This is a genomic window from Variovorax palleresanus (assembly GCF_051144945.1).
In the GTDB taxonomy this organism is placed as follows: Bacteria; Pseudomonadota; Gammaproteobacteria; order Burkholderiales; family Burkholderiaceae_C; genus Variovorax; species Variovorax paradoxus_S.
In genome coordinates this window covers 726,339-779,809 of record NZ_JBJNVP010000002.1, presented here as the reverse complement: position 1 = coordinate 779,809, position 53,471 = coordinate 726,339, and the positions used below count along the sequence as shown (strand labels likewise).

Annotated in this window: 57 protein-coding genes (2 of these 57 cut by a window edge); 22 read left to right on the top strand and 35 right to left on the bottom strand. The window is 67.1% G+C overall.

Annotated features, from left to right (window positions below):
• On the top strand, window positions 1-626 hold the final stretch of the coding sequence (locus ACJ7Z0_RS07405; protein ID WP_434789312.1) for a DHA2 family efflux MFS transporter permease subunit. 937 nt of this gene lie to the left of the window's left edge; the window shows 626 of its 1,563 coding nt (coding positions 938-1,563); its start codon lies beyond the left edge, outside the window; its stop codon occupies window positions 624-626.
• Between the two features lie 38 nt (window positions 627-664).
• Here ACJ7Z0_RS07405 and ACJ7Z0_RS07400 read toward each other — a convergent pair whose 3' ends face one another.
• The gene (locus tag ACJ7Z0_RS07400) at window positions 665-1,864 is read right to left on the bottom strand and encodes an AGE family epimerase/isomerase (protein ID WP_434789311.1); all 1,200 of its coding nucleotides are present in this window, start codon (window positions 1,862-1,864) and stop codon (window positions 665-667) included.
• Between the two features lie 217 nt (window positions 1,865-2,081).
• On the opposite strand from ACJ7Z0_RS07400, the gene ACJ7Z0_RS07395 reads away from it, so the two are divergent.
• The 5 genes from ACJ7Z0_RS07395 (at window position 2,082) to ACJ7Z0_RS07375 (ending at window position 6,848) form a co-directional block, all read left to right on the top strand.
• Complete coding sequence (locus tag ACJ7Z0_RS07395; protein WP_431129906.1) at window positions 2,082-2,852, top strand: ABC transporter ATP-binding protein; 771 nt, start codon at window positions 2,082-2,084, stop codon at window positions 2,850-2,852.
• A gap of 87 nt (window positions 2,853-2,939) precedes the next feature.
• Entirely contained in the window at window positions 2,940-3,647 is a 708-nt protein-coding gene (locus ACJ7Z0_RS07390) for an ABC transporter ATP-binding protein (RefSeq protein WP_434789310.1), read from the top strand.
• A gap of 58 nt (window positions 3,648-3,705) precedes the next feature.
• A complete protein-coding gene (locus tag ACJ7Z0_RS07385) occupies window positions 3,706-4,902 on the top strand; it encodes an ABC transporter substrate-binding protein (RefSeq protein WP_434789309.1) in 1,197 nt (398 codons plus the stop codon).
• Between the two features lie 82 nt (window positions 4,903-4,984).
• Window positions 4,985-5,860: a branched-chain amino acid ABC transporter permease gene (locus tag ACJ7Z0_RS07380; protein WP_093017473.1), complete on the top strand. Its 876-nt coding sequence runs from the start codon at window positions 4,985-4,987 to the stop codon at window positions 5,858-5,860.
• Between the two features lie 4 nt (window positions 5,861-5,864).
• Window positions 5,865-6,848, top strand: coding sequence for a branched-chain amino acid ABC transporter permease (locus tag ACJ7Z0_RS07375; RefSeq protein ID WP_431129916.1), 984 nt, complete (start codon window positions 5,865-5,867; stop codon window positions 6,846-6,848).
• A 56-nt stretch (window positions 6,849-6,904) separates the two neighbouring features.
• Here the strand turns inward: ACJ7Z0_RS07375 and ACJ7Z0_RS07370 are convergent, their stop codons facing one another.
• The 10 genes from ACJ7Z0_RS07370 to ACJ7Z0_RS07325 all read right to left on the bottom strand — a co-directional run bounded on the left by ACJ7Z0_RS07370 (window position 6,905) and on the right by ACJ7Z0_RS07325 (window position 18,930).
• Window positions 6,905-8,740, bottom strand: coding sequence for a bifunctional metallophosphatase/5'-nucleotidase (locus ACJ7Z0_RS07370; protein WP_434789308.1), 1,836 nt, complete (start codon window positions 8,738-8,740; stop codon window positions 6,905-6,907).
• 86 nt (window positions 8,741-8,826) lie between these two features.
• Entirely contained in the window at window positions 8,827-9,288 is a 462-nt protein-coding gene (locus ACJ7Z0_RS07365; protein WP_434789307.1) for a hypothetical protein, read from the bottom strand.
• Window positions 9,289-9,382: 94 nt separating this feature from the next.
• Window positions 9,383-10,462, bottom strand: a complete 1,080-nt coding sequence (locus ACJ7Z0_RS07360) for a lipocalin-like domain-containing protein (RefSeq protein ID WP_434789306.1) — start codon at window positions 10,460-10,462, stop codon at window positions 9,383-9,385.
• On the bottom strand, window positions 10,462-11,523 hold the full coding sequence (locus ACJ7Z0_RS07355; protein WP_434789305.1) for a PLP-dependent cysteine synthase family protein: 1,062 nt from the start codon (window positions 11,521-11,523) through the stop codon (window positions 10,462-10,464). Before ACJ7Z0_RS07355 ends, ACJ7Z0_RS07360 begins: the two co-directional genes overlap by 1 nt.
• Window positions 11,524-11,597: 74 nt before the next feature.
• The gene (locus ACJ7Z0_RS07350) at window positions 11,598-14,213 is read right to left on the bottom strand and encodes an FtsX-like permease family protein (RefSeq protein ID WP_434789304.1); all 2,616 of its coding nucleotides are present in this window, start codon (window positions 14,211-14,213) and stop codon (window positions 11,598-11,600) included.
• 39 nt (window positions 14,214-14,252) lie between these two features.
• Complete coding sequence (locus tag ACJ7Z0_RS07345; RefSeq protein ID WP_434789303.1) at window positions 14,253-15,485, bottom strand: RNA polymerase sigma factor; 1,233 nt, start codon at window positions 15,483-15,485, stop codon at window positions 14,253-14,255.
• Window positions 15,482-15,847 (bottom strand): YciI family protein, encoded by a 366-nt coding sequence (locus ACJ7Z0_RS07340; RefSeq protein WP_434789302.1) that lies wholly within the window; start codon window positions 15,845-15,847, stop codon window positions 15,482-15,484. Before ACJ7Z0_RS07340 ends, ACJ7Z0_RS07345 begins: the two co-directional genes overlap by 4 nt.
• Window positions 15,848-15,996: 149 nt before the next feature.
• Window positions 15,997-17,358, bottom strand: a complete 1,362-nt coding sequence (locus ACJ7Z0_RS07335) for an NAD(P)H-dependent oxidoreductase (protein WP_434789301.1) — start codon at window positions 17,356-17,358, stop codon at window positions 15,997-15,999.
• A gap of 4 nt (window positions 17,359-17,362) precedes the next feature.
• The gene (locus ACJ7Z0_RS07330; protein WP_434789300.1) at window positions 17,363-18,238 is read right to left on the bottom strand and encodes a phytanoyl-CoA dioxygenase family protein; all 876 of its coding nucleotides are present in this window, start codon (window positions 18,236-18,238) and stop codon (window positions 17,363-17,365) included.
• Window positions 18,235-18,930 carry a GntR family transcriptional regulator gene (locus ACJ7Z0_RS07325; RefSeq protein WP_434789299.1) on the bottom strand — a complete coding sequence of 232 codons (696 nt, stop codon included), beginning with the start codon at window positions 18,928-18,930 and terminating at the stop codon, window positions 18,235-18,237. Before ACJ7Z0_RS07325 ends, ACJ7Z0_RS07330 begins: the two co-directional genes overlap by 4 nt.
• Before the next feature lie 115 nt (window positions 18,931-19,045).
• On the opposite strand from ACJ7Z0_RS07325, the gene ACJ7Z0_RS07320 reads away from it, so the two are divergent.
• The gene (locus ACJ7Z0_RS07320; RefSeq protein ID WP_434789298.1) at window positions 19,046-20,002 is read left to right on the top strand and encodes a threo-3-hydroxy-L-aspartate ammonia-lyase; all 957 of its coding nucleotides are present in this window, start codon (window positions 19,046-19,048) and stop codon (window positions 20,000-20,002) included.
• Window positions 20,003-20,004: 2 nt separating this feature from the next.
• Here ACJ7Z0_RS07320 and ACJ7Z0_RS07315 read toward each other — a convergent pair whose 3' ends face one another.
• From ACJ7Z0_RS07315 to mutL, 4 genes are all read right to left on the bottom strand, one after another.
• Entirely contained in the window at window positions 20,005-20,655 is a 651-nt protein-coding gene (locus tag ACJ7Z0_RS07315; RefSeq protein WP_431129954.1) for an ABC transporter ATP-binding protein, read from the bottom strand.
• Window positions 20,652-21,635 carry a tRNA (adenosine(37)-N6)-dimethylallyltransferase MiaA gene (gene miaA, locus ACJ7Z0_RS07310; protein ID WP_434789297.1) on the bottom strand — a complete coding sequence of 328 codons (984 nt, stop codon included), beginning with the start codon at window positions 21,633-21,635 and terminating at the stop codon, window positions 20,652-20,654. The genes ACJ7Z0_RS07315 and miaA overlap by 4 nt, the downstream gene beginning before the upstream one ends.
• Window positions 21,636-21,677: 42 nt before the next feature.
• Entirely contained in the window at window positions 21,678-22,682 is a 1,005-nt protein-coding gene (locus ACJ7Z0_RS07305) for an alpha/beta hydrolase (protein WP_434789296.1), read from the bottom strand.
• A gap of 186 nt (window positions 22,683-22,868) precedes the next feature.
• On the bottom strand, window positions 22,869-24,758 hold the full coding sequence (gene mutL / locus ACJ7Z0_RS07300) for a DNA mismatch repair endonuclease MutL (protein WP_434789295.1): 1,890 nt from the start codon (window positions 24,756-24,758) through the stop codon (window positions 22,869-22,871).
• Window positions 24,759-24,863: 105 nt separating this feature from the next.
• On the opposite strand from mutL, the gene ACJ7Z0_RS07295 reads away from it, so the two are divergent.
• Complete coding sequence (locus ACJ7Z0_RS07295) at window positions 24,864-25,532, top strand: DedA family protein (RefSeq protein WP_434789294.1); 669 nt, start codon at window positions 24,864-24,866, stop codon at window positions 25,530-25,532.
• 61 nt (window positions 25,533-25,593) lie between these two features.
• On the opposite strand, the gene ACJ7Z0_RS07290 is transcribed toward ACJ7Z0_RS07295, so the two are convergent.
• The 3 genes from ACJ7Z0_RS07290 to tsaE all read right to left on the bottom strand — a co-directional run bounded on the left by ACJ7Z0_RS07290 (window position 25,594) and on the right by tsaE (window position 28,076).
• The gene (locus ACJ7Z0_RS07290; RefSeq protein ID WP_434789293.1) at window positions 25,594-25,881 is read right to left on the bottom strand and encodes a YMGG-like glycine zipper-containing protein; all 288 of its coding nucleotides are present in this window, start codon (window positions 25,879-25,881) and stop codon (window positions 25,594-25,596) included.
• Between the two features lie 135 nt (window positions 25,882-26,016).
• Window positions 26,017-27,570 (bottom strand): N-acetylmuramoyl-L-alanine amidase, encoded by a 1,554-nt coding sequence (locus ACJ7Z0_RS07285; RefSeq protein WP_434789292.1) that lies wholly within the window; start codon window positions 27,568-27,570, stop codon window positions 26,017-26,019.
• The gene (gene tsaE, locus ACJ7Z0_RS07280; RefSeq protein ID WP_434789291.1) at window positions 27,567-28,076 is read right to left on the bottom strand and encodes a tRNA (adenosine(37)-N6)-threonylcarbamoyltransferase complex ATPase subunit type 1 TsaE; all 510 of its coding nucleotides are present in this window, start codon (window positions 28,074-28,076) and stop codon (window positions 27,567-27,569) included. The genes ACJ7Z0_RS07285 and tsaE overlap by 4 nt, the downstream gene beginning before the upstream one ends.
• Here tsaE and queG point away from each other — a divergent pair.
• Window positions 28,062-29,189 (top strand): tRNA epoxyqueuosine(34) reductase QueG, encoded by a 1,128-nt coding sequence (gene queG, locus ACJ7Z0_RS07275; protein ID WP_434789290.1) that lies wholly within the window; start codon window positions 28,062-28,064, stop codon window positions 29,187-29,189. The two genes, tsaE and queG, sit on opposite strands and share 15 nt — an antisense overlap.
• On the opposite strand, the gene ACJ7Z0_RS07270 is transcribed toward queG, so the two are convergent.
• Entirely contained in the window at window positions 29,137-30,054 is a 918-nt protein-coding gene (locus ACJ7Z0_RS07270) for an AEC family transporter (protein ID WP_431129980.1), read from the bottom strand. The two genes, queG and ACJ7Z0_RS07270, sit on opposite strands and share 53 nt — an antisense overlap.
• Before the next feature lie 101 nt (window positions 30,055-30,155).
• Here ACJ7Z0_RS07270 and ACJ7Z0_RS07265 point away from each other — a divergent pair, with 101 nt between their 5' ends.
• The 4 genes from ACJ7Z0_RS07265 to ACJ7Z0_RS07250 all read left to right on the top strand — a co-directional run bounded on the left by ACJ7Z0_RS07265 (window position 30,156) and on the right by ACJ7Z0_RS07250 (window position 33,675).
• Window positions 30,156-31,130: a tripartite tricarboxylate transporter substrate binding protein BugE gene (locus ACJ7Z0_RS07265; protein WP_431129983.1), complete on the top strand. Its 975-nt coding sequence runs from the start codon at window positions 30,156-30,158 to the stop codon at window positions 31,128-31,130.
• Window positions 31,131-31,209: 79 nt separating this feature from the next.
• The gene (xerD, locus tag ACJ7Z0_RS07260; RefSeq protein ID WP_434789289.1) at window positions 31,210-32,121 is read left to right on the top strand and encodes a site-specific tyrosine recombinase XerD; all 912 of its coding nucleotides are present in this window, start codon (window positions 31,210-31,212) and stop codon (window positions 32,119-32,121) included.
• Between the two features lie 37 nt (window positions 32,122-32,158).
• Window positions 32,159-33,139 (top strand): Bug family tripartite tricarboxylate transporter substrate binding protein, encoded by a 981-nt coding sequence (locus ACJ7Z0_RS07255; protein WP_434789288.1) that lies wholly within the window; start codon window positions 32,159-32,161, stop codon window positions 33,137-33,139.
• Window positions 33,140-33,198: 59 nt separating this feature from the next.
• Window positions 33,199-33,675: a MaoC family dehydratase gene (locus ACJ7Z0_RS07250; protein ID WP_434789287.1), complete on the top strand. Its 477-nt coding sequence runs from the start codon at window positions 33,199-33,201 to the stop codon at window positions 33,673-33,675.
• A 9-nt stretch (window positions 33,676-33,684) separates the two neighbouring features.
• On the opposite strand, the gene ACJ7Z0_RS07245 is transcribed toward ACJ7Z0_RS07250, so the two are convergent.
• Window positions 33,685-34,497 carry a ferritin-like domain-containing protein gene (locus ACJ7Z0_RS07245; protein ID WP_434789286.1) on the bottom strand — a complete coding sequence of 271 codons (813 nt, stop codon included), beginning with the start codon at window positions 34,495-34,497 and terminating at the stop codon, window positions 33,685-33,687.
• Window positions 34,498-34,535: 38 nt separating this feature from the next.
• Between ACJ7Z0_RS07245 and ACJ7Z0_RS07240 the strand changes: the two genes are divergently transcribed.
• Together ACJ7Z0_RS07240 and hslO are read left to right on the top strand one after the other, a co-directional pair.
• Window positions 34,536-35,060, top strand: a complete 525-nt coding sequence (locus ACJ7Z0_RS07240) for a gamma carbonic anhydrase family protein (protein WP_431129998.1) — start codon at window positions 34,536-34,538, stop codon at window positions 35,058-35,060.
• A 34-nt stretch (window positions 35,061-35,094) separates the two neighbouring features.
• On the top strand, window positions 35,095-36,102 hold the full coding sequence (gene hslO, locus ACJ7Z0_RS07235; RefSeq protein ID WP_431130001.1) for an Hsp33 family molecular chaperone HslO: 1,008 nt from the start codon (window positions 35,095-35,097) through the stop codon (window positions 36,100-36,102).
• A gap of 33 nt (window positions 36,103-36,135) precedes the next feature.
• Here the strand turns inward: hslO and ACJ7Z0_RS07230 are convergent, their stop codons facing one another.
• From ACJ7Z0_RS07230 to pyrG, 8 genes are read right to left on the bottom strand one after another with little or no spacing between them, the layout of a single operon-like run.
• Entirely contained in the window at window positions 36,136-37,116 is a 981-nt protein-coding gene (locus tag ACJ7Z0_RS07230; RefSeq protein ID WP_434789285.1) for a hypothetical protein, read from the bottom strand.
• Window positions 37,116-37,814, bottom strand: coding sequence for an AAA family ATPase (locus ACJ7Z0_RS07225; RefSeq protein ID WP_434789284.1), 699 nt, complete (start codon window positions 37,812-37,814; stop codon window positions 37,116-37,118). Before ACJ7Z0_RS07225 ends, ACJ7Z0_RS07230 begins: the two co-directional genes overlap by 1 nt.
• Entirely contained in the window at window positions 37,811-38,431 is a 621-nt protein-coding gene (gene pnuC, locus ACJ7Z0_RS07220) for a nicotinamide riboside transporter PnuC (protein WP_434789283.1), read from the bottom strand. The genes ACJ7Z0_RS07225 and pnuC overlap by 4 nt, the downstream gene beginning before the upstream one ends.
• A gap of 27 nt (window positions 38,432-38,458) precedes the next feature.
• Entirely contained in the window at window positions 38,459-38,737 is a 279-nt protein-coding gene (gene ftsB / locus ACJ7Z0_RS07215) for a cell division protein FtsB (protein WP_431130013.1), read from the bottom strand.
• Window positions 38,738-38,755: 18 nt separating this feature from the next.
• On the bottom strand, window positions 38,756-40,039 hold the full coding sequence (gene eno / locus ACJ7Z0_RS07210; RefSeq protein ID WP_055805298.1) for a phosphopyruvate hydratase: 1,284 nt from the start codon (window positions 40,037-40,039) through the stop codon (window positions 38,756-38,758).
• 38 nt (window positions 40,040-40,077) lie between these two features.
• The gene (locus tag ACJ7Z0_RS07205) at window positions 40,078-40,368 is read right to left on the bottom strand and encodes a DUF1330 domain-containing protein (RefSeq protein ID WP_434789282.1); all 291 of its coding nucleotides are present in this window, start codon (window positions 40,366-40,368) and stop codon (window positions 40,078-40,080) included.
• On the bottom strand, window positions 40,365-41,222 hold the full coding sequence (gene kdsA, locus ACJ7Z0_RS07200; RefSeq protein ID WP_055805303.1) for a 3-deoxy-8-phosphooctulonate synthase: 858 nt from the start codon (window positions 41,220-41,222) through the stop codon (window positions 40,365-40,367). Before kdsA ends, ACJ7Z0_RS07205 begins: the two co-directional genes overlap by 4 nt.
• 55 nt (window positions 41,223-41,277) lie before the next feature.
• On the bottom strand, window positions 41,278-42,957 hold the full coding sequence (gene pyrG, locus ACJ7Z0_RS07195; protein WP_431130023.1) for a CTP synthase: 1,680 nt from the start codon (window positions 42,955-42,957) through the stop codon (window positions 41,278-41,280).
• 151 nt (window positions 42,958-43,108) lie between these two features.
• Between pyrG and coaBC the strand changes: the two genes are divergently transcribed.
• The 4 genes from coaBC (at window position 43,109) to ACJ7Z0_RS07175 (ending at window position 45,899) form a co-directional block, all read left to right on the top strand.
• Window positions 43,109-44,332 carry a bifunctional phosphopantothenoylcysteine decarboxylase/phosphopantothenate--cysteine ligase CoaBC gene (gene coaBC / locus ACJ7Z0_RS07190; protein ID WP_434789281.1) on the top strand — a complete coding sequence of 408 codons (1,224 nt, stop codon included), beginning with the start codon at window positions 43,109-43,111 and terminating at the stop codon, window positions 44,330-44,332.
• Entirely contained in the window at window positions 44,332-44,790 is a 459-nt protein-coding gene (locus ACJ7Z0_RS07185) for a hypothetical protein (RefSeq protein ID WP_431130029.1), read from the top strand. The genes coaBC and ACJ7Z0_RS07185 overlap by 1 nt, the downstream gene beginning before the upstream one ends.
• 2 nt (window positions 44,791-44,792) lie before the next feature.
• Window positions 44,793-45,239 (top strand): dUTP diphosphatase, encoded by a 447-nt coding sequence (dut, locus tag ACJ7Z0_RS07180; protein ID WP_431130032.1) that lies wholly within the window; start codon window positions 44,793-44,795, stop codon window positions 45,237-45,239.
• Between the two features lie 159 nt (window positions 45,240-45,398).
• Window positions 45,399-45,899, top strand: coding sequence for a glycine zipper 2TM domain-containing protein (locus ACJ7Z0_RS07175; RefSeq protein ID WP_434789280.1), 501 nt, complete (start codon window positions 45,399-45,401; stop codon window positions 45,897-45,899).
• A gap of 89 nt (window positions 45,900-45,988) precedes the next feature.
• Here ACJ7Z0_RS07175 and ACJ7Z0_RS07170 read toward each other — a convergent pair whose 3' ends face one another.
• Window positions 45,989-46,513: an FKBP-type peptidyl-prolyl cis-trans isomerase gene (locus ACJ7Z0_RS07170; protein ID WP_093017545.1), complete on the bottom strand. Its 525-nt coding sequence runs from the start codon at window positions 46,511-46,513 to the stop codon at window positions 45,989-45,991.
• A gap of 14 nt (window positions 46,514-46,527) precedes the next feature.
• Here ACJ7Z0_RS07170 and ACJ7Z0_RS07165 point away from each other — a divergent pair, with 14 nt between their 5' ends.
• The 3 genes from ACJ7Z0_RS07165 (at window position 46,528) to ACJ7Z0_RS07155 (ending at window position 48,538) form a co-directional block, all read left to right on the top strand.
• Complete coding sequence (locus ACJ7Z0_RS07165) at window positions 46,528-47,670, top strand: JmjC domain-containing protein (RefSeq protein ID WP_434789279.1); 1,143 nt, start codon at window positions 46,528-46,530, stop codon at window positions 47,668-47,670.
• A complete protein-coding gene (locus tag ACJ7Z0_RS07160; protein ID WP_434789278.1) occupies window positions 47,660-48,175 on the top strand; it encodes a hypothetical protein in 516 nt (171 codons plus the stop codon). Before ACJ7Z0_RS07165 ends, ACJ7Z0_RS07160 begins: the two co-directional genes overlap by 11 nt.
• Before the next feature lie 93 nt (window positions 48,176-48,268).
• Entirely contained in the window at window positions 48,269-48,538 is a 270-nt protein-coding gene (locus ACJ7Z0_RS07155) for a hypothetical protein (RefSeq protein WP_431130043.1), read from the top strand.
• A 96-nt stretch (window positions 48,539-48,634) separates the two neighbouring features.
• Here the strand turns inward: ACJ7Z0_RS07155 and ACJ7Z0_RS07150 are convergent, their stop codons facing one another.
• The 6 genes from ACJ7Z0_RS07150 to ACJ7Z0_RS07125 form a co-directional block, all read right to left on the bottom strand.
• The gene (locus ACJ7Z0_RS07150) at window positions 48,635-49,411 is read right to left on the bottom strand and encodes an MBL fold metallo-hydrolase (RefSeq protein WP_434789277.1); all 777 of its coding nucleotides are present in this window, start codon (window positions 49,409-49,411) and stop codon (window positions 48,635-48,637) included.
• A 5-nt stretch (window positions 49,412-49,416) separates the two neighbouring features.
• On the bottom strand, window positions 49,417-50,505 hold the full coding sequence (gene bamC, locus ACJ7Z0_RS07145) for an NlpB/DapX family lipoprotein (RefSeq protein ID WP_434789276.1): 1,089 nt from the start codon (window positions 50,503-50,505) through the stop codon (window positions 49,417-49,419).
• A 147-nt stretch (window positions 50,506-50,652) separates the two neighbouring features.
• A complete protein-coding gene (gene dapA / locus ACJ7Z0_RS07140) occupies window positions 50,653-51,579 on the bottom strand; it encodes a 4-hydroxy-tetrahydrodipicolinate synthase (RefSeq protein WP_434792626.1) in 927 nt (308 codons plus the stop codon).
• Window positions 51,580-51,622: 43 nt separating this feature from the next.
• Window positions 51,623-52,192: a class I SAM-dependent methyltransferase gene (locus ACJ7Z0_RS07135; RefSeq protein WP_434789275.1), complete on the bottom strand. Its 570-nt coding sequence runs from the start codon at window positions 52,190-52,192 to the stop codon at window positions 51,623-51,625.
• 5 nt (window positions 52,193-52,197) lie between these two features.
• Window positions 52,198-52,338, bottom strand: a complete 141-nt coding sequence (locus tag ACJ7Z0_RS07130; RefSeq protein ID WP_175543267.1) for a hypothetical protein — start codon at window positions 52,336-52,338, stop codon at window positions 52,198-52,200.
• Between the two features lie 21 nt (window positions 52,339-52,359).
• Window positions 52,360-53,471, bottom strand: partial view of an MFS transporter gene (locus ACJ7Z0_RS07125; protein WP_434789274.1) — the 3' portion only. Its footprint extends 112 nt past the window's final position; 1,112 of the gene's 1,224 nt are visible here — the last part of the coding sequence; the start codon falls outside the window, past its right edge; its stop codon occupies window positions 52,360-52,362.

Sequence of the window (53,471 nt, the reverse complement as noted above, 5' to 3'; positions counted from 1 at the left end):
CCGGCATGATCATGGCGCCGGTCGGGCTGCTCGCCATCCTCTTCTCGCCGGTGGTCGGGCTCACGGTCGCCAAGATCGATCCGCGCCGCTACGCCACCTTCTCGTTCCTGGTGTTTGCGCTGGTGCTGTGGATGCGGTCGAACTTCAACACGCAGGCCGACTTCGTGACGATCATCATCCCGACGATCATCCAGGGCATTGCGATGGCGTTCTTCTTCATCCCGCTGGTGACCATCACGCTGTCGGGCCTCACGCCCGACCGCATTCCGGCCGCGTCGGGCTTGTCGAACTTCCTGCGGATCACCGCGGGCGCCATGGGTACGTCGATCACCACCACGCTGTGGGAGAACCGGGCGGCGCTGCATCATTCGCAGCTGGCGGAGTCGGTGAACCTGGGCAACAACGCAGCGGCCAGCGCCATGTCCGGCCTGACGAGCAGCGGCCTCAGCACGGAGCAGGTGCTGGGGCAGGTCAACCGCGTGGTCGACCAGCAGTCGTTCATGCTGGCCACCAACGACATCTTCTATGCATCGGCAATCCTGTTCCTGCTGCTGATTCCGCTGGTGTGGCTGGCAAGGCCGCAGCGCGGCGGTGCGGGCGGCGACGCCGCGGCCGGGGCGCACTAGGCTCGCACCAAGCTCGCGGAGAAGAAAGGCGCGCTTCTTCAGGCGCCGAGTGCGCGCAGCACGTCATAGCACGCACCCATGGTGTGATAGTCGGTCTTGCCGGCCGGGCTCTTCTCGTCGCTCAGCTTGCGGTTGTCGGGCGTGAGGATGCGATACCACGCGCCATGCCGGTGGTCGACGAAGTGCGCCCAGCTGTAGGTCCAGATGCGGTCGTACCAGGCCCAGTAGCCGGCGTCGCCGGTGCGCATGGCCAGGAGGGCGGCGGCGGCAAAGCTCTCGGCCTGCACCCAGAAGTACTTGTCGCCGTCGCACACCGCGCCATCGGGGCCGAATCCGTAGACCAGCCCGCCGTTGCCGGCGTCCCAGCCGCGCAGCATGGCGATGTCGAAGAAGTGCCGTGCGCGCGGCACGATCCACTTTGCCTCGCGGCCTGCGGCAACCAGCGCGCGCTCGAGCTGCAGCAGCAGCTTGGTCCACTCGGTGAGGTGGCCGGTCTGGAACCCCCAGGGCCGGAAGATGTTGCTCTTGTCGCCGCGGTTGTAGTCCCAGTCGATCGACCAGTCTTCGCGGTAATGCTCCCAGACCAGCCCGTCGGCCAGCGCGGCCTGCCGGCCCGTGACCGATTCCGCAAGCGTGAGCGCACGATCGAGATAGCGCGCCTCTTGCGTGGCCTCGAACGCGGCGAGCATCGCCTCGCAGGCGTGCATGTTGGCGTTCTGGCCCCGGTAGGGTTTGACATGCCAATCGGCGCTGGCCTCGTCCGCATAGAGCGCATGTTGCGGCTCCCAGAAACGCTGTTCCATTAACTCCCAGGTCTGCCCCAGCCCCGCGCGCGCTTCGCCGATGCCGGCCATCAGCGCGTGCGCATGCGCGAGCAGCACGAAGGCAAGGCCGTAGCAATGGTTGGTGTCGTCCTGCACCGTGGCGCGTGCGTCGTGCCAGTCGATCTGCCACGCGTAGCCGCCGCCCGGCCGCGCGTGCGCATGCTGCACGAAAGCCAGGCCGTGGCGCGCGGCTGCAAGGTCTTCCGGCCTGCCGAAGCGCCGGTAGGCCATGGCATGGTTGAAGACGAAGCGCGTGCTGCTCACAAGGTGCCGCGTGCGCCGGTCGTACACCGTGCCGTCGTCCTTGAAGAAGTGGAAGAAGCCGCCTGACGAGTCGCGGCTGACCGGCGCGTAGAAAGCCAGCGTGTGCAGGATGTGGTCCGTCAGGAAATCGGGCGAGCGGAAGTTCGGCATGGGCGTAGAGGTCAGATCCGGCGAGTCATTGTCATTGTGACGACAGTTGCCCGATGCCAGGGACCGCGGGTGCGCACAGGTTGCACTGCAGCATAGGCATTTGCCCCAGTATGCAAGCGGGAGGCACCCACGAACAATCAGGCCGCGCTCGGTAGTGGCGCATCGAGATGGACCGCATGACCGACATATCTTTCCTGAACCCGGGCGACTTCGCGAGATGAGCGACGTCATCCTCGAAACACGCCAGCTCACCAAGGAATTCAAGGGCTTCACGGCGGTCAGCAAAGTGAACCTGTCGGTCGTGCGCGGATCGATCCACGCGCTCATCGGGCCCAACGGCGCCGGCAAGACCACCTGCTTCAACCTGCTCACCAAGTTTCTCGAGCCGACCGCCGGCACCATTCTTTTCAACGGGCACGACATCACCGGCGAGCGGCCGGCGCAGATCGCGCGGCGCGGCATCATCCGCTCGTTCCAGATCTCGGCGGTGTTCCCGCATCTCACGCTGCTCGAGAACGTGCGCCTCGGACTGCAGCGCGCGCTCGGCACCTCGTACCACTTCTGGAAGAGCGAGAAGACGCTCAAGCCGCTCGATGCGCGCGCCCGTGAACTGCTTGCCGAAGTCGGCTTGGCCGACCAGGCCGACGAACTCACCGTGAACCTGCCCTACGGCCACAAGCGTGCGCTCGAGATCGCCACCACGCTGGCCATGGACCCCGAGCTGATGCTGCTCGACGAGCCCACGCAGGGCATGGGCCACGAGGACGTGCACCGCGTGGCGGAACTCATCAAGCGCGTGTCTGCGGGCCGCACCATCCTGATGGTCGAGCACAACATGAGCGTGGTGTCGACCATTGCCGACACCATCACCGTGCTGCAGCGCGGCGCCGTGCTGGCCGAAGGCCCCTACGCCGAGGTTTCGAACAACCCCCAGGTCATGGAAGCCTACATGGGCACCACCGACGGCCAGCTGCAGGGGGCTCACTGACATGAACCCCCACGCTCCTCACTTCGTGTATGCGCTGCCCCCCGAGGGGGCGCGAGCCTCCTTTGGGGCGGCCCGGCAGGAGGCTCCATGACCGCCGCACTCCAGATCAAGGGGCTGCAAGCCTGGTACGGCGAATCGCACGTGCTGCATGGCGTGGACATGGTCGTTCAGCCCGGCGAGGTCGTCACGCTGCTCGGCCGCAATGGTGCCGGGCGCACCAGCACGCTGCGCGCCATCATGGGCCTGACCGGCACGCGCAAGGGCAGCATCGAGGTCAATGGCAAAGAGACCATTGGCATGCCCACGCACCGCATCGCGCACCTGGGCATCGGCTATTGCCCCGAAGAGCGCGGCATCTTCGCCAGTCTCTCGGCGGAGGAAAACCTGATGCTGCCCCCGGCGCTCAAGGGTGCGGGGCAGGGCATGTCGGTGGCCGAGATCTACGAGATGTTTCCCAACCTGGCCGAACGCCGCAACAGCCCGGGCACACGGCTTTCGGGCGGGGAGCAGCAGATGCTCGCGGTGGCGCGCATCCTGCGCACCGGCGCCAAGCTGCTGCTGCTCGACGAGATTTCCGAAGGCCTGGCGCCGGTGATCGTGCAGGCGCTGGCCCGGATGATCCACACCCTGCGCGCCAAGGGCTACACCATCGTGATGGTGGAGCAGAACTTCCGCTTCGCCGCACCGCTGGCCGACCGCTTCTACGTGATGGAGCACGGTCGCATGGTCGAGGCCTTCGGCGCCAAGGAGCTCGACGCCAAGATGCCCGTGCTCAGCGAGCTGCTGGGCGTGTAGCCGCGGCCATGCCATCGCTTTTTTTCCGTTGACTCTCTCAACCATCCCAGGAGACACCATGCAAAACAAGCTCAAAATCATTGCACTCATGCTCGGAGCCGCGGGTCTCGCCAGCCATGCCGTGCAGGCGCAGGAGAAGGTCGTCATCGGCTACATCAGCGACCTGTCGGGCCTGTACGCCGACCTGGAAGGCAAGGGCGGCGCAGCGGCGATCCAGATGGCCATCGACGACATGGGCGGCAAGGTGCTCGGCCAGCCCGTGGAAGTGCTGAGCGTCGACCACCAGAACAAGCCCGACATCGCGGCCTCGAAGGCGCGCGAATGGATCGACACCGCCGGTGCCACGATGATCTTCGCGGGCACCAATTCGGGCGTCGCGCTGGCCACATCCAAGGTGGCTCAGGAGAAGAAGCGCGTGTTCTTCACCAATGGCGCGGCCACCTCGGCGCTGACCAACGCGCAGTGCAGCCCCTACACCGTGCACTACGCCTACGACACCGTCGCGCTGGCCAAGAGCACCGGCGGCGCGGTGGTCGACACCGGCGGCAAGAGCTGGTTCTTCCTGACGGCCGACTATGCCTTCGGCCATGCGCTCGAGGGCGACACCGCCAAGGTCGTCAAGGCCAAGGGCGGCACGGTGGTGGGCACGGTGCGGGCACCGCTCAATGCTTCGGACTTCTCGTCCTTCCTGCTGCAGGCGCAGAACTCCAAGGCGCAGGTGCTGGGCCTGGCCAACGCCGGCGGCGACTTCATCAACTCGATGAAGGCGTCGAAGGAATTCGGCATCGACAAGTCGATGAAGGTCGCGGGCCTGCTGGTGTTCCTGACCGACGTGAAGAGCCTGGGCCTGCCGGCCACGCAGGGCCTGCTGCACACGACCAGCTGGTACTGGGACGCGGACGACGAGTCGCGCAAGTGGGCCGCACGCTACGAAGCCAAGACCAAGAACAAGCCGACCGACATCCAGGCGGCGGACTACTCGGCCACCATGACCTACCTGAAGGCTGTCGAGGCGGTGAAGAGCACCGACGCCGACAAGGTCATGGCCTACCTCAAGAAGACGCCGATCAACGACTTCTACGCCAAGGGCGTGATCCGCCCCGACGGCCGCATGGTGCACGACATGCTGCTGGCCGAGGTCAAGAAGCCTTCGGAATCCAAGGGCCCGTGGGACCTGCTGAAGATCATCAAGAAGGTGCCGGGCGACCAGGTCTACACGACCAAGGAAGAGAGCACCTGCGCACTCTGGAAGTAACTGTTGTTCGGCCGCTTCGGGCGGCCGTGCGCAGCGGCCCTCACGCGAAGTCAATGACGCCTATCTGAACCTCGTTTCCACGATGAATATTTCCATGCCTGCCCTGTTGAGCCAGCTCCTGTTGGGGCTGGTCAACGGGTCGTTCTACGCGATCCTGAGCCTGGGGCTGGCGGTGATCTTCGGTCTGCTCAACGTCATCAACTTTGCGCACGGCGCGCTGTTCATGATGGGGGCGGTGCTGTCGTGGATGGCGATGACCTACTTCAACATCGACTACTGGGTCATGCTGGTGGTGGCGCCCTTGATCGTCGGCCTGTTCGGCGTGCTGATCGAACGTCTGCTGCTGCGCTGGATCTACAAGCTCGACCACCTCTACGGCCTGCTGCTCACGCTCGGCCTCACGCTGCTGATCGAGGGCGGCTTCCGCTCGGTGTACGGCGTGTCCGGCCTCGCCTACAGCACGCCCGAGGCGCTGAGCGGAGGCACCAACCTGGGCTTCATGTTCCTGCCCAATTACCGCGCCTGGGTGGTCGTGGCGTCGCTGGTCGTGTGCTTTGCCACCTGGTATGCCATCGAGAAGACAAGGCTCGGCGCCTACCTGCGCGCAGGCACCGAGAACCCGCGGCTGGTGGAAGCCTTCGGCGTCAACGTGCCGCTGATGGTGACGCTGACCTACGGCTTCGGCGTGGCGCTGGCGGCCTTTGCCGGCGTGCTGGCCGCGCCGGTGATCCAGATTTCGCCGCTGATGGGGCAGAACCTCATCATCATCGTGTTCGCGGTGGTGGTCATCGGCGGCATGGGCTCGATCATGGGCGCCATCCTCACGGGCCTCGGGCTCGGCGTGATCGAAGGGCTGACCAAGGTGTTCTATCCCGAGGCTTCGGCCACCGTGGTCTTCGTGATCATGGTCGTGGTGCTGCTGATCCGCCCCGCGGGCCTGTTCGGCAGCGAGAAATAAATCCATGAAGAAAATATCGCTCGTCGTCTACGGGGTGCTGCTGCTGGCGCTCGTCGTCGCGCCCTTCATCGGCTTCTATCCGGTGTTCGTGATGAAGGTGCTGTGCTTCGCGCTCTTCGCCTGCGCCTTCAACCTGCTGCTGGGCTACACCGGCATGCTGTCATTCGGCCACGCCGCTTTTCTGGGCGGCGCCGCCTACCTCACGGGCCAGGCGCTCAAGGTCTGGCACCTGACGCCCGAGATCGGCCTGATCGCAGGCACGCTGGCCGGCGCGCTGCTGGGGCTGGTTTTCGGCTGGCTGGCCATCCGCCGCCAGGGCATCTACTTTTCGATGATCACGCTGGCACTGGCACAGATGATGTATTTCGTCGTGCTGCAGGCGCCCTTCACGGGCGGCGAAGACGGGTTGCAGAGCGTGCCGCGCGGCAAGCTGTTCGGCGTCGTCGATCTGCGCGACGACCTGACGATGTACTACGTGGCGCTGGTGATCGTGGTGGCGGCCTTCCTGCTGATCGCGCGTACCGTGCACTCGCCTTTCGGGCAGGTGCTCAAGGGCATCAAGGAGAACGAGCCGCGCGCCATTTCGCTGGGCTACGACGTCAACCGCTTCAAGCTGCTCGCTTTCGTGATCTCGGCCGCGCTGTCGGGCCTGGCCGGCTCGCTCAAGACGCTGGTGCTCGGCTTCGCGTCGCTGAGCGACGTGCACTGGACCGCATCGGGCCACGTGATCCTGATGACGCTGGTGGGCGGCCTCGGCACGCTCTCGGGTCCGCTGGTGGGCTCGGCGGTCGTCGTGCTGCTCGAGAACAAGGTGGGCGACTTCGGCACCTTCATGGCACGCGTGACCGGCGTCGACTGGTTCAACACGCTCGGCGAATCGGTGACCATGGTCACGGGCCTGATCTTCGTGATCTGCGTGCTCGCATTCCGCAAGGGGATCATGGGCGAGGTCATCGCCTTCATCGACCGCCGAAAAAGCAAGGTCTGATGCAACAAAAAAAAGGCGGACAGTGTCCGCCTTTTTTGCATCTGGGACAGGCCCGTTCAGGGCAGCACGGTGATGCGGTTGGTCGCCGGCGGCGCCAACGGGCTGTTCGCCTTGATGTAGGCCTCCAGCGCATCCACGTCCTGGTCGCCGCCGAGCGTGTCGGTGCCCTGGTTGAACACCGTGAAGTTGTCGCCGCCGGTGGCCAGAAAGCTGTTCATCGTCACGCGGTAGCTCGTGCCGTCGGTCATCGCGGTGCCGTTGAGCGCCATGCTGCTGATGCGCGAGCCGGCGGGCGCCGAGAGGCTGTAGCTGTAGCTCAGGCTGCGCGAAGGCAGCAGCACCCTGGGCGAAGCGACCGTGTTGGTGCCGCTGTTGAACTGTTGCTCCAGCACGGCCTTGATCTGCGCGCCGGTCATCGTCTTCACCACCAGGCTGTTGCCGAAGGGCTGCACGCTGAAGATCTGGCCATAGGTCACGCTGCCGTCGCCGGCCGGCACGAGGTCGGCGCGCACGCCGCCCGGATTCATGAACGCGATCTGCGCGCCGCCCTTGTTGCTGGCGCTGGTGGCATCGAGCTGCGCATCCGCGATCAGGTTGCCGAGCACGCTCTCGCGCGAAGCGGTCTGCGTGCGCGTTGCCGTGGCCGAGAGCGTGCCCACCACCCGCTGCACCAGCGGGGCGGCGATCGAAAGGTACTGGCTGATGAGCGCGGCCACCTGCTGGTTCTTGCCGAACGCAGGGTATTGGTCGGTCAGCGCAATCGTGTTGGCGCCGCTGGTGTAGGCCTCGCCCTGGACGATCACGTTGTCGGCCGACTTGGCCGTGACCTTGCGGGTGCGCGTGTCGATCGTCAGGTTGATGTCGGTCAGCAAGGTGCCGTACTGGCCGGCGCTCGTCAGCAGGAAGGGCTTGGCCGGGTTCGTCTTTGCGTAGTCGCAGATGTACGAGCGGTGCGTGTGGCCCGAGATCACCACGTCGACCGAAGCGTCGAGCTTGTCGAGGATCGGCAGGATGTCGCCGCTCAGTCCGGCGCAGCTCTTGTCGTTGTAGCCCACCGTGGTCGTGCCGCCTTCATGGACCACCACGACGATGGCGTCGGCACCCTGGGCCTTCAGCTGCGGAATCAATGCGTTGGCCGTGTCGGCTTCGTCCTTGAAGCTCAGGCCCGCGACACCGGACGGCGTCACGATGCTGGGCGTGCCCTTGAGGGTCATGCCGATGAAAGCCACCTTCACCGTGGCCCCATCCTTCGTGAAGGTCTTCATGCCCGTGGCGGGAAACAGCGTGGTGCCGTCGGTCTTCACGGTGTTGGCCGCGAGGAAGCCGAAGTTGGCGCCCGGGAACGCCTTGTTCACCCGGCAGGGCTCCAGCGGCGTGTTCTTGGCGCAGCCGCCGTTCTTCATGCGCAGGAGTTCGGTCTGGCCCTTGTCGAACTCGTGATTGCCGACCGCGTTGAAGTCGATCTTCATCTCGTTCACGGCCTCGATGGTCGGCTCGTCGAGAAACAGCGCCGACACCAGCGGCGAGGCACCGATCATGTCGCCGGCGGACACCACGGCATTGTTCTCGTTTTTGGCCTTGAGCGACGCAATGGCCGAAGCGAGGTAGGCCGCGCCGCCGGCGGGCACCGCGACCGTGCCGCCGCTCTTGGCCGGTGCGGTGATGGACAGCCTGGGCGGCTCGAGGTTGCCGTGCAGGTCGTTGAAGGCAATGAGCTTCACCTCCATGCTGCCGGGCGTGGCGGGCGGCGGCGGGGCTGGCGGCGCGGGAGCCGGTGCGGGCGACGGGAAGAACGGAATGAAGCCGTTCGAATTACCGCTTCCGCCGCAGGCGGACAGCGCGGCCAGGGCAATCCCCGCCAGCGCGAGACGTGGTTTCAACGATGCGTGCATGAGCCTCTCCTCTTTGTGGAATGCAGCGCATGCTGAAGATGGCAGATGACGTCGCCGTGACCGCCGCCTTTTTTTCGTTCGAGTTCTCAGGGCAGGGGAACCAGGCGAATGGCCACGTCGGGGCCGAAGGCGCGTTGCAGCAGCTCGCCGGCCTGCGCACTGCGCGCGTCGTCGGGCGACTGCACGGCGAGCCATCCACTGGCGGCTCGCCGCTGCAGATGCCAGCCCTCTTGCCCCACCCGGATGAGGCTGGCAAGTGCCGCGGCGTCCGCCACGGGCAGCGCCTCGGGCGCGATGTCCAGCCAGTCCACCACCTGGTCGGCCTCGCCGCCGAGCCGTGCGGTTGCGCCTTCGACCAGTGCGTGCTGCGTGGCCGCATCTCTCACCGCGCCCTGCAGGATGATGCCGTTGCCATGCCAGCGGATTTCGAGCACGGCGCCGTTTGCCGGCGAGGCAGGCCGCGCGGCTGCGAATGCCCATGCGATGCCTGCTGCAGCGGCCAGCACAAGCATCAGCAGCGCGATGATCCGGGGTCTGTTCTTCTTCATTCGAGCCTTGGCGCACGGCCGTCGTGCAATGTCGAAAGCCGAGTTCAGGGGCTCGGCATGACAGCGTGATGACGGGAGGAGGCTGCGCGGGCTTTCAGAGCCGCAGCGGTGCGGCGTAGCCGGTCATCTCCAGGTAGCCGCGGCCGACACGGCGCCCCTGTGCATCGAGCAGATCGCTCACGCCTTCCCAGTACACCCCGCCGGCGGAGCCACGGCTGTCGAGCTCCTGGTCGTCGAGCAGGGCGCGCACCTCGAAGCTGCCCGATGGGGTCTGCACGCGCCACTGCGTCGGGTACTTCGCCTGCGTGCGCGGACTCGTCCACGCGCCCGCACCGTCGAAGCGCACCTCGTCGCTGCCGAAGATGCGCAGCGCACCGTCGCGTGTGCGAAAAGAGCCGCCCGCCCACAATGCACCGCCGTCGCTGCGCCGCAAACGGAAGGCGGTGAGAGCACTGCCGTCATCCAGGTTCATGCCGATCCAGTCCCAGCCCACGGCGTCGGGATGCATCAGCGCCTCGCTCCATTCGTGGTCGAGCCAGGCGGTGCCGTCGACGTCGAAGGCCTGGCCTTTCCTGAGCGTCAGCCTGCCCCGGGTCTTGAGCTGGGGTTCGCTGTAGTAGTAGCTCGCCTGCGCCTCTTCCGGGCCCTTGCGCGAGAGTCCGGCCTTGCCCTGCAGCAGCACCGGCTGCGTGGGCGCGAAGCGCAGGTCGATCGAAAACTCGCCGGCCGGGATGTGCGCCCAATAGCTGCCGTCCGCCCCGCGTACCAGCGACCAGTCGCGCAGGCGCACGTCGGTATCGGTTTCGCTGGCCGACGCAATGCCGAAGCCCGCGCGTGCGATGCGCTGGTCGTGCAGCAGCACGCGGCCTTCGAGGTCGGTGACGGCCGCGTGCGCGAACACGAGATGCTTGGCCGCGAAGGCCGAGCGCAGGCCTTGCGCCGCATCGACGCGCGAGCGGAAGAACGTCACCTGGAAGCCGAACTCGCGTCCCGCCGGCGTCTTCGCGTGGCCCGTGATGTACCACCACTCGGTTTGCAGTTCGGGGTGGCTGCCGAAGTCGCGCGGGAACTGCAGCGCGCGCGCAGGCAATGCCCAGCTTGCGGGCGCTGCGGCGGCCAGCGCCGCGAGCAGCAGGCTGCGCCGGGAGAGACTGAGGAAGGCAGGCGGCGGCATCACTCCGCAACCAGCGCGTCGATGCGCTGCTGCGACGGTCCGATGTCGCCGAATGCGTTTTGCACCCAGGCCGCATCGTGATAACTCGGCAGGTAGCGTTCGCCCGCGTCGCACAGCAGCGAAAGAATGGAACCCTGCCGGCCAGCCGCGCGCATCTCGCGCGCAATGGCCAGCATACCGATGAAGTTGGTGCCGGTCGAAGGGCCGACCTTGCGCCCCAGCAGCGCCGAGAGCGCATGCATCGCCGCCACCGAATCGAGATTGGGTACTTCGATCATGCGATCGACCAGCGTGCGGATGAAGCTCGGCTCCACGCGCGGCCGTCCGATGCCTTCGATGCGCGAGCCCGCCGCCGTCAGCGTCGGGTCGCCCGTGCGGTGGTAGGCCGAGAACACCGAGCCCTCGGGGTCGGCCACGCACACCTGCGTGTCGTGGCAGCGAAAGCGCACATAGCGCCCGATGGTGGCACTGGTGCCGCCGGTGCCCGCGCCCACCACGATCCAGGCCGGCACCGGATGCCGCTCGCGCGCCATCTGCTGGAACATGCTTTCTGCGATGTTGTTGTTGCCACGCCAGTCGGTCGCGCGCTCGGCATACGTGAACTGGTCCATGTAGTGGCCGCCGGTCTGCTCGGCGAGCGCACGCGCCTCTTCGTAGACCTGCGCCGCGTGGTCGACGAAGTGGCAGCGCGCGCCATAGAAGGCGATTTGCGCCACTTTCTCGGGCGAGGTGCTGCGCGGCATCACGGCGATGAAGGGCAGGCCCAACAGGCGCGCGAAATAGGCTTCGCTGACCGCTGTCGAGCCGCTCGAGGCTTCGACGATGGTGGTGCCTTCGCGCACCCATCCGTTGCACAGCGCATAGAGAAAGAGAGATCGCGCGAGGCGGTGCTTGAGGCTGCCTGTGGGGTGGGTCGATTCGTCCTTGAGGTACAGGTCGATGCCCTGGGCGGCGAGCGTTGGCAGCGGCAGCGGGATGAGGTGCGTGTCGGCGCTGCGGTGGTAGTCGGCTTCGATGCGGCGGATGGCTGTGCCTTGCCAGCTGGTAGGGGTTTGCTGCATATCGCTGGCAGTCTACAAGGGTCTTGTTTGTTTCCCGAGGCCGGGGCGAGACCCGGCCTCGGGAAGACAAAAAACTACCAATCCTCCTTCACAGCAAGAACGACATCCTTCCCGGCAGCCGCACGCCCAGCCATCCACGCAGTCACCGTCCCCGCGGCCACAACTGCAGCGCAAAGCACCAGCAGCCTCTCCCAAGGCACCAGCAAATCCATCGTCCAGTGAAAGCTCTGCGGATTGACGACCTTCACCAGCACCACCGACACCGCGAGGCCGAGCAAGAGCCCGGCCACGGCACCGATTGCGGTCCATGCCGCGCCTTCGCCCGCCACCACCGCCAGCACCTGCCGCCGCGTAAAGCCCAGATGCGCGAGCAGCCCGAACTCCTTGCGCCTGGCCAGCACCTGCGCGCTGAAGCTCGCCGCGATGCCGAACAAGCCGATGGCAATGGCCACGGCCTGCAGCCAATAGGTGACTGCAAAGCTGCGGTCGAAGATGCGCAGCGAAGTCGCGCGAATCTGCCCGACGGCGGAGATCTCGATGTTCGATCCGGATTCGCCGCTCACGCCGACGCGACGCGCCGCAAGCTCGCGAACCGCGGCCCGGACCGCGCCTTCGGATGCGCCCGGCGCGAGCCACAGCGACACATCGCTCACGTTGCGCTCGCCGGTCAGGCGTTCGAAATCGCGCGCGTCCATGGTGATGGCGCCGAACTGCCGCGCATAGTCGCGCCACACGCCCGCCACGAAGAAGGCGGCTGGCGTGGCGCCTGTGGTGCTGCTGCTGCCCAATGCCGAGGACAGCGGCGCGAACAGTGTGCCCGGCTTGGCGCCATACAGCTCGACCATCGGTTCGCTCACGTAGATGCCGATCTGTCCCGCGGGCACCGGCAGCGCAGGGCCCACCAGCGGCAGGGCCTGCGCCGCGCCGCCGTCGAGGCTGCGCGAAATCAGCGTGACCGCGGGCTGTGCGGGGTCGAGCTGCAGCGACCGGGTGCGCAGCGTGCCGGTGCGTTCCACGCCGGGCAGTTGCGCCAGCGCCTGCACGAAGGCCGGCGGAAAGGTGGCCGTGTCGCTGCTGCTCTGGGTGCCCGAATTGCCGGAGCGGCCGCTCGACGTGGCGCGAAGATAAAGGTCGGCCGGCAGCACCACGTCGAGCCAGCGCGTCACCGAATCGCGGAAGCTCGCGACCATGACCGTGAGCGCCACCGCGAGGCTCAGGCTCGCGACCACGCCGCTGACCGCCACGGCGGCGGTGCCGCGCATGCGCCGCGCGCGCTCGATGGCGAGCATCGGCAACACGCGCTGCGCAAACACGGGTGCCACGCGGTCGTAGAGCAGCGCGATCAGCCAGGGCAGTGCGGTGATGCCGCCCACCAGCAGGCAGCCCACCGAGAGATAGGCCGCCACCGGGATGCCGCCGACGGCCGGCATGTTGGCCAGTGCCGCGCTCGCGGCAATGAGGCCGAGCGCCAGCCAGTGGCTCTGGCTTGGGACCGGTGCGGCACCCAGGCCCTTGAGCGTCTGCGCCTCGGGCAGCGCCTGTGCCGCGCGCGCGGGCCACCAGCCGCCCACCAGGGCCGCGAGCACGCCGAGCCCGCCGTACAGCAAGGCCGAGCCGGTGCTCCAGTGCAGTACGGGCGCCACGCCCTCGAAGTAGCCGCCGCCCAGGTCGCCGCCGAGCACGCGCAGCGCGAAGGCCGCGAGTGCCGTGCCCAGGGCCAGGCCGGCGCCACTTCCGATCAGGCCCAGCACCAGCGATTCGACCAGCACCAGGCGCAGCCGCTCGCGCGGCGTCAGGCCCAGCACGCCGAGCAGCGCGAACTGCTGCGCGCGCTTGGCCACGCTGAGCGCCAGCACCGAGAACACCAGGAAAGCCCCGGTGAAAAGCGCCACCAGCGCCAGCACCGTCAGGTTGACGCGGTAGGCGCGCGAGAGATTGCTCACGCGCTCGGCCGCGTCGCCCGGCTCGGCAAACTGCAAGCCGGCGGGCCAGCCCGGCGACCGCTGCAGCGATGCGATGAACGCCGCCTGGTCGGTGCCCGGTGCCAGCCTCAGGTCGACACGGCTGAGCTGGCCGAGCTTGTCGAACAGGTCTTGCGCGGCCGCGATGTCCATCACCGCCAGGGCCGTTCCGCTGGCGGCGACATGGCCTGCAACTTCGAGTTGCTGCCAGGCGCTGCCGCTGCGCAGCCGAATCGTCTCCGCACGGCCTTCCACCGCTTCGGCCGGCAGGCCGAGCACGTTGCGCGCCGCGGCGTTGAGAAACACATGGCCCGGCGCCAGCATCGCGAAACGGTTGGCGTTCTTGCGGGGCTGCGGCATCAGCGCCGGTGCAATGGTGGGCAGCGCCAGCGCATCGATGCCGATCACGCGCATCGGCACCTGGCGTTCGCCGGCCAGCGCCAGGGCCTGGAACTCGAGCACGGGGCTCGCCAGCGTCACCTGTGGATGCTGCGCCAGTCGCGCGAACACGGCTTCGTCGAAGCTGCCCTGCACGGCGCGCACCTCGAGGTCCGGCTGGCCGTTGACCGAACGCACCGCGCTCGAGAATTCGTCGAGGGCCGAGGCATTGATGAGCTGCACCGAGAACGCGAGCGCCACGCCCAGCATCACGGCCAGGACGGCCGCGGCGTTACGCCAAGGGTGATGGCGCAGTTCCTGCCATGAAAAGGTGGTGAGCAAGGCACGCATGCTGCGATTGTGGCCTTCGCTCGGGAGAAGGCGGAAATGTCAAAGCCGCTCGGACATCCCGTTGAGATAGGCGCGCACGGCCGCGCTGGTGCTGAGGCCAATGGCGCGGTCGAAAGCCTGGCGTGCTGCGGCACGCGCACCGCCGGCCGCCAGCAGGTGCGCGCGCGCTGCCCAGAAGGGCTGATAGCTCGCGACCTCGTCCGCTGGAATGGCGTCGAGCGCCTGCAGGCCGATGTCCGGCCCGCGCGCATTCGCCAAGGCGCAGGCCAGGCTGACCTGCGCGCCGACGCTGGGCCGGAGGGCCAGCAGGCCCTCATACAGCGCCACCAGCGCTTCGGGCGGCACCGGTGCTCCCACGCGCCGCTCGCAGTGCGCCGACTGGATGGCGGCTTCCAGCTGGTACGCGCCGATGCGCTGCATGCCCGAGGCGCGCCGCAGGCATTCCTCGGCTTGTGCGAGCAGTGCGGGATCCCAGCGTGCCATGTCCTGCCGGTCGAGCGGCACATAGGCGCCGGCCTCGCTGCGCCGGGACGCCGCGCGGCTCTCGCAGAACAGCATCAGCGCCAGGAGCCCGAGCGGCTCGGGCTCGTTCGGCATCAGGCTGCAAAGAATGCGGCCGAGGTCGATGGCTTCGGCAGTGAGGTTGCGGGGCAAGGCATCCGCGCCGTCGATGTCGTCCCAGCCGGTGCCGTAGGCGGCATAGATGCCATCCTGCACGTCCTGCAGCCGTTGCGGCAGGTCGCGAGCCTGCGGGTATTCGAAGGGAATGCCCGCGGCGCGGATGCGCGCTTTCGCCCGCACGAGGCGCTGGCCGAGCGTGGAGGGCGAGGTCAGGAAGGCGCCCGCCATGCGGGCCACGTCGAGCCCGAGCACCGTCTGCAGCATCAGCGGCGCACGGGCGGCCGCGTCGATGGCGGGATGCGCGCACACGAAGAGCAGCCGCAAGCGCTCGTCGGGCACGGCCGCGCCGTCGGCGGCGCCCACGTCCACCTCACCGGCCAGCAGTAGCAGGGTTTGCGTGGCTGCATCCTGCACGCGGGTATGGCGCCAGGCGTCGAGCCTGCGATGCCGCGCGACGCTCAGCAGCCAGGCGTCGGGCTGGTCGGGAACGCCGTCGGCGGGCCAGCGCTCGAGCGCGCGCGCAAACGCATCGGCAAGCGCATCCTCGGATGCTGCAATGTCGTGCGTGCGCGCCGACAGGATCGCAAGGAGCCGCCCATACGACTCGCGCGCTGCCCGTTCGGCGGCCCGATGAGCCGCCGGGTCGTTCACGAGGCGGCGGCCGCGGTCGCGGTGAATACGGGGCGCACCTCCACGCCGCCGCTGGTGGCGCACGGCGCCCGCGCGGCCCACTCGAGAGCCGCATCGAGGTCGGCCACGTCGATCACGAAATAGCCGCCGAGCTGCTCCTTGGTATCGGCGAAGGGTCCGTCCTGCACCTGGCGCTTGTCGCCGCGCACGCGCAGCGTGGTGCCGGTCATGGGCGGAAACAGGCCGTGGCCGCCGAGCGAAATGCCTGACGCGCGCACCGCATCGGCATATGCCATCCAGCTGGCCCGATAGGCCTGCGATGAGGCGTCGTCGCGCTGTTCGAACTCGGCTGCGGGCTGATAGAACATCAACATGTACTGCATGGTGTCTCTCCGTCGTGGAAAAGAGGCTGAGCAAGATCGCTCACCACAATGACGGCCCGCAGCCGCTCATTTCGACACGAAGCGCCGTGCCGAGCAGATTATTTTTTACGCGATTGCCGTTTGGTGCAACGGTTGCGCCACCTATGTCTTCAGGCCGCCCTGGCCTTGACGGAGGGCGCGAACATGGCCTCCATTTCGCTGCGCAGCCTGTAGGCGGCGGTCGAGGTGTCGATCGCCACGTCGGCCCAGCAGAGGCTCTGCCCCTTCTTCACCGCCCGCACCAGCTTGAGGTTGTGCGCCAGGCCGAGCGGCAGACCGCCCAGGCGCACAGAGCGCTCGGCCGGCAGCAGCTTGCCCCAGACGGTGTAGCCGCCCTCGCCGTCGAGCATTTCGCCGGGGGCGAGGTCGCGCTTGGCGGTGGCCACCACGTCGGCGTTCCAGCAGGTGGCAACGCCCGTGGGTTCGCCGCGCAAGGCCACGCTGGCCACCGACATGCCGACCTCCAGGCCGATCAGGTGCCAGCGCTTGTAGAGCGTGAAGTAGCGCCCGCTCGGGTCGGTGTGGGCGTTGTATTCCTCGAAGCAGTTCTTGATGTAGTCGGTCTCGGCCTCGACGGTGACCCACACGCCCATGCGGATGTCGTAGGGAATCTTTCGCCCGTTGGCCTCGAGCGATGAAATGACCTCGACCATGCCCTTGCGCTCGAGCACGCCACCCTCGCTTTGCGGCCGCGTGACGAAGGGAATGTCTTCCACGCTCGCGGGCGGGTAGAGCAGGCCGTCCGAAGGCACGCCAAGGCCGGTGGCGTTGGCCACGGCCGAGCTTTCGATGGAGGGCTTGGAGCCGTCGAGAAAGCTGTTGAACATCTTCGGGTTGAGCCCGCCGCGCAGCGCCTGCTCGGGCGTGAGGCCGTAGTTGCCCCACACCGTTTCGGGCGTCGATTCGGTGAAGTGCGGCAGCCACTTGTGGCCGCGTCCGGCCGCCACCACCGGAAAGCCGCAGGTGCGCGCCCAGTCGACCAGGTCGCAGATCAGCGCGGGCTGGTCGCCAAAGGCCAGCGAATAGATCACGCCGGCCTGCTGCGCCTTGCGCGCGAGCAGCGGGCCGCAGAAGGCATCGGCCTCGACCGTCACGTTGACCACGTGCTTGCCGTGCGCAAAGGCGTCCAGGCAGTGGTCGACCGCCGCCACCGGATTGCCGGTGCACTCGACCACGATGTCGATGGCGGGCTCGCGCGTCACGGCCTGCCAGTCGTCGGTGATCCAGGTGGTGCCGGCGTCGAGGGCCTCTTGCACCGAGCCTGCCGCGGCGCGGCCCGGCTTCCAACCCACGCGCTCGAGATTGGTGCGCGCCGCATCGGGCGAGAGATCGGCAATGGCCACCAGCTGCACGCCCGGCGTGCGCGGAATCTGTGCGAGGTACATCGAGCCGAACTTGCCTGCGCCGATCAGGCCGATGCGGATGGGACGGCCTTCGGCGGCGCGCTGCTGCAGGCGGGTGTAGAGGCTCATGGCGTCAGGCCTCCGCGGTATCGAGGATTTCAAGCGAGGTCTGCAGCGCGCTCTCGGGCAGGCCGTTCTTCCACGGCACTTCGACGGGGTAGGGCTTCAGCAGGCAATCGTCGGGCAGCATCTCGATGGGAGTGAAATTTCTGTGTGCGATGTACTCGGGCCGCTTGTGGCGGCGGATGTGGTTGCTGACGGCGCACAGGCTCAGGTACACCGCCACGCGGTTGAACGGCGAGAGGTTGCTGCCCGAGGCATGCACGAGGCAGCTGTGGAACAGGATCATCGAACCGGCGGGCCCCTTGGGCGAGACGATGCCACCGTTCTTGCCGCCCGCGCGCTCCACGAGCTGCGCGATCAGCTCGTTGTCCACCGTCCAGAGCGGATAGCTGGTGGTCGTGAGGTCATGCTTCGCATCGACCACCCCCTTGCGGTGGCTGCCCGGAATGAACATCAGCGGGCCGTTGTGCTCGTTCACGTCATCCAGAAAAATCGCGACGTTCATTGCGCGCTCGGTGGGCATCAGGTCGTCGTTGAGCCAGGTGCCGTAGTCCTGGTGCCACTGCCACACGTCGCCTTCGAAAGCCATCTTGCCGTTGATCTTGAACTGGTGCATGTAGACCTCTTCGCCGAAGAGAGCCATCACCGGCTCGACCATGCGCGGATGGCGTGCAAGGCGGGCAAAGGGCTCGCTGATCAGGTGCGCGGCAAAGTTGGTTCGCACCGCGTCGGAGCCCTTCTCGCGCACGTTGAAGGCTTCGCGCCGGCTGTAGAGCTCGGGCACGGCATCGGTCAGTGTCTTTGTCTCTTCGGGCGAAAAATGGCCGGGGAAGAACAGGTAGCCATCGCGCTCGAACCGCGCGCGTTGCTCGGGGGTCAACTTCATGCCTTGTCTCCTTGGTGGGTGGATGCGGTGCGCGCAAGCTGGTGCGCGAGCCGCCGGCTCAATGCCTCGCTGGCCTGTGCGACGTGTTCCTCGCTCAGGCGCGCCGCGCGTTCGGCGTTGCCTGCGGCAATGGCCGTAGCGATGGCCTCGTGCTCGTTCCACAGCGATTCGCGCTGCGGCTCGGCCTGCAGCACCGCGCCCATGGCGCGGCGCAGGTGGCGCCAGTGCTGGCCGGCGCTCTGGCCGATCAGCGGATTGCCCGAGGCTTCGTAGATGGCCTGGTGAAAGGCCATGTCGGCATCGATCATGGCTTCGACGTTGCGCCCGCGCGCCGCGCGGCGGCCGCGCTCCAGCAGCTTGGGGTCGATGCGAAAGCGTTGCCCGGCCGCGAGCCTTGCGGCCAGCACGTCGAGCGCGCCGCGCACCTGGTAGACCTTGCGCATCCACTCGGCATCGAGCGGCGCCACCAGCACGCCGCGGCCCGGTGCGTCGAGCACGAAGCCGTCTTTCTTGAGCAGCCGCAGCGCCTGCAGCACCGGCTGGCGCGACACCGAGAGGCGCTGCGCGATGTCTTCCTGCGTGATGCGCTCGCCGGGCGCCAGCGAGCCGCTGCTGATGGCGCCCAGCAGGGCGCGGTAGACCTGGTCGACGAGGTCGGGCGCGGTTTCGATGCTGACGAGCTGGGCTGGCATGGCGGCCTTCTTTCTGAACTCTGTATACAGAATACGAAAGGCCGGGCTGCCGCGTATCCCGGGTTTTTACCCATCGGCGCTGCAACAAATCGCAAGCCGCCGCTAAGCTCGGCCCATGCAACTACCTACCTACGACGACGTCATTGCCGCGGCTGCGCGGCTCCAAGGCCATGCCCACCGCACGCCCGTGCTGCGCTCGCAGACGGCCGACGAGCGCTGGGGCGCCAGTTTCTTCTTCAAGTGCGAGAACTTGCAGCGCATGGGTGCATTCAAGTTTCGCGGTGCGTTCAATGCGCTGTCGAAGTTCAGCGCTGCGCAGCGCAAGGGCGGCGTGATCGCGTTCTCCTCGGGCAACCACGCACAGGCCATTGCGCTGTCGGCCCGGCTGCTGTCGATTCCGGCCGTCATCGTCATGCCCAAGGACGCGCCCGCCGCCAAGGTCGCAGCCACCAAGGGCTATGGCGCTGAAGTGGTGACGTACGACCGCTTCACCGAAGACCGTGAGGCGCTGACGAAGCGGCTTGCGCAAGAGCGCGGCATGACGATGATCCCGCCCTACGACCATCCCGACGTGCTCGCGGGCCAGGGCACCGCGGTGAAGGAGCTGATCGAGGAGACCGGCCCGCTCGACCAATTGTTCGTGTGCCTGGGCGGCGGCGGGCTGCTGTCGGGTTCGGCGCTGTCGGCGCGCGCGCTGGCGCCAAGTTGCAAGGTCTACGGCGTGGAGCCCGAAGCGGGCAACGACGGCCAGCAGTCGCTGCGCGCCGGGAAGATCGTGCACATCGACACGCCCAAGACCATTGCCGACGGCGCGCAGACGCAGCACCTGGGCGAGTACACCTTCGGCATCATCCGGCGCGACGTGGACGACATCTTCACCGTGACGGACGCGCAGCTCGTCGAGGCGATGCGCTTCTTTGCCGAGCGCATGAAGATCGTGGTGGAGCCGACGGGTTGCCTCGCTTTCGCGGGGGCCATCGCGGCAGGCAAGGCCATTGCGGGCCAGCGCGTCGGCATCGTGGTGAGCGGCGGCAACGTCGACCTCGCGCGCTACGCCGCGCTGCTCGCGTAGCTTTAGGCGCGAATTCCTTCGGCCGTGAGATGCAGCAGGCGGTCCGCACGGGCCGCCGCGCTCTCAGAGTGCGTCACCAGCACCAGCGAGGCGCCGTGCTCGCGCGTCTGGCCGATCAGCAGCTCCATCACCTTGGCGGCGGTGGCGGGGTCGAGGTTGCCGGTGGGCTCGTCGGCCAGCAGCAGGGCGGGGCGGTGCACCAGCGCACGTGCAATCGCCACGCGCTGCAGCTGGCCGCCCGAAAGCGTTTGCGGCAGGCGTGCGCCCATGCCGGGCAGGCCCACCGCTTCGAGCATGTGCGCGACACGGCCGTCGTCCTTCTGCCGGCCCAGCAGCATGAGCGGCAGCGACACGTTCTGCGCCACGTCGAGGTGCGGCAGCACGTGAAAGGCCTGGAACACGAAGCCCACGTGGCGCCGCCGCCAGAGCGCGCAGGCTTCGCCGTCGAGCGCGCCGATGTCGGTGCCTTCGTGCGTGACGGTGCCCGCGTCCCAGCTGTCGAGCCCGGCCATGCAGTTGAGCAGCGTCGACTTGCCTACACCCGATTCGCCGACGATGGCGACGAATTCGCCGGGCTCGACGGTGAGCGTCACGTTCTCGAAGACCGGGACATCGCCATAGTGCTTGGCGAGCTTGGAAATGCGCAGCGTCATTCGGCGGTTGCAATGCGTTGAACGGCGGTCTGCACGGCGTCGGGCGCATCGCAGGCGATGACGGTGCGAGCCGGCATGCTGCGCAGCCACGTGATCTGCCGCTTGGCAAGCTGTCGCGTGGCCGCGATGCCGCGTTCGCGCAGCTCGTTCATGGCCTTGGCGTCGGGCGATGCGCCGCCGCACGCGTCGAGCATTTCCCACGCCTGGCGGTAGCCCACGCAGCGCATGGAGGGGAGCTCTGTCGAGAGGTCGCCGCGTGCGCGCAGCGCCCTGACCTCGTCGAGAAAGCCGGCGGCCAGCATGGCGTCGAAGCGATCGGCAATGCGCGCATGCAGCCAGGCGCGGTCGGTGGGTTCGAGCGAAAAGAGCAGGCCCCCGGCCAGGCCTTTCGCAGCCTTGTTTTCCCCGGCATGAAAGCTCGACAAGGGCTGCCCGCTGCTCTCCCAGACTTCAAGCGCGCGCTGGATGCGCTGACTGTCTTGCGGCGCAAGGCGTGCGGCCGTCACGGGATCGACCTTGGCGAGCCGCGCATGCATGGCGGGCCAGCCCAGCGCGGCCGCTTCGGTGTCGATGCGGGCCCGCACCGCGGCGTCCGCGGCGGGCATGGCGTCGATGCCATCGAACAGGGCCTTGAAATAAAGCATGGTGCCGCCCACCAGCAGCGGCAAGGCGCCGCGGGCGCGGATCTCGTCGATCAGCCGTGTCGCATCGGCCACGAAAGCCGCGGCGCTGTAGCTTTCGGCGGGGTCGAGGATGTCGATCAGGTGGTGCGGCACGGCCGCCTGTTCGGCCAGGCTCGGCTTGGCGGTGCCGATGTCCATGCCGCGATAGACGAGCGCGGAATCGACGCTGACGATCTCGACCGGCCGCACGCGCGCCATCGCCAGCGCAACCGCGGTCTTGCCGGAGGCGGTCGGCCCCGCGAGCGCTATGTATTTCAGGTTTTCAGGATGGCCGGTGGCGGCAAGGGAGGGCGGCATAAGCGCCCGAGGGTAACAACAAAAGCGAAGCCGGGCCTTGCGTCAGATGGCCTGCGCGCTGGCGGCGGCCTTGGCGCGCGCTTCTTGCGGCGGAGGGGCCGAATCCGCGCGCTGGGGCGGCGGCAATACGGGCACCGGTTGCGCGCTGCGCGTCGCGGGCATGGGCATGCCTTCCGTCTGCCGCACAGCCATGGTGGCCTCGGGCTTCATGCGGAACAGCTGCGAGAGCGCCGAGCGGTACTGGGCCTCTCCGACCGAATTGGTGTTGTGGTGCGACCCGCCCTCGACCAGCACGAAAAGCTTGGGAACCGTGGCCGCGTTGTAGAGCTTGCGGCCCAGCGTGGGGTTGATGAGGCTGTCGGCGGTGCCATGCACCACCAGCAGCGGCGCGCCGATGTCCTTGACCCGGTTGATCGCCTCGAAGCGCTGCGTGATGAGCGGACCGAACGGCAGCCAGCCCCACTTGAAGCTGCTCACCACGTCGGCAATGGAGGTGAAGGTGCTTTCGACGATGGTGCCGCTTTCGTCGTTGACGTGCGCGGCCAGGTCGATGCCGATGGCGCCGCCCAGCGAATGGCCGAAGATGTAACGGTGCTGCCGGGGATGGCGGGCGGCGAGCCAGGTCCAGGCGGCGCGGGCGTCTTCGCGTGCCGATTCTTCGGAGGGCAGGCCCTTGGAGCTCTTGCCGAACCCGCGGTAGTCGATGGCCAGCACCGAAAAGCCCAGTTCGTGCATGCGCTGGATGCGCGGCGCCGACCCGGCGACGTTGTAGCGGGCGCCGTGCAGGTAGAGCATCACGGGCCGGTCGGTGGTTTCGGGCTCGCCGCCGAGCCAGAGGCCGTGAAGGCGTGCGGATTCGCCGGTGATGGACGACTGGAAGTCGATCCAGACGTCCTGCATGCCCTCGGTCATGGTGGCGGTATTGCCCCAGCTGCGGTCGCTGGGTTGAAAGATCCACTCGCGCTGCTGCTCATCGAACGTGGAGCAACCGGCCGCCAGAAGGGCGCACAGCGAAAGAACGGAGGCAAGCAGGGACCAGCGTTTCATGGGCTAGAGGGACAGCGAAGCCGGCAGAAAGTTCATGCACTTTCGTCTGAAACGCGCCGACACTGCGCCTCAGCACCCCTCCCCGCAGTGCTCAGGCGGCACTTTGTTCTACACATGCAACGCCCGTGCCCGCTTCACGGATGACCGCCAAAAACCCCGGAAAAACCCTCAAAAGCCCCCGATTGGTTATCTGCCGCGCATAAAAAGCGCGTCCAGCTCGCGAATCGACAGCTGCCGCCAGGTGGGGCGCCCATGGTTGCACTGGTCCGAACGCTCGGTAGCTTCCATTTGACGTAATAAAGCGTTCATTTCGTCGATGGTGAGCTTGCGGTTGGCCCGCACGGCGCCATGGCAGGCCATGGTCGACAGCAATTCGTTCTGTGCCCGCTGCACGACGCTGCTTGCGTCGTGCTGGGCCAGTTCGGCCAGCACGCTGCGCGCGAGCTCCACCGGATCGCCGTCGGCCAGGGTCCCCGGGACCGCACGCACCGCAAGGGTGCGCGGCGAAAAGGGGGTGATTTCCAGCCCCAGCGTCGGCAGCACCGCGGCGCAGGCCTCGGCGGTGGCCACTTCCTGGGGCGTGGCCGCGAACGTGGCCGGAATCAGCAGCGGCTGGCTGGTGATGGCGGCGCCGTCCAGCTGCGTCTTGAGCCGCTCGTAGACGATGCGCTCGTGGGCGGCGTGCATGTCGACCACGATCAGGCCCTGGCTGTTCTCGGCCAGGATGTAGATGCCTTGCAGTTGCGCCAGCGCGCGGCCGAGCGGCCAGGCTTCCTCGTGGGTGGCAAGGGCTTCGGGTGCCGACGATGCACCCGGCAACGCGGCCGGCGCGCGGAACGCCATCGGCGATGCGCCGGCAATGGGCCAGCCCGAGGCAGCGGGCTCGGGTGAGTGGGTCGACTCGTCCGCCCGACGCGGCCACATGGCCTCGAAATCGCCGGCACCGCGCTCCCTGGCCGTGAAGTTGATGGCGGGCTGCGCCCAGGTGGCGCCCGAAGCCGGCAGGTTCGGCTTGAAAAAGGGTTGCTGCACGCCGGCAGGCGCCACCGCATCGCCCGCGCGCGGCGCGGCAAGGGCGTTCTCGATGGCGTGGCGCACCGCCTGATGCACCTCGCGCCCGTCGCGAAAGCGCACCTCGATCTTGGTCGGGTGCACGTTCACGTCGACCCGCGACGGATCGATTTCGAGGTAGAGCGCATACACCGGCTGGCGTTGGCCATGCAGGACGTCTTCATAGGCGCTGCGCACCGCATGCGAAAGCACCTTGTCGCGCACGAAACGGCCATTGACGTAGAAGAACTGCTGGTCTCCGCGCGACCGCGCCGCGTCGGGAATGCCCGCGCGCCCGACCACGCGCACCGGGCCGCCGATGTGATCGACCGCCACGCTTTGCGCCACGAAGTCGTCGCTGAGCGCATCGGCCAGCCGCTGCTCGCGCTGGTCGGCGGCGCGCCACTGCTCCACCAGTTTGCCGTCGTGCCACACCGAGAAGCCGACTTCTGGCCGCGCCAGCGCATGGCGCCGCACGGCCTCGATGCAGTGGGCCAGCTCGGTGGCGTCGGTCTTCAGGAACTTGCGCCGCGCCGGCGTGGCGAAGAACAGCTCGCGCACCTCGACCGTGGTGCCCACGGCGCGGGCCACCGGGCGCAGCTCGCCGGTGCGGCCGTCGAGCGCAAAAGCGCCGTCGGCGCCCGCAAAGCGCGAAAGAATGCTGAGCTCGGCAATGGCATTGATGGCGGCGAGCGCCTCGCCGCGAAAACCCATGGTGCCCACGGTTTCCAGGTCGTTCAGGTTGGCGATCTTGCTGGTGGCGTGGCGGCGCAGTGCCACCGTGAGTTCTTCGCGCGGAATGCCCTGGCCGTCGTCCTCGACCGAGATCAGCCGAACGCCGCCCGAGGCCAGCCGTACCGTGACCTGACGTGCGCCTGCATCGAGTGCGTTGTCGAGCAGCTCGCGCACCACCGATGCCGGCCGTTCGACCACTTCGCCGGCGGCGATCTGGCTGATCAGCTCGTCGGGAAGTTCGCGGATCGGACGTCGATCGAGAGAGGGAATGGAGGAGGGAAGGGCGCTCACGCGAGCATTCTAGAAGCCTCCCCCGGATGTATCGAGCTGTCATCCAGGGTCTCTGAATCCATCACGGCGAAGCCATGCGGCACTCAGCACGGATAATCCGCCACCATGGAAATCATCAGCTTTCTCATCGACTTCATCCTGCATGTCGACAAACACCTCGAGGCCTTCGTCATTGCCTATGGACCGTGGGTCTATGCACTGCTCTTCCTGATCGTGTTCGTGGAGACCGGCGCAGTGGTGATGCCGTTCCTGCCCGGTGACTCGCTGCTCTTCATCGTGGGTGCGCTGTGCGGCGTGGGGCTCATGAGCTTTCCGCTGGCCTGCGCGGTTCTCATTGCCGCTGCCATCCTGGGCGACCAGTGCAACTACAGCATCGGCCGCTACTTCGGGCCCAAGGTCTTCAAGTGGGAGAACTCGCGCTTCTTCAACCGCAAGGCCTTCGACCAGGCGCATGCGTTCTACGAGCGCTACGGCGGCGTCACGATCATTCTTGCGCGCTTCATGCCCTTCATTCGCACCTTTGCGCCCTTCGTGGCCGGCGTGGCCGAAATGAGCCGCGCAAAGTTCACGATGTTCAACGTGGTCGGCGGGCTGATCTGGGTGCTTGGCATCGCAACGGCGGGCTATTTCTTCGGCAACCTGCCCTTCGTGCGCGAGCACCTGGACAAGATCATCTGGGCGTTGATCATCGTGCCTGGCCTGATCGCCATCTTCGGTGCCTGGCGTGCGTCGCGCGCGGAAAAAGCGCGCGCGCAGTTGCCGTCCAAGGCCTGATCGACGCTCAAAAAAAAGCGCGCCGTTGGAGGCGCGCTTCACAGCTGAGGGTTGGGAATGGTCAATAGGTTGGACCGTTGCGCGGGTAGTACGTGCTCGGCGGATAGACGCGCTGGCGCTCGTAGTAGTTGCGCTCGTCCACACTGCGGCCCACCTGGTTGCCGATCACGCCGCCAATGGCTGCACCGCCCAGCGTACTGGCCGTGTTGCCGCCGATGGCGTGGCCGACTGCCGCGCCGCCAAGTGCGCCGACCCCGGTGCCCAGGTTCTGGTTGGGACCGGAGGCGCAACCCGCCACTGCCATGACCGTGGTAGCCGCCGCAGCAGCCATCCAGATTCGTGCCTTCATCATGTCGTCCACCTTTCTAGAGTGATGGAATCATGATGGGCAAAAGCGGCCTGTCAGCGTTGTAGGAGCCTGCCGCGCCTGGGTGTGCGGTGCCACGGGCCGCCCGGCGTGGGACAGCAGGGCGGCGCAAGGCAGTCAAAGCTGACGGCTGCGCGCCAGCGGCGGGTTCTGCGCAAAGTAGCGCTGGATGCCGCGCATCAGCGCGTCGGAGAGGCTTTCCTGGTAGCTGACGCTGCGCAGGTTCGCCTCTTCTTCGGGGTTGCTGATGAACGCCGTTTCGACCAGCACGCTCGGAATATCGGGCGCCTTGAGCACGGCGAAACCGGCCTGCTCGACCTGCGGCTTGTGCAGCCGCGCGCCCATGCCGCGGATCTCGCCGAGCATGGCGCCGCCGAGCTTGAGGCTGTCGTTGATCTGCGCCGTGGTGCTCATGTCGAGCAGCGCGCGCTGCACCTGCGCTTCGTGGTTGCCGACGTTCACGCCGCCCACCTTGTCGGCTTCGTTTTCCTTGTTGGCGAGCCAGCGCGCGGCGCTGCTCGAGGCGCCGCTCTGGCTCAGCGCGAACACGCTCGCGCCGCGCGCGGCGGGCGTGGTGAAGGCATCGGCGTGGATGCTCACGAACAGGTCGGCCTGCACGCGCCGTGCTTTTTGCACGCGCACGCCCAGCGGCACGAAAAAGTCCGCATCACGCGTAAGAAACGCACGCATCGGATTGCCGTTGACGCTGCTGGCGTTGATGCGGTCGCGCAGGCGGTGCGCAATTTGCAGCACGATGTCTTTTTCGCGCGTGCCATTGGGGCCGATGGCACCCGGGTCTTCACCGCCATGGCCGGGATCGAGGGCCACGATGATGATGCGGTCGGTGCGGCTCGCGGTGGCGCCGTTGCGCGCGGCGGCGACGGGCGGCGCAGCAGGGGCAACAGGCGCGATGGGCGCAGCGGGCGGTGGTGGCGCGGCAGGGCCGGGCCGCGTCGACTGCTGCGCCATCAGTTCGCCGAGCGGATCGGGTGCGGGCGCGGCCGCCGCGGCTGGTGGCCGGGCGGGAGGCGCGGTGGCGCCAGGCACAGGGCGCGGCGCGGGCACGTTGGGCGAAGGCCGCACGAGGATCGGCGGCCCTCCATCGGGCGCGAGACCCGAAGAGGGCGCGGCGGGCGGCGGCACCGAGGGCGCGCTGGCCACGGCGGCGTCGTTGCCGCCGCTGCCGCTGCCGCGCGGCGCCTCGCGCAGGCGTTCGGTGATCAGCGCTTCCATCGGATCGATGGCTTTTTCGGGATAGAGGTCGAGCACCAGCCGGTGCTTGTACGCGGCGATCGGCGCCAGCGAGAACACCTGCGGCACCACGGCCTGCTTCAGGTCGAAGACGATGCGCACCACCTTCGGCGCGTTCTGCCCGACGCGCAGGCCATTGATGTATGGATCGCCGGGCTTGATCTTGCCGACCAGCTCGCGCAGTTCGGGGTTCAGGTCGATGCCTTCGATGTCCACCGCCAGCCGCGGCGGACTGCCCACCACGAGCTGCTGCGAATGGAGCCGGGCATCGGACTCGATGGTCACGCGCGTGTAGTCGGCCGCGGGCCAGACGCGCACGGCAAGAATGGTGGCGCCGCGCGCAATCTGGTGCACGCCGAGCATCAGCGCAATGCTGCCGCCCTGCAGCAGCACCCGCCGCTTGAGGCCGCTCGCCTTCATACGCCGATGCGCGCCAGCAGATCGCTGCCGCGGGGGGTGTTGGCCAGGAGGGTCACGCTGCGTGTGTCGTCTGTCATTGCTTCTATTTTAATAGCGAGGTCGGCAATTGGCGTACGGCCCGTGGCGTTATCAGGCCATTCAGCGAGCTTGAGCCCCGGTCCGGCAAAAATGTCGCGGAAACCGGCGTCGTCCCACTCGCGTGGATCGTTGAAGCGATAGAAATCGAAATGGAAGATGGCGAGCCCGTCGGGTGCCTCGTGCGGCTCGACCACCGCATAGGTCGGGCTCTTGATGCGGCCGTGGATGCCGAGCGCGCGCAGCAGGTGGCGCACGAAGGTGGTCTTGCCGGCGCCGAGGTCGCCATGCAGCGCAATGAAGGCATCGCGCAAGGCGGGCGAGGCCGCAAGCGCGCGTGCGAAGGCGGCGGTGTCGTCCTCGCTGCGCCAGTGCAGTCTGCGGCTGGCGTTCTTCGGAATTTCTACAATCGGCAAGTGATCGTCAGCCATCCACTCGTTGCTCGTATTCAGGCATTGGCCCGGGAACTCGGATTCTCCCAAATCGGAATCGCGGGCGTCGATCTATCGAGCGCCGAGGAAGGTCTGATGCAATGGCTGGCCCATGGGTTCCATGGCGAGATGAAATACATGGCAACACACGGCACGCGCCGCGCGCGGCCGGCCGAGCTGGTACCTGGCACCGTGAGCGTCATCACGGCGCGCATGGACTATCTGCCGCGCGATACGCCGCTGGACGATTGGCAGGCCGTGGAGTTCGACCGCCTCACGCGCCCCGGTGAAGCCATCGTCTCGGTCTATGCACGCGGTCGCGACTATCACAAGGTGCTGCGCGCGCGGCTCGCAAAATTGGCCGAGCGCATTGCCGAGGAGGTGGGGCCCTTCGGCCATCGCGCCTTTACCGATTCGGCCCCGGTGCTCGAAGCCGAGCTCGCCTCGCGCAGCGGCCAGGGCTGGCGCGGCAAGCACACGCTGGTGCTGGACCGCAGCGCGGGTTCGATGTTCTTTCTCGGCGAGATCTACGTCGACATGGCGCTGCCCGAAAGCGAGCCGGTCACCGCGCATTGCGGCAGTTGCAGCGCCTGCATCGACGTGTGCCCGACGAAGGCCATCATTGCGCCGTATCGGCTCGATGCGCGGCGCTGCATCTCGTACCTCACCATCGAGCACGGCGGACCCATTCCGCTGGAGCTTCGGCCGTTGATGGGCAACCGCATCTACGGGTGCGACGACTGCCAGCTGATCTGCCCCTGGAACAAGTTTGCAAAGAAAAGCGCGCTGCCCGACTTCGACGCACGCGAAGGGCTGACCGGCCAGGCGCTGGCCTCGCTCTTCGCCTGGAGCGAGGAAGATTTCTTGCGCTTCACCGAGGGCAGCCCCATCCGGCGCATCGGTCACGAGCGCTGGCTGCGCAACATCGCCGTCGCGCTGGGCAACGCGCTGCGCGCCGGCGAGGGCGGCGCCGCCGAGGCCTTGGCCACGCGGGCGGCCCATCCCAGCGAGCTGGTGCGCGAGCACGTGGCATGGGCACTGGCGCAGCGGCCCGCGCCGGCTAGCGCGGCAACGCCAGCGCAAACGGCAGGCTCGCCATCCCCAGCAACGTAGACAGGGTCACCAGACCCGCCACGTACGGCCCGTTGTAGCCCATGCGCGCTGCCAGCACATAGGCGCTCGAGGCCGTGGGCACGGCCGAAAACGCCATCAGCACCGAAGCCTGCGTGGCGTCCAGGCGCAGCGCAAGGGAGAGGCCCCAGGCGACCAGCGGCAAGACCAGGTGCCGGATGGCCAGCACCGAAACCGCCAGCACCTTGCCGCGCCCCAAGGTTGCGAACTGCATGCCCGCCCCTGCCGCCAGCAGGCCGAGCGCGAGCGATGCGGCGCCGATGCGCGTCAGCGTTGGCGTGGCCCAGTTCGGAACGGTGAAGCCCAGCACGTTCGCGAGCAGCCCCGCCAGCGTGGCGACGATCAGCGGGTTGCGCACGAGCTGCCGCGCAAAGCCGGTCTTGGCGTGCCGCGCCATCGGCCAGACGGCCGCGATGTTGAACATGGGCACGCACACGCCGATCAGCACTGCGATCAGTAACAGGCCTTGCGGGCCGGCCAGCCGTTCGGCAAGCGCAAGGCAGATGAAGGAGTTGAAGCGAAACGCGATCTGCGCGCTTGCGGCATGGTCGCGGCGGTCGATGTGCGTGCGCAGGCCTGGAATGAAGGGCAGCGCATAGGCCAGCGCGATACCGCTGATGCCGATGCCCACGCCCGCGGTGAGCAGGCTCGAGGTGGCGCCAAAATCGAGCGGGCTGCGCACGATCGAATGGAACAGCAATACCGGAAAAAGAAAGTAGTACACCAGGCTTTCGACCTGGTCCCACACGCGGCGGTCGAGCGCGGTGTAGCGGCAAAGCAGCCAGCCGATGGCGATGAGCGAAAAATCCGGGAAGAGCAGCTGGGCGAAGTTCACCGCTTCGAGCATAAACCGTGGCGAACCATGGGTATTCCACAGCACGGGCGCAGTGCGAAGCCGCTAGCATCCGGGGCTTTGCTTTTTCGATACAGTCAATCAAGGAGTTTTCGATGCAACGTCGTCAATGGGGCGCCATGGTGGGTGCCGCCGCGCTGGTCGCGGTCGCTGGCCAGAGCTTCGCGCAGGGCTATCCCAACAAGCCGGTCGAACTGAGCGTGCCCTTTGCACCGGGCGGCACGACCGACATCGTGGCGCGCGTCATCTCCGACCCCCTGGGCAAAGCGCTGGGCCAGCCGGTGGTGGTGATCAACCGCGCGGGCGGGGGCGGCATCGTGGGTGCGGCCGAAACGGCGCGCGCCACGCCCGACGGCTACAAGCTCGGCGTGGCCACGGTCTCGAGCACGGCGGCCAACCCGGCCATCAATCCCAAGGTGCCGTACGACCCGATCAACGACTTCACGCCGATCATCAACATCGCGGCCACGCCGAACATCATTGCGGTGAACCCGAGCTTCCCGGCCAAGAACTACGCGGAGTTCGTGGCCGAGCTCAAGAAGAACCCCGGCAAGTATTCGTATGCCTCGTCGGGCACCGGCGGCATCGGCCATCTGCTGATGGAGCTCTACAAGAGCCTCACCAACACCTTCGTCACGCACATTCCCTACCGCGGCGCGGGCCCGGCGCTCAACGACGTGGTGGCGGGCCAGGTGCCGATCATGTTCGACAACATTCCGTCGGCCATGCCGTTCATCCAGAGCGGTCGCCTGGTTCCCATCGTGGTGTCCGCGCCGCAGCGCCTTGCCGCGCTGCCCAACGTGCCGACCTTCAAGGAAGTGGGGCTCGAGCCGGTCAATCGCATGGCCTACTACGGCATCCTCGGCCCCAAGGGCCTGCCGAAGGAAGTGGTCGACAAGATCAATGCCGGCGTGAAGAAATCCGTGGAAGACCCGGCCGTGAAGAAGCGCATCGAAGACACCGGTTCGCTGATCGTGGCCAACACGCCCGAGCAGTTTGCCGCGCAGATCAAGGCCGAGTACGAGGTCTACAAGCAGGTGGTGGCCAAGCAGAAGCTGAAGCTCGACTGACCGGTGTTGCTCTGAGCCAAGGCCGCCCGCACGAGGCGGCCTTTTTCTTTGGTGATTTTCTTTTTGCTATCTTGCAGGCATGACCGAGGCCGCCGCCACACAAACCCCTGAAATCGACGACTTCATCGACGCGCTCTGGCTCGAAGATGGACTGTCGAAGAACACGCTGGCCGCCTACCGGCGCGACCTGGCACTGTTCGCAGCGTGGCTGCGCAAGGAACGCAGCGGCGCGCTGCTCGATGCCGCGAAGGAGAACGACCTGCAGGCCTACATGGGTGTGCGGCTCTCCACCAAGGGCAAGGCCACCTCGGCCAACCGGCGGCTCACGGTGTTCAAGCGCTATTACCGCTGGGCGCTGCGCGAGCGGCGCATCGCGGCCGATCCGAGCCTGCGGCTCGCGCCGGCGCGGCAGATGCCGCGCGCCATCAAGACCTTGTCCGAAAAGCAGGTCGACGACCTGCTGGCCGCGCCCGACGTCGAGACGCCGCTGGGGCTGCGCGATCGCGCCATGCTCGAGCTGATGTATGCGAGCGGGCTGCGCGTGAGCGAGCTCGTTGCGCTCAAGGCCATCGACATGAGCCTGAACGACGGCGTGCTGCGCGTGCTGGGCAAGGGCAACAAGGAGCGCCTCGTGCCCTTCGGCGGCGAGGCCAGGCGCTGGATCGAGCGCTACCTGGAGGAGTCGCGGCCCGCCATCCTCGACGGTCAGCAGACGCCCGACCTGTTCGTGACCTCGCGCGGCGCGGGCATGACGCGCGTGATGTTCTGGATCATCGTGAAGAAGCAGGCCACCGCGGCCGGCATTCACGTGCCGCTGTCGCCGCACACCTTGCGCCACGCGTTCGCCACCCATTTGCTGAACCATGGCGCCGACCTGCGCGCGGTGCAACTGCTGCTGGGTCACGCCGATATTTCGACCACCACCATCTACACCCACGTGGCGCGCGAGCGGCTCAAGCAACTGCACGCCAAGCACCACCCGCGCGGCTGAAGACGCCGCGGCCTTCCACTCCATCCACCAGACTGCCATGAAATCCATGCATTTCCCATTCAAGCCGTCGTGGCTCTTCGCCGGTGCAGCGCTGTTCGCTGCCGCCGGTGCACAGGCTCAAGCCGTTCCCAAGACCATTCGCATCATCGTCGCGTACCCTGCCGGAGGTGTCAGCGACGTGGTCGCGCGTGCGCTCGGCGACAAGCTCGCCACCCAGTTGGGAACCACCGTGGTGGTGGAAAACCGGGCCGGCGCCAGCGGCGCTATCGGCATGGATGCGGTGGCCAAGGCCGCGCCGGACGGTGCCACGCTCGGCTTCTCGGCCATCAGCCCGCTGGTGCTCAGCCCGCACCTCGGCAAGCTGCCCTTCGATCCACTGAAGGACGTGGCACCGGTCGCCAGCGTGATGTATTCGCCGGTGCTGCTGATTGCCACGCCAGCCAGCAAGGCGAAAGACTTCCGCGCGCTGCTGGCCGATGCCAAGGCCCAGCCGGGGGCGGTGCGCTGGGCCACGTCCGGTCCGGCATCCCTTGGGCATATCGTGCTCGAGCAGGTGCGTTCGGCGGCGGGCGTGGACATCACGCACGTGCCGTACAAGGGCGGTGGCCAGCAGCTCAACGACGCGCTCGGCGGGCAGTTCGAAATTCTCTCCAGCAATGCGAGCCCCACGCTCACTTCGCACATCCAGTCGGGCAAGCTGCGTCCGCTGGCGGTGGGCGCGCCCGCGCGGCTCGAAAGCCTGCCGCAGGTGCCCACGCTGGGCGAGCTGGGCTACAACGCGGCCAACATCAACTCGCTGTTCGGCGTCTTTGCGCCCGCGGCGACACCGCCCGCGCTCGTTGCAAAGTACAACGCCGAGATCAACAAGGCGCTGGCCAGCCCCGAGTTGCGCGCCAAGCTCACGGCCACCGACAACGTGCCGACCGGCGGCACCCCCGCGGCCTTTGCCAGGGAGATCGCCTCGGAGTTCGAGAGCAATGGGCGCATCGTCAAGGCCGCGAACATCAAGGCCGATTGACCCTGCGACCTGGCGCGCTGAAAGTTCGAGAATGCGCACAAGCACTACAAGGAACTCCCATGGTGGCACTCACTGACGACACCGGCGCGAAGCGCGCGCTGTACCTGGAAGACCTGTCGATCGGCGATCGTTTCCAGAGCGGCGAACATGCGCTGGACGTGAAGCAGATCAAGGCCTTTGCGCTTCAGTTCGATCCGCAGCCTTTCCACATCGACGAAGAAGCCGCGAAGAACACCTTCTTCGGCGGCCTCGCGGCAAGCGGCTGGCACACGGCGGCGCTCACGATGAAGCTGCTGGTGGAAAGCGGCATCCCGCTGGCCGAGGGCATCATCGGCTCGGGCGGCGAATTGCAATGGCCCAAGCCGACGCGGCCCGGCGATGTGCTGCACGTGGTGAGCGAGGTCCTCGAGATCACGCCCTCGCGCTCCAAGCCCGGCCGCGCGATGGTGACGATGCGCTGCCGCACGCTCAACCAGCTCGGCGAGGTGGTCCAGTACTTCACGCCGAAGCTGGTGGTGCACGCCCGGCCCGCGTAGGCCTTCTGTTCAGTCCTTGCTGCCGGCCGAGAGCGCGCGCAGTTCCTCGGCGCTGAAGCCGGCGCGTCTGCGTGCTTCGAGGTTGAAGGGCGGCTTCAGGCGCGGCGCCTCGTAGCGCGCCACCAGTTCGGGGTAGGCCGCCTCGGGGTCGCGGCCCTCGCGCTCGCAGAGCCAGCGGTACCAGCGGTTGCCGATGGCCACGTGGCCCACTTCGTCGCGCAGGATGATGTCGAGGATCTCGACCGCGCGCAGTGCATCGGGCGTGTTGACGCGCTTCAGCTTGGCCTGGATCAGCGGCGTGGCGTCGAGCCCGCGCGCTTCGAGCGTGCGTGGCACCAGCGCCATGCGCGCCAGCACGTCGTCCTTCGTTTTCTCGCACATGCTCCACAGCCCGTCGTGTCCGGGGAAGTCGCCGTAGCGCCAGCCCATGTCCTGCAGGTGCGCATGCAGCAGCGTGAAGTGCTGCGCCTCTTCATCGGCCACGCGCAGCCAGTCGCGGTAGTAGGCCTCGGGCATGCCGTCGTAGCGCCAGACCGCATCGAGCGCGAGGTTGATGGCGTTGAACTCGATGTGGCAGATCGAATGGATCAACGCGGCGCGGCCTTCGGGCGTGAAGGGCGAGCGTTTTTGCACGGCGGTGGCGGCCACGCGCAGCGGCCTTTCGGGGCGGCCCGGCACGCCGATGTCATCGCCCACAGTGCGCAGGGGTTCGGTTGCTATGGAATCGGTAGCGGCTCGCGCAGCGGTGGTGCGTGTTGCCGCCACCTTTGCTTCAGGATCGGTCAGTCGCAGCGCGGCCAGCGCGCTCAATCGGGGGTGCATCCCTACAATTCTAGTTTTTGCCCCCCGGAGACTCCACGATGGCCCTCTATGAACTCGACGGCGTTGCGCCGCAACTCGGCACCGGCGCATGGGTTGCCGACAGCGCGGAAGTGATCGGCAACGTGCAGCTGGGCGAGAACGCGAGCATCTGGTTCGGTGCGGTGCTGCGCGGCGACAACGAGACGATGACCATCGGGCGCAACAGCAACGTGCAGGACATGTCCATGCTGCATTCCGACCCCGGCAGCCCGCTCACCATCGGCGAGAACGTCACCATCGGCCACCAGGTCATGCTGCATGGCTGCACCATCGGCGACAACTCGCTGATCGGCATCCAGGCCGTGGTCTTGAATAACGCGAAGATCGGCCGCAATTCGATTGTCGGTGCCGGCAGCGTCGTGACCGAGGGCAAGGAGTTTCCCGACAATTCCCTGATCTTCGGTTCGCCCGCCAAGGTGATGCGCACGATCAGCGACGAAGACGCCGCCCGTTTGCGCCACGGCTCCGACCATTACGTCAAAAACGCCGTTCGCTATGCGAAGGGCCTCAAGAAGATTGCCTGACCCCGCGCAGGCCCAACAGAAAGAAGAATCCGTTTTGAGCGAGCTGCACAAATTCCTGTTCGATGGCCTGCCGGTGCGCGGCATGATCGTGCGCCTGACAGATGCGTGGCAGGAAATCCTGGCGCGGCGCGCCTCCAACACCGCGACCGGCGCCTATGCGCCGCCCGTGGCCGAGCTGCTCGGCGAGATGACCGCCGCGGCCACGCTGATGCAGGCGAACATCAAGTTCAACGGCGCATTGATCCTGCAGATCTTCGGCGACGGCCCGGTCAAGGTGGCGGTGGCCGAGGCCAAGCCCGACCTGAGCCTGCGCGCCACCGCCAAGGTGATCGGCGACCTGCCGGCCGATGCGCGCCTGCCCGAGATGGTGAACGAGAACAACAAGGGCCGCTGCGCGATCACGCTCGACCCCAAGGACAAGCTGCCGGGCACGACGCCTTACCAGGGCGTGGTGCCGCTCTTCGACGACGAGGGCGAGAAACTCGGCAAGCTCAGCGACGTGCTGCAGCACTACATGCTGCAAAGCGAGCAGCTCGACACCACGCTGGTGCTCGCCGCCGACGACAAGGTGGCGGCCGGCCTGCTCATCCAGCGCCTGCCGGTGAAGGGCGAGGGCAACCTCGAAGGCCAGTCCGGCACCGCCGACAAGGACCACGACCAGGCCAACCAGGACCAGATCGGCCTGAACGAGGACTACAACCGCATCTCGATCCTCGCCTCGAGCCTCACGCGCGACGAGCTGCTCACGCTCGACATCGAGACCATTCTTCGCCGCCTGTTCTGGGAAGAAAAGTTGCTGCGCTTCGAACCCCAGGCGGGCTTGCTCGGACCGCATTTCGCGTGCACCTGCGGCCGCGACCGCGTGGCGCAGATGATCCGCGGGCTCGGCGTGGAAGAAGCCGAGGAGATCCTCGTCGAGCGTGGCGACATCGAGGTGGGCTGCGACTTCTGCGGCAAGCAGTACCGCTTCGACGCGGTCGATACCGCGCAGCTCTTCAAGCCGCCGGGCGACCAGGTTCCGGGCAGCTCCGTCGTCCAGTAACGGCAGCGCCCTCGGCGAAGCCGGCAGCCTCGATCAGCGCGGCACCTTGTCGTCGAAGTCGCTGAACACGATGTCGGGTGCGCTGGTGTTGTGGCGCGAAGGCAGGCTGCGTCCGAAACGCAGGTGCGTGCCGCTCAGCGTCTTCAGTTCGGACAGGGACATCACCTGCTCCGCGGCATCGGGCGACTCCTGCCACCGCACCTCGCTCACGTCGGCGTTGTCGGGCGTCACGTACATCGAGCGCAGCACGGCAAAGGGCCGGGCATTGGCCGTCGGCGACGAGAGCCGCACGTCGAGCGCGGTGCGCGTGCGGCTGATCTCGGACACCTTGGCCACGGCGCTGCCGCCCCCGACGAAACGCAGGTGAATGGCCAGGGGCTTGGGCACGATGCGGATCGACGCGATGTCGACCACCGGCCGGCTGCCCTGTTCGACCGGGCCGAGCAGGAACGAAGAGCCGTACACCCCGTCGCCGAAGCGTTCTTCCGGCAGCGGCTTGATGCGCCAGTAGCCGTCGGCCGGGTAGAGCACCAGCGCTTCGAGCGCCTTGCCTTCCTCCTTGCGGAAGATCTGCAGCATGTGAAAGCCGCGGTCCGTGCGCGCGCCCACCCGCACCGGCACCTGCTGCGGCCGCCAGAAACTCGGCAAGGTCATGCCGACGATGCGCCACTGCGCATCGTCGAGCAGCACCACGCGGCGGGGCTTGAATTTGTGGGCCGGATCGGTGGGGTGTGCCCCGCCGTCGAAGTTGCAGTTCGAGAAGTCGGGTGCGGTGGTGTCGTTGCCGATGCTGTCCAGGTAAGCCGGCTGCAGCGCCTCGATGCGCATGCGCCGGATGCCTGCGCCGTGCAGCACCAGCGAGACGTTGTCTTCCTCGGCGCAGGCCGTGGGCGTGGTGGCGTTTTCCACCGTGGCGGCGACGGGCGCTGCCGTGGCGGCGCCGGCTGCGAGCAGTGCGGCAAGCAAGAGGCTGGCGCAGCCAGCGGGGTGATGAGAGAAACGAAGCGGGAACATCAGATCTCCGAGCTGGGGGTCGAGGGATTGTCGCGGCGTCCGATCAGATCGCTGAAGAGCCGATGTTCGCATTCCGGGTCGGAGCACTTCTCGCAAGGCCATGACCAGGAGGCCGGTTTCGAATCGAAGCGGCCTCGTGCGCGGGGCCGGCCTTCGCTCCCGGCAATGGAATTGATGGCGTTCCACGCACTGGAGAGCCTTTCGCTGCCGGTGCCGTGCACCACCGCGAAAGAAAGCCTTGCGCCCGTCAGCGCCGCGCGCACCAGCGCATCGGTGGGTTCGCGCGCGTGGTCGCCGTCGCGCAATGCGTCGGCAACCCATGGAATGTCGAGCGCGGTCAGCAGGGTGATGGCATAGCGCGCCTGCGCCGCCAGCGCGTCGGCATGGAGCGAGGTGTCGCCGAACAGCTGCTCGCTGTAGACCGCGGTCATGAGGGCGGTGGTGTCGGCCACCACCACGCCCGCGGCGGCCGCGGCGTCGATGCGGCGGGTCTGCTCTTGGGCAATGGACCGCTGCTCGTCGGGGCGGGGCGTGCGGCCTTCGCGGTCGCACCATTCGCGCAGGTATTCGCCCACCATCGTGGTGGCAATGCCGCGCTCTTGCAGGCGCTGCACGAGCGCGCGGGCGAGTTCGGTCTTGCCGGTGCTCTCGGCGCCGAGCAGCGCAATGACGCATCCGACTGGCAGCATGGGAGTCATGCGCGCGCGGCCTCGGGCATGCGCGTGCGCCATGCAAGAAAGCCCGCCACGCTGAGCACCGCGAATATGGCGTAGAGACCGACCGTGAGCCACAGGCCCTTGTGGATGAACAGGCCCACGCTCACGATGTTCACCGCCAGCCACACAAGCCAGTTCTCGATGAACTTGCGCCCGAGCAGAAACTGCCCGACGAGGCTGAGCCCGGTCGAGAACCCGTCCCACCAGGGCACGTCGGTGTCTGTAAAGCGGTGCAGGAAGAGCGCGACCGCGGGCCACGCCAGTGCGCAGGCCACCAGCGAAAACGCGATGCCGCGCGGCGAAAGCCGGCTGACCTGCAATGCGCTGCCATCGGCGCGATGGCCCCGCAGCCACTGAAACCAGCCCCAGAACGCGACGATCGCGAAGAACACCTGGAGCGAGGCGTCGCCATAGATGCGCGCCTGTGCGAACACAGCCACGTAGAGCAGCGAACTGACGATCGCGAGCGGCCAGCCCCAATGGACTTCGCGCATGTTGCAGCCGACCATCGCAAGCGCCAGCACGGCGGCCACGAGTTCGAGCCAGCTGACCGGTGAGCCCCAGAGCGCGAAGGCGGGGGCCGAGAAGAACTCGGGCACAGCGGTGAAGTCTCGTTCAGTGCGTGTTCAGTGTGTCACCTGAACGAACACTTCGTTGGGCTTGACCATGCCCAATTCTTGTCGCGCGCGCTCTTCGACCATCTCGAGGCCGACCTTGAGGTCGTTGACCTCGGAGGCCAGCCGCTCGTTGGTCACCGTGGCCTTGGCATTGGCCTCTTTCTGCTCCGCCAGCTTGGTCTGCAGCTGAGACACGTCGCGCACGCTGCCGCGCCCGTTCCACAGCTGCCACTGCAGGATGACCAGCAGCAGCAACAGCACGATGGGTGGAACGAGGCGCGAGCGCATTGCCGCCGGCTTCGGGCGCTACTTCAGGTTGTAGAACGCGCCGCGGCCGGGGTAGCTGGCGATGTCGCCGAGGTCTTCTTCGATGCGCAGCAGCTGGTTGTACTTGGCGATGCGGTCGGAGCGCGAGAGCGAACCGGTCTTGATCTGGCCGGCGTTGGTGCCCACCGCGATGTCGGCGATGGTGCTGTCTTCGGTTTCGCCCGAGCGGTGCGAGATGACGGCCGTGTAGCCCGCGCGCTTGGCCATCTCGATGGCGGCGAAGGTCTCGGTCAGCGTGCCGATCTGGTTGATCTTGATCAGGATCGAGTTGGCAATGCCCTTGTCGATGCCTTCCTGCAGGATCTTGGTGTTGGTGACGAACAGGTCGTCGCCCACCAGCTGAACGCGCTTGCCGAGGCGGTCGGTGAGCAGCTTCCAGCCGTCCCAGTCGCCTTCGTGCATGCCGTCTTCGATGCTGATGATCGGGTACTTGTCGACCCAGGTGGCCAGCATGTCGGCCCAGTTGCCGGCCGACAGCGTGAGGTTCTCGCCGGAGAGCACGTAGTTGCCGTCCTTGTAGAACTCGCTGGCGGCGCAATCGAGGCCGAGCGCAATCTGCTCGCCCGCCACGTAGCCGGCCTTGTCGATGGCTTCGAGAATCAGCTGGATGGCTGCTTCATGGCTCTCGACGCTGGGCGCGAAACCGCCTTCGTCGCCGACCGCCGTGCTGATGCCGCGGTCGCCCAGGATCTTCTTGAGCGCGTGGAACACCTCGGCGCCGTAGCGCACGGCCTCGCGGAAGCTCGGCGCACCCACGGGGATGATCATGAACTCTTGCAGGTCGAGGCTGTTGTTGGCGTGCGCGCCGCCGTTGATGACGTTCATCATCGGCACCGGCAGCTGCATGCCGCCCATGCCGCCGAAGTAGCGGTACAGCGGCAGGCCCGACTCTTCGGCCGCAGCGCGTGCCACGGCCATCGAGACGGCGAGGGTGGCGTTGGCGCCCAGGCGGCCCTTGTTGTCGGTGCCGTCCAGGTCGATCATCGTGCGGTCGAGGAAGGCCTGTTCGCTCGCGTCCAGGCCGAGCACGGATTCCGAGATCTCGGTGTTGATGTTTTCCACGGCCTTGAGCACGCCCTTGCCGAGATAGCGTTTCTTGTCGCCGTCGCGCAGCTCGATGGCTTCGCGCGAACCGGTCGATGCGCCCGAGGGCACGGCCGCGCGGCCCATGGTGCCCGATTCGAGCAGCACGTCGCACTCGACTGTGGGATTGCCGCGGCTGTCGAGGATTTCGCGGCCGACGATGTCAACGATTGCACTCATGCGTTTCTCTTTCTCTTTTCAGTCTCGAACTCAAATAATCAAATGCCTTCGACCGCGATCATGCGCATGACGGCGGCACCGGCGCGCGCTTCGCGCGCCTTAAGGTATTCGGGCGATTCGTAGAAGGCCTTGGCCTTCTCGAAGCTGGGAAATTTCAGGATGACGATGCGCGAAGGCGACCAGTCGCCCTCGAGCACTTCGACCTGGCCGCCGCGCACGCACACTTCGGCGCCATGCGCCTGCATGGCCGCGCTCGACCACTTCTTGTATTCCTCGTACTGCGCCGGGTTGGTGACCTCGACGTGGGCGATGACATAACCACTGCTCATGATTGGAAGACGTCCTCCAGGAATGCGTTTTTCTTGGTGACCCGGTCGAGCGCCACGAGCGTTTCGAGCAGGGCCTTCATGTGCTTGAGCGGCACGGCATTGGGGCCGTCGCTCAGCGCCTTGGCAGGGTCGGGGTGCGTTTCCATGAAGAGTCCGGCCACGCCCACGGCCACGGCCGCGCGCGACAGCACCGGCACCATTTCGCGCTGGCCGCCCGAGCTCGTGCCCTGGCCGCCCGGCAGCTGCACCGAGTGGGTGGCGTCGAACACGACCGGTGCGCCAGTCTCGCGCATGATGGCGAGCGAACGCATGTCCGACACCAGGTTGTTGTAACCAAAGCTCGCGCCGCGTTCGCAGGCCATGAAGCTGTCTTCGGGCAGACCCGCTTCCTTGGCAGCCGCGCGCGCCTTGTCGATCACGTTCTTCATGTCGTGCGGCGCGAGGAACTGGCCCTTCTTGATGTTGACCGGCTTGCCCGACTGCGCCACCGCGCGGATGAAGTCGGTCTGGCGGCACAGGAAGGCGGGGGTCTGCAGCACGTCGACCACCTTGGCGGCCTCGGTGATGTCGTCTTCGGTGTGCACGTCGGTCAGCACGGGCAGGCCCAGCTCGCGCTTCACCTTGGCCAGGATCTCGAGGCCCTTCTCGCGGCCCGGGCCGCGAAAGCTGGTGCCCGACGACCGGTTGGCCTTGTCGAAGCTGCTCTTGAAGATGAACGGAATGCCGAGCGAGGAAGTGATTTCCTTCAGCGTGCCGGCCGTGTCCATCTGCAATTGCTCGGACTCGACCACGCAGGGTCCGGCAATCAGGAAGAAGGGCTGGTCGAGCCCGATGTCGAATCCGCAAAGTTTCATAGGGATGTCTCCGTGCTGCGCACTTCGTCATTCGCCTTGGGAGCGGCCCGGCGGCTCATGCGACTGCCTTCAGGTTCTTTGCACCGCCCGCGCTGCGGGCCTTGTGCTCGAGCGCCGCCTTGATGAAGGCATTGAAGAGCGGATGCCCGCTCCACGGCGTCGATTTGAATTCGGGGTGGAACTGCACGCCCATGTACCAGGGGTGCACGTCCTGCGGCAGTTCGACGATTTCGGTCAGGTGTTCGCGCTGCGTCAGCGCGGAAATCACGAGGCCTGCGGCGCGCAACTCGTCGAGGTAGTTCACGTTGGCTTCGTAGCGGTGGCGATGGCGTTCGGTCACCACGTCGCCGTAGATGCTGTGGGCCAGCGTGCCGGCCGTAACGTCGGAGCTCTGCGCGCCCAGGCGCATCGTGCCGCCGAGGTCGGACTTCTCGTTGCGTGTCTTGACGGTGCCGTCGGCGTCCTTCCACTCGGTGATCAGCGCGATCACGGGGCAGGGCGTCTCGGGGTCGAACTCGGTGCTGTTGGCGTTCTTGAGGCCCGCCACGTGGCGCGCGTATTCGATGGTGGCCACCTGCATGCCAAGGCAGATGCCGAGGTAGGGCACCTTGCCTTCGCGTGCAAAGCGGGCAGCCGAGATCTTGCCCTCGACACCGCGCTGGCCGAAGCCGCCAGGCACCAGGATCGCGTCGTACTTGGCAAGCCGCGAGACGTCTTGCGCCGAAATGGTTTCGGAATCGATGTAGTCGATCTTCACGCGGGCATGGTTCTTCATGCCAGCGTGGCGCAGTGCTTCGTTCAGCGACTTGTAGCTGTCGGACAGGTCGACGTACTTGCCGACCATGGCAATGCTCACTTCCTGCTGCGGATGCTCGACCTCGTACACCAGCTCGTCCCAGCGCTGCAGCTTGGCCGGCGGCGTGTTGATGCGCAGCTTGTCGCAGATGAGGCCGTCCAGGCCCTGCTCGTGCAGCATGCGCGGCACCTTGTAGATGGTGTCGACGTCCCACATGGAGATCACGCCCCATTCGGGCACGTTCGAGAACAGCGAGATCTTGGCGCGTTCGTCGTCGGGAATCGGACGGTCGGCGCGGCACAGCAGCGCATCGGCCTGGATGCCGATGGCACGCAGTTCCTTGGCGGTGTGCTGGGTGGGCTTGGTCTTGAGCTCGCCGGCGGCGGCGATCCAGGGCACGTAGCTCAGGTGCACGAAGGCCGAGTTGTTCGGGCCCATGCGCAGGCTCATCTGGCGCACGGCTTCGAGGAACGGGAGCGATTCGATGTCGCCCACCGTGCCGCCGATTTCGACGATGGCCACGTCCACTTCATGCGCGGTGCCCAGGCCGGCGCCGCGCTTGATGTATTCCTGGATCTCGTTGGTGATGTGCGGGATCACCTGCACCGTCTTGCCGAGATAGTCGCCGCGGCGCTCTTTTTCGAGCACGGTCTTGTAGATCTGGCCGGTGGTGAAGTTGTTGGCCTTGCGCATCCGCGTGGTGATGAAGCGCTCGTAGTGGCCGAGGTCGAGGTCGGTCTCGGCACCGTCGTCGGTGACGAACACCTCGCCATGCTGGAACGGCGACATCGTGCCGGGATCGACATTGATGTACGGATCCAGCTTGATGAGGGTGACTTTGAGGCCGCGCGATTCGAGGATCGCAGCGAGAGAGGCGGAGGCGATTCCCTTGCCAAGGGAAGATACGACACCACCGGTGACGAAGACAAATTTGGTCATGCCAGTTCCGGACGCGAGGACCGGGCAGTGGGAAATGCTGATTATAGGTGTGCCCATTGCGACACCTTCCGCCAAGGACATCTTTCGAAGGGGCCGCTGCGCACGGCCGCCCGAAGTGCGGGCGGGCTGGGGGTGAGCAACAATACGCCCCATGCAAGATCTCGCCGGCAAACACATCGTCCTGGGCCTCACTGGCGGTATCGCCTGCTACAAGTCGGCCGAGTTGTGCCGCCTGTTCGTCAAGGCGGGCGCCACCGTCCAGGTCGTGATGACCGAGGCGGCCGAGCAGTTCATCACGCCGGTCACGATGCAGGCGCTTTCGGGGCGCACGGTCTACACCTCGCAGTGGGACACGCGCGAGCCCAACAACATGCCGCACATCAACCTGAGCCGCGAGGCCGATGCCATCGTGCTCGCGCCCTGCAGCGCCGACTTCATCGCGCGGCTGGTGCAGGGAAGAACCGACGACCTGCTGAGCCTGATGTGCCTGGCCCGTCCGATGGACCGCGTGCCGCTCTTGATTGCGCCGGCCATGAACCGCGAGATGTGGGCGCATCCCGCCACCCAGCGCAACCTGATGCAGGTGGCGGCCGACGGTGCCACGGTGCTGGGCGTGGGCAACGGCTGGCAGGCCTGCGGCGAGACCGGCGACGGACGCATGCTCGAGCCGCCGCAGCTGCTCGAGGACGTCACGGCCTTCTTTGCGCCGAAACTGCTTGCGGGCCAGAAAGTGCTGGTGACCGCGGGCCCCACGTTCGAGCCGCTCGACCCCATCCGCGGCATTACCAACCATTCATCCGGCAAGATGGGTTTTTCGATTGCGCGCGCTGCCCGCGAGGCCGGCGCCGAAGTGACGCTGGTGGCCGGCCCGGTGCACCTGCCCACCCCGCGCGGGGTCAACCGCATCGACGTGCTTTCGGCCGAGGACATGCTCGAAGCAACCCTGCGTGCATCGCAGTCTGCTAGCATTTTTATAGCGACGGCAGCCGTGGCCGACTGGCGCCCCGCGACGCACAGCGAGCAAAAGATCAAGAAGGACGGCAGTGGCAAGACGCCGGTGCTGAATTTCGTCGAGAACCCCGACATCTTGCTTGCCGTCGCCAAGAGCGAGCGCGCCCAGTCGCGCAAGCTGTTCTGCGTGGGCTTCGCGGCCGAGAGCGAGAACCTGGTGGAGCACGCCAAGGCCAAGCGCGAGCGCAAGGGAATTCCGCTCCTGGTCGGAAACATCGGCCCGCTGACTTTCGGGCAGGACGACAATGCGCTGCTCCTCGTGGACGCAAAGCGCACGCGCGAGCTGCCGCGCGCGCCCAAGCTCACCCTGGCGCGCGAACTCATGACCGAGATCGCCGCACGACTGCCTGACTGGAGGGTCTGATGAATCCCCAATGGAACACACCGCCCAATGGCGATTTCGCCAGCTACGTGGAGCGGCTGTCCGCTCAGGCTGCATTGCCCAAGCGGGCAGCGCACGAAGGCGATCACGGGCTCGACGTGGGCATGACGCCTGCGCCGGGTGCACCGGGCGCGCAGGGCGCCGCGGCGGCTGCGGCACAGCGGCGCGAATCCTCGAACGGCGATACCTCGGCGCCAGGCTTCGGGGCGTTCCCGCCTGCGGCGCTCAAGATCATCGGCGTGGTGGGCGCGCTGGTCCTCCTGGCGCTGTGGTCGGCCGGCGTGCCCGTGGTCGTGCTGGTGGTCTTGTTCGGTGCGGCCCTCTGGCTCGCCAGCAAGTTCAAGGGCCTGAAGCTTTCACCCGGTGTCGCCAAGTGGCAGCAGGTGCTCGAGGAAGCCGCCCGCAAGCAAAAAGAACAGCAACACAAGCAAGGCAAGTAGAAGTGAAAGTAGACGTTCGTATCCTCGATCCACGCATGGTGGATCAATTGCCCGCCTATGCCACCCCCGGCAGCGCAGGGCTCGATCTCAGGGCCTGCCTCGATGCACCCATCACGCTGGAGCCCAATGCGTGGCAGCTCGTGGGCACCGGCATCGCGATCCACCTGGCGGACCCGGGCTATGCGGCGCTGATCCTTCCGCGCTCCGGCCTCGGCCACAAGCACGGCATCGTGCTGGGCAATCTCGTGGGCCTGATCGACAGCGACTACCAGGGCGAACTGAAGATCAGCGCATGGAACCGCAGCGACACGCCCTTCGTGCTCCAGCCGATGGAGCGGCTCGCGCAGCTCGTGATCGTACCCGTGGTGCAGGCGGAGTTTCGCGTGGTCACAGAATTTGCAGCTTCGCAACGAGGCGAGGGCGGCTACGGGTCCACCGGCAAGCACTGACCTCGTCTTCGCGTATCGGGCCGGTAAAGATCGGAACCGTCAGTTCGCGGCCCGCTCCTACGTTTCGGTGTGTGTCACGCGTCATCCCTCTTGCGGGAAGGGCGTTAGACACAGGCTTGGTGCATCCGAATGCACCCATTATTTCGAGGAGCCTTCAACATGAAAATTTCAACGCGCTTCGTTTCCATCGGCGCTTCCGCGCTGGCGCTTGCCACGCTCACGGCCTGCGTCGCTCCCGCGCCGGTCTATCACACCACGCGCTACCCCTACCAGGCGCCGCCACAGGCCGTTCCGTACCAGGAGGCGGCGTATGTCGAGTATGGCCACGTGGCCAATATCGAAGTGATGCGCAGTGAAACCGGCGGCACCGGCACCACCGGCGGTGGCGCCGTGGCGGGTGGTGTCGTGGGCGGCGTGGTGGGCAACCAGTTCGGGCACGGCAGCGGCCGCGCCGCGGCAACCGCCCTCGGCATCGTGGGCGGTGCGCTGCTGGGCAACACCATCGAGGCACAGCGCAACGGCCCGCGCGCCTACGAGAGCTATCGCATCTCCGTGCAGACCGATCGCGGCGGCTATCGGGCCTTCGACGTGCAGCACCCGGGCGACTTGCGCATCGGCGACCGCGTGCGCATCGACAACGGCCAGATCTCGCGCATGTAACCCGCCTTGCGGCGGTTTTCGCGAGCAGCAAAAAGCCGGGCAGTGCCCGGCTTTTTGCTGGCTGCGGCAGCGGTACGTCCGCCTTTCGGTCAGTGCAGCAGATCGTTGCCCGGCGCCGTTGGAGGCACCTTGAAAAAGGCCGTGCCCGCAGTGCCGCTGCCGACTTCTTCTTCCGTGGCTTCGCGCACCGAGCGCACCGTGATGTCGAGCCGGATCGCGATGCCCGCGAGCGGATGGTTGCCGTCCAGCACCAGGTGCTCCGGGTAGATTTCGGCCACGGTGTAGATCACGTCCTTGGGCATGGCGTCGCTCACGCCCTTGGGCAGTGCCGCGCCGTCGAAGGTCATGCCTTCCTCGGTGCCTTCGGGAAACAGCGAGCGCGGCTCGAGAAAGAGCAGCTGATCGTTGAAGTCGCCGAAGCCCTGCTCGGGCTCGAGCTGCAATTGCACCCGCGCACCGGGCTCATGGCCCTGCAGGGCGGCTTCGATCACGTCGAAGAGGTCATCGCCCCCGACCATGAATTCCACCGGTTCGTCGAGCACGTCCAACACTTCGCCCAGAGTGTCTTTCATTGTCCAGGTCAGGCCGACCACGCATTGTTCAGAGATTTCCATTGCAGAATTCTCCCATGGAGACTTCACAACCGCTGCCGTTGCTCGGCGGCCTGAGCGCCGCGCAGTTCATGCGGCAGTATTGGCAGAAAAAACCGTTGCTGGTGCGCCAGGCCATCCCCGCCATGGTGCCACCGATCGAGCGCGGCGCGCTGTTCGCCCTGGCCGAGCGTGAGGACGTGGAATCGCGCCTCATCCGCCAAGGCAAGGCCGGCTGGACGCTCAGGCACGGGCCGCTTGCGCGGCGTGCGCTGCCGCCGCTGAAGCAGCCCGCATGGACGCTGCTGGTGCAGGGCGTCGACCTGCATCACGACGGCGTGCATGCATTGCTGCAGCAGTTCCGCTTTCTGCCCGACGCACGGCTGGACGACCTGATGATCAGCTACGCGAGCGACCAGGGCGGCGTGGGCGCGCATTTCGACAGCTACGACGTGTTCCTGCTGCAGGCGCAGGGCACGCGGCGCTGGTCGATCGGCAAGCAGAGCGACCTGCGCCTGCAGCAGGGCGTGCCGCTCAAGATCCTCGAGCATTTCGAGCCCGAGCAAAGTTTTGTGCTCGAGCCGGGCGACATGCTCTATCTGCCGCCGCGCTATGCGCACGATGGCGTGGCGGTTGGCGACGACTGCATGACCTGCTCCATCGGCCTGCGTTCGTCCGCGGTGGGCGAGCTTGGCGCCGACCTGCTGGCACGCATCGCGCAGGCCTATTCGGAGGCGCTCGAAGATGCGGGCCCGGCCGAGCTGGCGCGCTACCGCGATCCGACGCAGCCCGCGGTCGATGCGCCGGCCGCCATGCCGGCCGCGCTGCAGGCCTTCGCGCGCAAGGCCGTCGATGCCGCACTGCGCGACCCCGACGCGATCGACCGCGCACTGGGCGAATCGCTCACGGAGCCCAAGGCCAATGTCTGGTTCGACGAAGGTGCCGAAGCGCCGGATGGGTTGAACCAGGTGGTGCTCGACCGCCGCACGCGCATGCTTTACGACGCGCGGCACCTGTACATCAACGGCGAGAGCTTTCGCGCCGGCGGGGCCGATGCAACGCTGATGCGGCGGCTGGCCGACCGGCGCGCGCTCGGTCCACGCGAACTGGCGCGTGCGAGCGAGGGTGCGCTGGCGCTCTTGGCCGAGTGGTGCGAAGCGGGGTGGGTTCATGCAGGCTGAGACGCCCGTGCCTTCGGAACCGTCCCTGCCCGAAGGACGGTTCGATGGCCGCGAGGCCTTCGAGGGCATCGTGCGGGCTGCGCTCGAGAACGCGTCGCGCCAAGGCTGGAGGGAACTGGTTCTCAGCGACCCCGACTTTGCCGATTGGCCGCTCGGCGAGCGGGCCAGCATCCAGGCGCTACAGGCGTGGTCGGCCACCGGCCGCCGGTTCATCCTGCTGGGACAGCGCTTCGACGTCATCGAACGTGCTCACACGCGGCTGGTGCCCTGGCGGCGCATGTGGGACCACATCATCGAATGCAGGGCGGTCCGGCCGGAGGCGGGGAGCCCCGCGGTGCCGAGTGCCATCTGGACTCCCGATTGGTTCGCGCACCGGCACGATCCGGAACGCAGCCGCGGCGTGTGTGGCTTCGACCCGCGTGCGCGGCGCGAACTTCGAGAAACAATTGATGAATCTTGGCGGGCAGGTCGGCCCGCATTTCCGGCATCGACACTGGGCTTGTAAGCCAATGCCGCGAATGAGGCTGCGAGACACAAACGGGCAGTGATGCGGGTCTAGAATTTTTTCGTTCAGATGTCCATCGCCAAAGGAGTTTCCATGAAGAAGTCGTCTTCCGTCCTGCTCGCCTCGCTGATCGCCGCTGCCGCACTCGTGGCTTGCGGAAAGAAAGAGGATGCCGCGCCGGCGGTCGTGACCCCACCGCCCGCGCCGGTCACCGAGCCGGCGCCTCCGCCGCCTGCGGTTGCCCCGGCGCCGTCGACCAGCGATCCCGCCGCTGCAACGCCTTCGCCGGGCGCCTCGTCGGCTCTGGACGCCGCCAATGCCGCGACAGAGGCTGCCAAGAAGAACCAGGCGCCAAAGCAGTAAGCAAGGCCCGCACGGGGCGTTTCATGCGCCCGGCAAAAAGCCGCCCTGGGGCGGCTTTTTGCATGGGGCTCGAAAAGGGCAGGCGGGCTGTTGCGCTCAGACGTCCAGCCAGGGTGAGCCTTCCGACGCACTGGCCGTGAGCATCTCGGCCTCGTGGCCGCCGAGGGCGTCGGCCATCAGGCGCCGCACGATCTCGGGACGGTTGTTCTGCTCGCTCAGATGCGCCGCGACCACATGGCGCAGGCCGTCGTGGCGCACCGCGCGCGCAATGTCCGCGGCCGCCGTGTTCGACAAGTGGCCATGCTTGCCGCCCACGCGCAGCTTGAGAAATGCCGGATAGGCCGAATTGGCCAGCAGTTCGCTGTCGTGGTTGAACTCGAGCAGCAGCGCATGCACGCCGCTGAGCCTGGAAAGCACGTGGGCCGTGGCATGGCCCAGGTCGGTGAGTACGCCCAGGGTGCGGGCGCCGTCGGAGCAGCGCAGCTGCAGCGGCTCGCGCGCATCGTGCGGCACGGTAAAGGGCCGCACCGCGATGTCGCCGACCGCAAATTCCGCATCGTCCCGCGCGAGGTTGAGCCGGCCTTCGAAATCCCGTGCGCCGGTGGCGAGCCAGGTGCCTTCGCTCATCCACACGGGAATGCGGCTGCGCCGCGACAGCGAATGGGCGCAGCCGATGTGGTCGCCGTGCTCGTGGGTGACGAAGATCGCGTCGATGTCGCCGGCCGCGAGGCCCGCCTTGGCGAGCCGCAGATCGAGCTGCCGCAGGCCGAAGCCGCAGTCGATCAGGAGCCGAGAGGTGCGGCCGCCGCTGGTGGATTCGACCAGCGCGGCGTTGCCCGTGCTGCCGCTGCCGAGGCTTCGGAAGCGGAGCATGCGGGTTACTTCAGGTCGTCGGCAATGACCTGGACGATGCGCTGTGCGTTGGCCGAGGTTTCGGGCGCGCCGGATTCGTTCAGGACCGAGACGGTGGTGCTCTCGCCCTGGCTCTTCACGAGAATGCGGAACTTGATCGGGGACTCGTTCTTGCTCGAGCTGCTGAACAGCTTGCCGAAGAAGCCGGGTTCCTTCTTGTCGGGGTTCGGCGTCACGTAGCGCACGTAGTAGAGGCCGGCGCTGCGGTCGCGGTCTTCCACGGTGAAGCCGGTGCGGTCGAGTGCCAGGCCCACGCGGCGCCATGCGCGGTCGAAGCCTTCGCTGATCTGCACGACCGGCTGGCCGCTGACGGCGGCAACGGTTGCGGTCTTGGTCGGCGCGGTGGTTGCGGCCAGGATCTTCGACTGCTCTTGCGAGACGCCGAGCTTGACCATCAGGCGGCGCAGGAACTCGGTTTCGAGTTCAGGGTCGCTCGGGCGGGGCTGCCACACGGTCTGGTCCTGTCGGCTGTTGTTGTAGACCTCCTGCATGCCGCGGTGGCTGATGAAGATCTCGGTGCCGGTGGGCGTGCGCTCCAGGCGGGTGCGGAAGCGGTCGAGTTCGCCGGTCGAGTAGACCGAATCGACCAGCTTGCCCAGCGTGCCACGGATGATGTCCTGCGGCAGCTTGGCGCGGTTCTCGGCCCAGTCGGTTTCCATGATGCCAAGGTTGCGCTGCTCGGTGGTCAGGAGGAAGCCGCTTTCCTGCCAGAAGTCTTTCACCGGGTCCCAAAGCTGGTCGGGCGAGCGGTTGATGATGATCCAGCGCTGCGTGCCCGAGCGCTCCATGCGCACGTCGCCGATGTTGGCCACCGCGGTCGGAATGCCCGGCGCGTTGGCAACGCCGGCCTGGTAGGCGTTGGCCGTGACCGCGCCGCCCGGCACCGCATAGCGGTTTTCGCGCGAAAGCTGCGACAGGTCGGGCGGAACTTCGAGCGTCGGGGCCTTGCCGGCACTCTTGTAGTCGATCTTGTCGCTCTCGAGGACGGAGCAGGCGGCGAGGCTGACAACGAGGGCCAGCAGTGCGAATCGCGAGATGTGCGAAAGGTTCTTCAACGTCGTCTTCCTTGTTGGAATGGGTTCGATCAATCTAGGGGCCGCATTGCCCGCACTCTCTGAGCACGGTTCGGGCAAAAGGTTGCTTGACCTTGGTGCGGCAGGCGAAAAAGAAGTGCAGGGGGTGTCGAGGAGCGGCGCGCCGGCTCAGCCCTTCAGCAGGCCGGTGGCGCGCAGGGCGGCCTCGACCACGGGCTGGTTCGCTTCGGCCAGCTCGGTGAGTGGCAGCCGCAGCGTGCCTCCGCACAGGCCGAGCCTGGACATGGCCCACTTGACCGGGATCGGATTGGGCTCGACGAACAGATGGCGATGCAGCGGCATGAGCTCGAACTGGATCTCCATGGCGCGCCGCACGTCGCCTGCAATGGCCGCAACGCACAGTTCGTGCATCTTGCGCGGCGCGATGTTGGCCGTGACGCTGATGTTGCCCTGGCCGCCGCAGAGCATGAGGGCCACGGCGGTCGGATCGTCGCCCGAATACACGGCAAAGTGCTTGGGCAGGTCGCGAATGAGCCACTGCGCGCGTTCGATGTTGCCGGTGGCTTCCTTGATGCCAATGATGCCCGGCACCTGGGCCAGGCGCAGCACGGTGTCGTGCGCCATATCGGCCACGGTGCGGCCGGGCACGTTGTACAGCACGGTGGGCAGGTCGCCCACGGCTTCGGCGATGGCCTTGAAGTGCTGGTACTGGCCTTCTTGCGTCGGCTTGTTGTAGTAGGGCACGACCTGCAGCTGCGAATCGGCGCCCACGCCCTTGGCGAAGCGGGCGAGCTCGATGGCTTCCTTGGTCGAGTTGGCGCCGCAGCCGGCCATCACGGGCACGCGGCCCTTGGCCTGCTCGACCGCCACGCGGATGATTTCGCAATGCTCTTCCACGTCGACCGTGGGCGATTCGCCGGTGGTGCCGACCACGCCGAGGCAGTCGGTGCCTTCGTCGATGTGCCAGTCGATCAGCCGGCGCAGGGCGGGATAGTCGACACTGCCGTCGTCGTGCATCGGCGTGACGAGAGCGACGATGCTGCCTGTCAGTTGCTCCAAGGGGGAATCTCTCTGTCGGTGGACGAAAGCGCCGATTCTACTTACTCTGGGGTCGGCGGAAACCGGCCCCCCGGTGGGGTCAGTTTCCCCGCAGCGGATGGCGCGCGGGCTGGCCCGGGCCGGCCTCGCCGGCACGGACGGCGGCAATGCGCTGAACGAAGCGTGGCGGCTCGTCAAGAAAGCCGTCTTCATAGGCCACCACGCGCAGCTCCCGGCAGGCGGCCAGCAGTTCGCCGGGCTGCAGCAGGAAGTCCGGGCGCGAGGGCTTGCCCACGCTTTCGTTGCCGGCGGCAAAGGTTTCGTAGAGCAGCACGCCACCCGGCGCGACCGCGGCCACGATGTCAGCCAAGCGCGGCCGCCACAGGTAGTTGGTGACGACCACTGCGCCGAAAGCCTCGCCCGCGAAAGGCCAGGGGCCGGATTCGATGTCGGCGGTCAGGGTATGGCCGAAGGCACCTGCGGCCTGGGTGGCTTCCGGTGAGCGATCGACGCCGGTGACCGCATGCCCGCGCGCCGCGAACCATTGCATGTGCCGCCCCGGGCCGCAGGCCACGTCGAGCACGGTGGCGCCGGGCGCGAGCAGGTGCGACCACTTCACGATCCATTCCGAGGGCGCCAGTCCGGCGTGCGGGTTTGCCATGTCTTTCATGGCGATCAGAAGCAGGACCAGACCTGGTCGACCAGTGTCACCAGAAAGCTCGGGTGAACGTAGAGCGCGAAAACGCCGCCCAGCACCGCCAGCGCGCCGGCCAGCCAGCCGGCATGCACGAGGCGATGGCGCAACTGCGAAGTCATGTATCGGTCCATTCTCCGTCGTCAGCCCGGCACCGCGGCCGGCCGGCCGCCGCGCGCAATGGCGCTTTCCTTGACCGGCAGGTTGATCAGCGCCGCGAACACGCCCAGGGCGATGGCGATGTACCAGACGATGTCGTAGCTCCCGGTGGTGTCGTACAGGTAGCCGCCGAGCCAGACGCCGATGAACGACCCCACCTGGTGGCTCAGGAACACGAAGCCGCTGAGCATCGACAGGTGTGCCACCCCGAAGATGCCCGCGATGATCGCATTGGTGGCGGGCACGGTCGAAAGCCACAGAAAGCCCATGGCCGCCGAGAACACATACACGCTGAGCGGCGAAATCGGCATCAGCAGGAACAGCATGATCGACACCGCCCGCGCAAGGTAGATGGCCGCCAGGATCTTGCGCTTGGCCAGCTTCTGCCCCAGCAGCCCGACCGTGTAGGCGCCGAACACGTTGAAGAGCCCGATCAGCGCCAGCGCGTAGCCCGCCACGTCGGCCGCCAGGCGCTGGTCGCGCAGGTAGGTCGGCATGTGGATGCCGATGAACGCAAGCTGGAAGCCGCAGACGAAGTATCCGGCCATCAGCAGGCCGAAGCTGGGGTAGCGGAAGGCCTCGCCCACGGCCTGCAGCACCGATTGGTCGCGGCGGCCGGCCAGCGCCCCGCGCTGCGGCTCGCGCAGGCCGAAGGCCAGCGGCACGATCACCAGAGCCAGCACCGCCACCACCGCCAGCGCGGTCTGCCAGCCAAGGCTGCCGATCAATCGGCCCTCGATGGGTGCCATCAAAAACTGGCCGAACGAGCCCGCCGCCGCCGCCACGCCCATGGCCCACGAGCGACGCTCGGCCGGAATCTGGCGCCCGATCACGCCGTAGACGACCGCATAGGTCGTGCCCGCCTGCGCCGCGCCGATCAGCACGCCGGCGCTCAGCGTGAACAGCAGCGGCGTGGGCGAATACGCCATGCCCAGCAGGCCCAGCGCATAGAACGCCGTGCCCGCGATCAGAACTCGGAAGGCACCGAAGCGGTCGGCCACCATGCCCGCGAACACGCCGAAGATGCCCCACGACAGGTTCTGGACGGCCAGCGCGAACGAGAAGGTCTGGCGCGTCCAGTCCTGCGCCTGGGTGA

Bases quoted from the DNA above. Each gene is read 5' to 3' on its own strand.
- ACJ7Z0_RS07295 (WP_434789294.1), top strand. From the start codon at position 24,864: ATGGAAATCATCAGCTTTCTCATCGACTTCATCCTGCATGTCGACAAA.
- ACJ7Z0_RS07250 (WP_434789287.1), top strand. From the start codon at position 33,199: ATGGTGGCACTCACTGACGACACCGGCGCGAAGCGCGCGCTGTACCTG.
- xerD (WP_434789289.1), top strand. From the start codon at position 31,210: ATGACCGAGGCCGCCGCCACACAAACCCCTGAAATCGACGACTTCATC.
- tsaE (WP_434789291.1), bottom strand. From the start codon at position 28,076: ATGGCTGACGATCACTTGCCGATTGTAGAAATTCCGAAGAACGCCAGC.
- eno (WP_055805298.1), bottom strand. From the start codon at position 40,039: ATGAGTGCAATCGTTGACATCGTCGGCCGCGAAATCCTCGACAGCCGC.
- ACJ7Z0_RS07175 (WP_434789280.1), top strand. From the start codon at position 45,399: ATGAAAATTTCAACGCGCTTCGTTTCCATCGGCGCTTCCGCGCTGGCG.
- ACJ7Z0_RS07240 (WP_431129998.1), top strand. From the start codon at position 34,536: ATGGCCCTCTATGAACTCGACGGCGTTGCGCCGCAACTCGGCACCGGC.
- ACJ7Z0_RS07160 (WP_434789278.1), top strand. From the start codon at position 47,660: ATGCAGGCTGAGACGCCCGTGCCTTCGGAACCGTCCCTGCCCGAAGGA.
- ACJ7Z0_RS07390 (WP_434789310.1), top strand. From the start codon at position 2,940: ATGACCGCCGCACTCCAGATCAAGGGGCTGCAAGCCTGGTACGGCGAA.
- ACJ7Z0_RS07265 (WP_431129983.1), top strand. From the start codon at position 30,156: ATGCAACGTCGTCAATGGGGCGCCATGGTGGGTGCCGCCGCGCTGGTC.
- ACJ7Z0_RS07305 (WP_434789296.1), bottom strand. From the start codon at position 22,682: ATGAAACGCTGGTCCCTGCTTGCCTCCGTTCTTTCGCTGTGCGCCCTT.
- ftsB (WP_431130013.1), bottom strand. From the start codon at position 38,737: ATGCGCTCGCGCCTCGTTCCACCCATCGTGCTGTTGCTGCTGCTGGTC.
- ACJ7Z0_RS07360 (WP_434789306.1), bottom strand. From the start codon at position 10,462: ATGCCGCCGCCTGCCTTCCTCAGTCTCTCCCGGCGCAGCCTGCTGCTC.
- ACJ7Z0_RS07355 (WP_434789305.1), bottom strand. From the start codon at position 11,523: ATGCAGCAAACCCCTACCAGCTGGCAAGGCACAGCCATCCGCCGCATC.
- miaA (WP_434789297.1), bottom strand. From the start codon at position 21,635: ATGCCGCCCTCCCTTGCCGCCACCGGCCATCCTGAAAACCTGAAATAC.
- ACJ7Z0_RS07335 (WP_434789301.1), bottom strand. From the start codon at position 17,358: ATGAGCCTCTACACCCGCCTGCAGCAGCGCGCCGCCGAAGGCCGTCCC.
- coaBC (WP_434789281.1), top strand. From the start codon at position 43,109: ATGCAAGATCTCGCCGGCAAACACATCGTCCTGGGCCTCACTGGCGGT.
- ACJ7Z0_RS07375 (WP_431129916.1), top strand. From the start codon at position 5,865: ATGAAGAAAATATCGCTCGTCGTCTACGGGGTGCTGCTGCTGGCGCTC.
- ACJ7Z0_RS07400 (WP_434789311.1), bottom strand. From the start codon at position 1,864: ATGCCGAACTTCCGCTCGCCCGATTTCCTGACGGACCACATCCTGCAC.
- ACJ7Z0_RS07285 (WP_434789292.1), bottom strand. From the start codon at position 27,570: ATGAAGGCGAGCGGCCTCAAGCGGCGGGTGCTGCTGCAGGGCGGCAGC.
- kdsA (WP_055805303.1), bottom strand. From the start codon at position 41,222: ATGAAACTTTGCGGATTCGACATCGGGCTCGACCAGCCCTTCTTCCTG.
- ACJ7Z0_RS07365 (WP_434789307.1), bottom strand. From the start codon at position 9,288: ATGAAGAAGAACAGACCCCGGATCATCGCGCTGCTGATGCTTGTGCTG.
- ACJ7Z0_RS07270 (WP_431129980.1), bottom strand. From the start codon at position 30,054: ATGCTCGAAGCGGTGAACTTCGCCCAGCTGCTCTTCCCGGATTTTTCG.
- ACJ7Z0_RS07340 (WP_434789302.1), bottom strand. From the start codon at position 15,847: ATGCAGTACATGTTGATGTTCTATCAGCCCGCAGCCGAGTTCGAACAG.
- ACJ7Z0_RS07155 (WP_431130043.1), top strand. From the start codon at position 48,269: ATGAAGAAGTCGTCTTCCGTCCTGCTCGCCTCGCTGATCGCCGCTGCC.
- ACJ7Z0_RS07135 (WP_434789275.1), bottom strand. From the start codon at position 52,192: ATGAAAGACATGGCAAACCCGCACGCCGGACTGGCGCCCTCGGAATGG.
- ACJ7Z0_RS07170 (WP_093017545.1), bottom strand. From the start codon at position 46,513: ATGGAAATCTCTGAACAATGCGTGGTCGGCCTGACCTGGACAATGAAA.
- ACJ7Z0_RS07290 (WP_434789293.1), bottom strand. From the start codon at position 25,881: ATGAAGGCACGAATCTGGATGGCTGCTGCGGCGGCTACCACGGTCATG.
- ACJ7Z0_RS07350 (WP_434789304.1), bottom strand. From the start codon at position 14,213: ATGCGTGCCTTGCTCACCACCTTTTCATGGCAGGAACTGCGCCATCAC.
- ACJ7Z0_RS07330 (WP_434789300.1), bottom strand. From the start codon at position 18,238: ATGAAGTTGACCCCCGAGCAACGCGCGCGGTTCGAGCGCGATGGCTAC.
- ACJ7Z0_RS07150 (WP_434789277.1), bottom strand. From the start codon at position 49,411: ATGCTCCGCTTCCGAAGCCTCGGCAGCGGCAGCACGGGCAACGCCGCG.
- ACJ7Z0_RS07205 (WP_434789282.1), bottom strand. From the start codon at position 40,368: ATGAGCAGTGGTTATGTCATCGCCCACGTCGAGGTCACCAACCCGGCG.
- ACJ7Z0_RS07225 (WP_434789284.1), bottom strand. From the start codon at position 37,814: ATGACTCCCATGCTGCCAGTCGGATGCGTCATTGCGCTGCTCGGCGCC.
- pyrG (WP_431130023.1), bottom strand. From the start codon at position 42,957: ATGACCAAATTTGTCTTCGTCACCGGTGGTGTCGTATCTTCCCTTGGC.
- ACJ7Z0_RS07385 (WP_434789309.1), top strand. From the start codon at position 3,706: ATGCAAAACAAGCTCAAAATCATTGCACTCATGCTCGGAGCCGCGGGT.
- ACJ7Z0_RS07245 (WP_434789286.1), bottom strand. From the start codon at position 34,497: ATGCACCCCCGATTGAGCGCGCTGGCCGCGCTGCGACTGACCGATCCT.
- ACJ7Z0_RS07165 (WP_434789279.1), top strand. From the start codon at position 46,528: ATGGAGACTTCACAACCGCTGCCGTTGCTCGGCGGCCTGAGCGCCGCG.
- ACJ7Z0_RS07315 (WP_431129954.1), bottom strand. From the start codon at position 20,655: ATGACGCTGCGCATTTCCAAGCTCGCCAAGCACTATGGCGATGTCCCG.
- ACJ7Z0_RS07395 (WP_431129906.1), top strand. From the start codon at position 2,082: ATGAGCGACGTCATCCTCGAAACACGCCAGCTCACCAAGGAATTCAAG.
- ACJ7Z0_RS07320 (WP_434789298.1), top strand. From the start codon at position 19,046: ATGCAACTACCTACCTACGACGACGTCATTGCCGCGGCTGCGCGGCTC.
- ACJ7Z0_RS07130 (WP_175543267.1), bottom strand. From the start codon at position 52,338: ATGACTTCGCAGTTGCGCCATCGCCTCGTGCATGCCGGCTGGCTGGCC.
- ACJ7Z0_RS07185 (WP_431130029.1), top strand. From the start codon at position 44,332: ATGAATCCCCAATGGAACACACCGCCCAATGGCGATTTCGCCAGCTAC.
- ACJ7Z0_RS07380 (WP_093017473.1), top strand. From the start codon at position 4,985: ATGAATATTTCCATGCCTGCCCTGTTGAGCCAGCTCCTGTTGGGGCTG.
- ACJ7Z0_RS07255 (WP_434789288.1), top strand. From the start codon at position 32,159: ATGAAATCCATGCATTTCCCATTCAAGCCGTCGTGGCTCTTCGCCGGT.
- ACJ7Z0_RS07325 (WP_434789299.1), bottom strand. From the start codon at position 18,930: ATGCCAGCCCAGCTCGTCAGCATCGAAACCGCGCCCGACCTCGTCGAC.
- ACJ7Z0_RS07370 (WP_434789308.1), bottom strand. From the start codon at position 8,740: ATGCACGCATCGTTGAAACCACGTCTCGCGCTGGCGGGGATTGCCCTG.
- ACJ7Z0_RS07230 (WP_434789285.1), bottom strand. From the start codon at position 37,116: ATGTTCCCGCTTCGTTTCTCTCATCACCCCGCTGGCTGCGCCAGCCTC.